Genomic DNA, 44,947 nt, shown 5'->3' with positions numbered 1-44,947 from the left:
CAAGGCAAGCCCAAGAACAAGCCAAACCACGTGCTCAGCAGGTAATTTTCTCCTTCTGATCGATGCCTTACCTGTTTGATGCAGAGATGTTTCAATCCAATTTAAGTCAATAAGTTCACAAAAATGGTTGAGTGATGGGAGAGCATGTTCAAGAGTGGATTCTAAATGTTCAGATAAAGACATAAAAAAATGAGCGTATTTACATACACTCATTTTTACTACATTTTTCTAATATTTGCTTAACTGACTGGCATTACCTCAACCGAGGTGCTTTTTTATGGCATTAAGTTTCTCGCTTGACTCAAGGGAGGTGAGGAGGGATAGAAGATTAGCGAAACCAGCCCTCTCTCTAACTCTCTCCCTCAGGGAGAGAGGACATGTCGCATTAAATCCATTTCTTCCATCTGAAGTAAATCAGCGGCCCGATAAAGAAGCCAATCAGGATAATACTGACAATAATAAAACTGGTGGTGCCTTTGGCAAAAGGCAGTACATCGGTGTTCATGCCATAGACACTGGCCACCAGCATCGGTGGTGCCAGCATACTTGGTAAAATCGAGAAGCGACGGATGGTGTCATTCTGTTCGGTATTAATGAAGCCCGAAGTAGTATCGAGTAGGAAGCGCACTTTCTGGAACAGGAAGGCGTCGTGTTCGACCAGCGAGCGTACATCTTCACTCAGTTCACGGATATCGGCATCATAAATATGACTGCCCAAGGCACGTGGACGCGCTAAAAAGGTCAGCACACGGCGTAAATCAATCAGACAGAGCTGAGCTTTTCCAAGCATATCTTCCAGTTGAGCCAGCCGGGTAATCATGTCATCAAGGTCTAAAATCATTTCCCGGTGGCGGTTATTCAGCACTTCGGTAGAGTATTTTTCCAGGTCCTTGTGGATATCTTCCAAGATATCCGCAAGTTCATCCAGCTTGGCTTCTAGCAGACCGAGCAGCACCCAGGTCGGGTCTTTATAATCAATTTCATAATCATTGCGTCGTGCACGGGCCCGAAAAGCACGAAAGGCCACCAGTTTTTCACCGCGCAGGGTTAGCAGACGGTCCCGGTTTAAAATAAAGGCAACAGTTTGTACCGTGGCGAGAATACTGGAATTTTCTTCCGATTCATCATCGACCTGATAGTTTTTATTTTTCGTTAAAAAATAGGTGCTGATGTGTAAAACCCCATCATCATCACGGTAAAATCGGGCAGATGAGGAAATATCTTCCAGAGACTTTAAGGTGGGTAAATCCTGCCGGTAGGCGTCCATGACCCACTGTTGTTCTTCTTGTGAAGGGGCGATCAGGTCAATCCAGACCAGTTCTGGATGCAGGTCGAAGCCGCCGTTAATGGTGGCGTCTTCCAGACTACCGCGCTCTGTGGCGTAAAAGGCTTCAAGCATTAGTCTTTTCTCCCTTGCGCAGTATGGGTTTTATTGATGGGTGTATTTTAGACAAGGATTTGATTAAAAACACTGTTTGAAGTGCTAATTTATTTAAAAAACCAGCTCAAGGGTATATTTGCGGCATCATAGCCGCTGAACATGGTGAAAAAATGACAAATTCAATTGCAGTCTTCTGTGGCTCGGCTTTAGGTTCCGATGCGGTTTTTGTGGACACGGCGCAGCTGGTCGGGCAAACGATTGCAAAACAGGGCAAAACCCTGGTCTATGGTGGTGGTCGCTCCGGGTTAATGGGTGTGGTCGCAGACAGTGCCTTGCAGGCCGGTGGTGCCGTAATTGGCGTGATTCCGGAGCCACTGGTTGATCGCGAGCTGGCCCATCCCGGTTTAACCGAGCTGCATGTGGTGAAGAATATGCATGAGCGTAAAACCAAAATGTCAGAACTGTCCGATGCCTTTATTGCCATGCCAGGTGGTGCCGGCACACTGGAAGAAATTTTTGAGCAGTGGACCTGGGCCCAGCTGGGAATTCATTTAAAACCGAATGCCTTTTTAAATGTTGAAGGTTTTTATGATGATCTGCTGCGCTTTATTCGCATGACTACTGACAAGGGCTTTACCCATGCACGTTTTACCGAGGCGTTAATTGTGTCTGATTCTATGGATGAGATTTTAAGCCAGTTTGAACGCTTTCAGGCACCTGAACCGAAATGGGGTATGGCCGACCGTCAGGCCTTGGTGAAATAAATATGAACACCATTACCGTAGCTGCGGCCATTATTCTGAACGAGCAGCAGCAATTGCTGCTGGTACGCAAACAGCACACCCAATGTTTTATGCAGGTTGGCGGCAAGCTGGAAAGCGCTGAGCCATCGGAGCAGACCATCTGCCGGGAAATTGCGGAGGAAATTGGCTGTCAGGCCCAGATTAAACAGTTTGTTGGCCGTTTTGAAACCGCTACAGCCAATGAGCCGGATCATCGTCTGGTCAGTTATGTTTATTATGTGCAGCTCGATCAGGACCCGCAGGTTCAGGCAGAAATTGCGGAAATGAAATGGATTGAACTGGAGGATAAGACGACACGTCTGGCACCGTTAACCACAGAAGTGGTGATTCCCTGGGTGAAACAGCATCTGTTACAGTCGGCTTAAGGCTGGCTGTCTTTTTGAAATGATTTATCCGTCGGCACTGGCAATACACACCGCATAGACCTTGTGACAGCCAAGTTGCTCCAGCTGCTGTTTTAGCGCACGAATTGAGCTGCCGGTGGTGACCACATCATCGACAATTAACACCCGGCGATAGGGCCGGCCGGTATCGGGCCGTAGCTGGAATTGCTGGTCCAGATTCTCCAGTCGTTCCAGTCGACTTAAGCCTTTTTGACTGTGTTGATGGCGCCGTACAACCGGTTGCCAGATTGGTAGCTGTAAATGGTGTGCCAGCACCTGAGCCAGCAGCAGGGTATGATGATAACCACGCTCTGCCAGTCGCTCGGTTGCCACCGGCATCGGGACAATGGCCTGTACCCGTGGATAGGCCAATTCACACAGGCTGCCCGCCAGTAAAGACTGATAATGCAATTGCTGCTCATATTTGAATTGCTGAATCATCCGGTCGACTGGATAACGATAATGACAGGCTACCTGAATCTCGGTTTCCTGCCGGCAGACACTGGCCTTTAGCCACGGCAGCTGTTGCAAACAGTCTGCACAGACCCGGTACTGCTGCTGGGCCGCACTGCCACAGAGCTGGCAGGGCAGTAACTTTTTAAAGAGCGTATGGCTATGCGCCAGCAGCTTAAACATAGGCATAACGTGGTGCTTCCGGCAGCCAGCGTTTGAGCAAGGCTTCGGCCTGCTCGGGATAATCTTTGAGCATCTGCTGGGCCACATAATGCGCCTGATTCAGCAGATGATCATCGCGTTCCAGCTTGGCCACCCGAAAGCCCATATCGCCGGTTTGTTTGGTGCCCAGTAACTCCCCGGGGCCGCGCAGTTCCAGATCTTTTTCGGCAATCACAAAGCCATCATTGCTTTCTCTTAAAATTCGCAGCCGTTCCAGCCCGTTTTGCGACAATGGATGCTTATACAGCAGGGCACAGAAACTGGCTTTGGCGCCCCGACCGACCCGGCCACGCAGCTGATGCAATTGCGACAGCCCTAAACGCTCGGCATTTTCAATCACCATGATTGAAGCATTCGGGACATCGACGCCGACTTCAATCACGGTGGTGGCAATCAGCAATTGCAGCTGGTTGTCTTTAAACTGCTGCATCACCGCCTGTTTGTCATCAGCCTTCATTTTGCCATGCACCAGACCAATATTCAGTTCCGGAAAGCGTTCCTTGATTTCAGCAAAAGTCGCTTCGGCAGCTTGCGCATCCAACGTTTCTGACTGTTCGACCAGGGTGCACACCCAATAGGCCTGTTTGCCTTCTGCACAGTTGCTGGCAATACGCTGTAGTACCTGTTCGCGCCGGTCCAGTGGAATGGTCACGGTCTGAATCGGGGTACGGCCCGGCGGCAGCTCATCAATAATGGAAGTGTCCAGATCGCCATAGGCGGACATCGCCAGCGTACGTGGAATCGGGGTGGCGGTCATCACCAGCTGATGCGGAGTCATGTGATTCAGGCCCTTGTTTCTTAAGGCCAGCCGCTGATCGACCCCAAAGCGGTGCTGCTCATCAATAATCACCAGTCCCAGCTTGGCAAATTCGACATTGTCCTGAAACAGCGCATGAGTGCCGACCACCAGCTGGGCGCTGCCATCCTGAATAATCTGTTCGGCGCTGGCGCGGGCCTTGCCTTTCTGTTTGCCAGAGAGCCAGGATACGGTTAGTCCCAAAGGTTCAAACCAGCGTTTAAAGTTTAAATAATGTTGTTCGGCTAGAATTTCAGTTGGTGCCATCAGCGCCACCTGCCAGCCTTCTTCCAGTGCATGACAGGCCGCCACCGCCGCCACCAGCGTTTTGCCGGCGCCGACATCGCCTTGTACCAGTCGCAGCATCGGCTTGTTTTGTTTCAGGTCCTGGATAATTTCCTTGGACACCCGTTTTTGCGCACCGGTCATGCTAAACGGTAAGCCGGCCAGTAACTGCTTGGCCAGACGTTGGCTGGGTGCAAAAGCTGGCGCTTCAATCTGCTGAATATAAGCACGGCGGGTCAATAAACTGACCTGATGTGCCACCAGTTCCTCAAAAATCAGCCGCTGCTGGGCCGGATGCGAACCCTGACCGAGCTGCAGCATATTGGCACTGGTTGGCGGCTCATGGATATATTCCAGCGCCTGTTTCAGTGCATAGCCGTTGGTAAATTTTTCCGGCAACAGTTCCGGCAGATCATCACTGTGCTGTTTCAGCGCCTGTTTGACATAGTCGCGCAGTTTGGGCTGGGTCAGCCCTTCGGTGCTTGGATAAATCGCCGTGAGCTGGGTTTTCGGTAGCGGAGTATGCTCGCTGATCAGCTGGATTTCCGGATGATACATTTCCAGACCACGTGCGCCGACCCGGACTTCACCAAACACGCGCAGGCGGTTGCCGACTTTAGCACGGTCGGTTAGGCCTTTATAAATATGATAAAAACGTAAGGTGACTTTGGCGCTGTCATCATCCAGCAGAATTGCCATCGACTTGCGTTTGCCGGGTGGAAAATCGACCCCTTTGACAATGCCTTCCAGTAAATAGCTGCGGCCGACGTTCAATTGGTTCATCGGAATGATCGTGCTACGATCTTCATAATCACGTGGCAGATGAAACAGTAGGTCATCTGTGGTGAAAATATTCAGTTTTTCCAGTAACGCGGCAGCAGCAGCGCCAACGCCTTGTAATTGATGGACTGCGGCCATGTCCCCTCAACAATGGTAATGAGCAAGTGGGTTATGCATATTTTATTTATCGGTTATGGTAAAACATCTGCACGTGTGGCTAAACAACTATTTCAAGCTGGCCACCAAATTACCACAATTAGCCGCAGCCAGAAAAGTGATGCGCATGCAACGCATCTGATTCAGGATGTGCAGCAGCTGGATTTAAGCCGGCTGACGCCCATTGACTGGGTCTATGTGCTGCTCAGTCCGGGCCAGAGCACGCCGGAGGCCTATCAGCAGACCTATCTGGATTCGGTGCAACCAATTGTAACGGCGCTGGCAGCGCATCCGGTGCGTCGTATGGTGGTGGTGTCATCGACCCGGGTGTATGGACAAAATGCCGGGGAATGGATTGAGGATACCACACTGCTTCAGCCGCCAGATGCACAGGCAGACATTCTGCTCAAGATGGAGCAGGCCTATTTAAGCGCTTATCCGGAGCGTTGCACCATTATCCGGCCCAGCGGTATTTATGGCAGCTCAATCGCAAGGATGGTCAAGCTGGCGCACACGCTCACTGAATATCCAAACCGGCACTGGTCTAACCGGATTCATATTGATGATCTGGCGCGTTTTCTGGCACAGATGATTCACGTGGAACATCTGCAGGAGAGTTATATTGTCAGTAATGGTCAGCCGCAACTGCTGCATGAAGTGGTGCAATGGTTTCAGCAGCAGCTACATCGGCCGTTATTAACCCTGACCAGTCCGCACGAAACCGGCAAGCGGATTCGACCGAAACGGATGCAGGACAGTGGTTTTAAGTTACAGCATGATGACTGTTTTCAGGATTATCTGGCCCTGTTACAGCAAGCGGATGTGAACTAAGAATTTTTAATTTTATTGAGGATGGCTGATATTTCCCGCACCTTTGCACGAATGCAAAGATACGGGTTATGGACGGTTTTTTATTTCTTTTTACGTTTTAAGCGACGTTTGGCTTGCTGTGCGGCTAGTGCATCTAGTGCATCTTTCAGTTCTTCATCGCTAAAGGTGGTGATGTGTTGCAGCATTTGCAGGGTTACATCATCCAGCACCAGATTGGCATACTGCGCCACATTGCTAAAGTTCTCATCAAAGACAATAGCATTGTCGCTGTTGGTGCTGATATAGCCTTGCTGGGTCAGCACTTTAATAAAGCTCTGGAACAGGGCCTTATCGAAGAACTCTGGTGAGTTGAACTCATACAGCACCGATAAACGCTGACCAACCAGATGACTCAGTTCTTCAACCTGACGGGCGGAAATATTGCCAGAACCACGCTGGGTAATCAGCGCCAGGGTCATGTAGTAGCGTTCCAGGCTTTGCATCACCGGCGCAGCCAGCACCACCAGCTGGTTATGATCTTCACTGTTCGGTGCCGGAGAAAGCAGATTCCCTTCAGCATCTTCACTAATCAGCTTGGCCTGAATTAGCCCATCAGCATAGGCACAGATCTGCTGTTTCAGTTCTGCTTCATTCCATTTCAGGAACAGCTCGGCTTTCAGGAACGGATACAGCGTACGAATTACATTAATCAGATCGCCACGCTTGATTGAACCATTGTGCTCCACCAGTGCCGCCACCAGAGATGGCAGGACAAAGGCATGCAGAATATTGTTGCGGAAGTAGGTCAGCAACACCGCCTGATTGTCTTCAATGGCAATAATATCGCCCAGAACGTGCTGCACACGTTTAATCAGTTTCAGCTTCAGACCGTAGGCAATAATTTCCTTGCCTGAAAGTGGGGTGATGTGGGTGCGCTCATCGTAAGGCAGGGCAGTAAGCAGGTCACGATAGGTATCCAGCTGCTTGATACAGATCGCTTCATCTAAGGTATGTTTTGGCGTGCCCAGCAAAATCAGCGATAACAGCGATACCGGGTTAATTACCACGGCGCGGTTAATGTTTTCCAGAATCGCATAGGCCGAGCTGTTTACCGCATCGGATACTTCCTGCGGAATCGGATCGTCATTTTTTTCGATACTGATCTGCTCGGCGCCATGCTGTTTTAGCATGTCATCTAAAAACACTGGCTCGCCAAAATTCACATGCACCTTGCCAAAAATACGCTCGATTTTTCTCAAGGTTTTCAGAATACCGACAATGGATTCGGCCTCTTTCGGTTTACCCTGCATTTCACCGACATAGGTCGAACCTTCCATCAGGCGTTCATAGCCAATATAGGTTGGCACAAAGGCAATCGGTTTGGCGCGGCCACGTAAATGTCCATGTACGGTCATGGCCAGCATACCGGTTTTTGGTGGCAACAAGCGGCCGGTACGCGAACGGCCGCCTTCAATAAAGTATTCCAGCGGCGTGTTGCGCGACAGAATGCTGTACAGATATTCCTTAAATACGGTGGTGTACAGGCCATTGCCACGGAAAGTCCGGCGAATAAAGAAAGCCCCGCCACCACGTAATAACTGACCGACAAAGGGCATGTTCAGGTTATCGCCAGCGGCAATGTACGGCACCATCATGCCGCGCTTATAAATCACATAAGACAGCAATAAATAGTCGATATGACTGCGATGGCACGGGGTATAAATAATTTCGTAGTCTTTGGCCAGCTCACGCACGGTACTGAAATTATGCACCTCGACGCCATCATAGAGTTGGGTCCATAAACGGGTTAGCGCCGTTTCAGCAAAGCGGATGGCGGCATAGGAATAGTCCGACACGATTTCATTTAAATAGCCAATGGCACGGCGCTCGGCTTCAATCATGCTGATTTTACTGCGGATGCTTTCGCGGCGAATGGCTTCCTGTACATCCGGCGCTTTAATCAGGCTATGCATCACATTACGGCGATCCGATAAATCGGGGCCTAACACCACTTCGCGCTGGCTGTCTAAATAATTATTTAAGGTATTGATGATACAGGTCGCCGGCGACAGGTTCGGGGCCTGCATCTTGGCGGTCTGCACCATGGCTCTTAAAGACTGTGCCTCATGAAATTCCAGATAGGATTGGCGACCATGCAGGCCAATATTGACCAGCTGCTTGACGGTGCCTGGTGTAGCCCAGGTATCGGTCAGTAGCAGTTTGAGCCAGGAATCTTCTTTATCTGGTGCGCGGCCCCAGAGGACGGTAACTGGAATCAGCTCAATATCCAGTTCCGGGTACTGCTCCAGCAGTTCAATCAGACGCAACAAACGCGGCGGAAAGGCGTGTGGCGGCGGATTCAGCAGATTGTTTTCATCATAGTGCTGTAAAAACAGGATTGAGGCTTTTTCCTTGTGCTGGCCAATCTGCATAGGGTCTAATGCGGGCGGCAGCTTTAAGCGGCGTGTTTCACCATCAAGGACCAAGGCATTGCTGCGGGAATGGTTCTGCAGCACATAGCAGACAATTTTCTGGGTCGGCTGTTCTGAATGGTCTGTCGCTGCTGCTTCGGCAGGAACCTCGCCCAGTACATGCGGGGTTACCACCAGATCAAGCAGTTTGCTTGAAAGCTGACGATAAATTTGACCAAAACCACTCTTGGACATACCAACTCCTAAATCAATGACCAGTACCGCAGATTATCTGAGGGAAAAAATAATAAATCTAATTGTAGCGAAAAATAGCCTGACATTTTCTGACAAATTCTATCTTTAGTGCTCAATTTTATCGTTAAAAATCGTATTTTTAGTGCGGCGCATTATACGGGAGTCGTGACAGGGCGGTCAGTTAAACTTTAGTGTTTTGGTCAACAAATATGGCAAAATAGGCAAGATTGAGCTGTTTCTATTTTGCTTGTTTTGATTTTTAAATATCCCGACATAGGTTTCCCCGCATGAATGCACTGACTCAGGAACTGGTTGAACTGCTTAGCCTGGAAAAACTTGAAGAAAATATCTACCGAGGCATCAGCCGCAATCTGGTCGGTAAGCGCGTGTTCGGTGGACAGGTGCTGGGCCAGGCACTGCGCGCGGCTTCGTATACCACCGACCGTCCGGCGCATTCCTTACATGCCTACTTCCTGTTTGGTGGCGATGTCAACGCACCGATTATTTATGAAGTGGACCGGATTCGTGAAGGCAAGAGCTTTGTTAGCCGTCAGGTGCGAGCCATCCAGCATGGCCGGACCATCTTTATGTGTATGGTATCTTTTGCTGCGCCAGAAGAAGGGCTGAATTACCAGATTTCCGAGCCTGAATATCCGGCACCGGAACAGTTAAAAAATGAAGCAGAACTGGTACAGAGCATTGTCGAGTTTATTCCGAAAAACGTTCGTGCCAGCTTTACCCGTGACCGGCATGTGGAAATCCGTCCGGTGAATCCAAGTAATCCGTTTCAGCCGCAGCCGGAAGCGCCGTCTTATGCGCACTATATCCGTACGCATAGTCCGATTGCAGCGGAGCAGGATGAAATTGCCCTGCATCAGGCCATTGCTGCCTTTTATTCAGACTTTACCCTGATGACCACCGCGCTGCGTCCGCATGGCCTGAGTTATCTGTCGCCAAGTCTGCAATGTGCCAGTATCGACCATGCCATGTATTTCCATAAGCCATTCCGGGTCGATGACTGGATGCTGTATGACATGGAAGCCACCATCAGTAACAGTTCGCGTGGCCTGAACTTTGGCCGTATGTGGCAAAACGGCGAGCTGGTCTGTAGCACCACGCAGGAAGGTTTAATTCGCTTACGCGAAATTGAAACTCAGTAAACCAATATCAATAAAAAAAGCCGAATCAGTCGATTCGGCTTTTTTTATCCTACCTTCAATGGCAATGCGGCAAATCGCTTGGTGCATGTTTATGGCAGCCTTGTGCCTTGCTGTTGCCCGAAGAATGGGCAAAAACCTGAGAGGTGCTACAAATGAGTGCAAGAATAAGGGCGAGTTTTTTCATGAGGTTACTCTTTTAGTCTTAAAAACAAGGTAATGCACTGATAAAGCACATCTTATGCCAGTTTTTCTGGCACCGGGCTTTTTTCCTGAGCTGGATTTGCTTTTGACAAAATAATGCTCGATTCAGCGCAGCTCGCATGGCATAGTGCCAAGCAAGATGACATCACAATATATGCACCCATGAGCTTAAATACACAAATTCTGGTGGCCGCAATTTTAGGGGTTCTATTCGGGTTTTTGTTGAACCTGTTGCCGGGCAGCGCATTTTATGACGGCAGCTTATATGGCCTGAGTATTGCCAGCAGTATTTTTATCGGCCTGCTGAAAATGCTGCTGATTCCCCTGATTTTCAGTTCGATTGTGGTCGGGGTATCCAACCTGCAGGCTTCTGGCCAGCTGAGCCGGGTCTGGAAAATTACCTTGCTGTGCTGTGTGACCACCACCACATTGGCGCTCATTTTAGGTCTGGCCTGTGCGCATCTGTTTGAAGTCGGTAAAGGCGTAGATGTGCGTTTATTCCAGGACGTGATGAGCCAGCATCAGACGCCGGATACCTTAACACCGTCGTCCTTCTTCACCAATTTTATTCAAAACACCCTGATTAATCCGTTTAAGGCCTTTGCCGAGGGCAATGTACTGGCGGTGGTGGTGTTTGCCTTATTTGTCGGGGTGGCGCTGGTCAAAGGCGGTGAGCAGTTCCGGACCGTGCGCCGGCTCAGCCATCAGTTTTTTGACATCATGATGCTGATGATCGGTTGGGTGATGAAACTGGCACCGCTGGGGATTTTTGCCCTGCTGGCCAAGCTGATTGCCACCGAAGATGTGACCGTGCTCAGCCGTCTGGCTGAGTTTACCGTAGTGGTAACCGGCACCACCATTTTTCATGGTCTGGTGGTACTGCCGCTACTGCTATGGCTGTTTGGAAAAATGAATCCGGTGACCTTCTTTAAAGGAACGCGCGCTGCTTTAATTACTGCATTTGCCACCAGTTCTAGTTCGGCCACCATGCCACTTTCGATGAAATGTGCCCAGGAAAACCTGAAGGTGCGCCCGCAAACAGCTGGCTTTGTAATTCCGCTGGGGACACAGCTGAATATGGATGGCACAGCCTTATATGAAGCCGCTGCGGCGCTGTTTATTGCCAATTTAATGGGGCTGGATTTGACCTTGGGCCAGCAGCTGGTGGTTTGCGCCACCGCCATGATTGCCTCCTTGGGCGCGCCGGGTATTCCAAGTGCCGGCATGGTCACCATGATTATGGTGTTGCAATCGGTTGGTCTGCCGGCAGAAGCAATTGCCATTTTACTGCCGATTGACCGTTTGCTGGATACCGTACGTACCGTGGTCAATGTCCAGGGCGATATGATGATTAGTGTGGTGGTCGATCGCTATACCCGCGACGATGAGATCACCACTCAATCCTGAGCATCTTCCCAGCACGGATTCCAGACCACTTCCCAGAGATGGCCATCGGGGTCCTGAAAATAACCGGCAAAACCGCCATAAAAGGTGGCTTGTGCCGGTTTGATAATGGTGGCACCGGCACGCTCGGCCTGCTGCATCACCTGATCTACGTCCAGCGGACTATGCACATTATGCCCTAGACTGATTTGGGTCGGGCAAAAACGGCTCAGGGGCAGGCCTGAATCTTGCGCCAAGGCAGCCTGCGGCCACAGTGCCAGTGTCAGGCCTGAATCCAGCGTGATAAACGCCACTGCGCCCTGTTCAAATTCCTGCCCGACGATACCTTCACTCTGCCAGCCCAAACCTTGCTGATAAAAGCGCAAAGCTGCGTCTAAATCCTGCACAGCCAGCGTGATCACACTCAAAGATGCGCGCATTGTTCCTGCCTTTTCATTCAAGTCTGATTTTTATCTTAGCGGAAATCTGGCTCGACACAGTGCTGCCTGTGTCGGGCAATTGTATCTCTGCAATTCTGCACCAGGTGGATGCTTTACGCGACTTTAAGCTGGGCGCGCTGTGCCGCCGGGGAGGCTTGCAGATAGGCCAGCGCATCTTCGGTTTTGGCTTCATGCAGCGGGTCATACCACGGCATTAAATAACCCAGTTGCTGTGATACCAGCCAGAATGGTGAGGGCAATAAGCCGTTATTGGCCTGTGCAGTGCGGTACCATTCCCGCCAGATCCACGGTTTATACAGGGCCGGCCGGATTGATGCATAACGCGGGTCCTGACGCATAATATGCGCCGCACCATCGACCCAGAGACCAATTACTCCAGCAATCACCAGCAGGCTCAGATAATAACGGGCCAGATAACTGCCACCCAAATGCCGATACAGGTCAAAGGCCACGGTGCGATGCTCGATTTCTTCTGCGCCGTGCCATTTGACCAGATCCAGCATGGCCGGGTCGGCACCCTGACGCTGCCATTCGCGGTTATACAGCGCATATTTACCCAGCACGCAGGTCATGTGTTCTACCGTGGCAACAATGCCTAAACGGAACAGATCCCAGTGCCGTTCGCTCCATTGCGGCAATTGCAGACCTAAAGGCCGATCGGCCAGTAACTGGTTAAACAGTCCGTTCATCAGGCTGATGTTGCGCTGAATATCAATCTGGCGTTCGCTTAAATAATCCTTGTTGGCCGAGTTATGCGCCTGGGCGTGCATGGCTTCCTGGCGGATAAAGGCCTGCACATCCTGTTTCAGTTTTTCATCCTGAATCTGCGGCAAAACCTTGTTGTACAGCCGGCAAAACCAGAACTCGCCGGCCGGCAGAATCATGTTAATTTCATTAATAAAATAACTGGCAAAAGGCTGCTGCGGAATCCAGTCGATGGGGGTGTCCTGCCATTCAAAGCGGACTTTACGCGGTTGAATAAAGTAGCCAATGGATGAGCCACGGGCAGCACGGCGAAAACGTGCGAGGAGTTTTTTCATGCTGTATTGCACCTCTAAAATGTGATGCGGTTTAAATTATGCTCAGCATGAGTATGAAAAAAATATCCCCCATTGAAACTAGCAATAGGGGACATTCCAATATCAATAGATGTAAATTATTGTCAGACAGTTTTGAGTTGTTGCAAAGCTTATGGCTCTTTGGCGGCCGTTTCAGTCAGCTGTTCAACAGCTTCTGTATCCGGCAGCTCTTCTGCTTCCAGTTCATCTGCCGTGGCTTCCGGAATGCTGGCCAGATCAAACTGCTGCGATTGTTCCAGGGTAAAGTTCAGACGACCGGCCATTACACTGGCCAGTTCTTCCAGACCCTGACGATTGAGCGAGGAGAACAGTTGAATCGAGAAATCCAGCTTCATCTTTTTCAGCTGCTGTTTCACTTCCAGCAGGACTTTATTGGCCGGGCCACGATTCAGCTTGTCGGATTTGGTCAGCAAAACATGCACAAACAGATGACGGGAATAAGCCCATTCCAGCATCATCACATCAAAATGCTGCAGTGGATGGCGAATATCCATTAGCAAGACCAGACCCTGTAAGCTCTTGCGATGAATCAGGTAGTTTTCCAGTTCTTTTTGCCAGACAATTTTCATTGATTCAGGTACTGCGGCATAACCATAACCCGGTAAATCGACCAGACGCTGCTCCGGATTGCCCAGACTAAAGAAGTTGATCATCTGGGTACGGCCCGGTTTTTTCGAGGCACGTGCCAGCTGTTTCTGGTTGGTTAGAGCATTAATCGCACTGGATTTGCCGGCATTGGAACGTCCGGCAAAGGCCACTTCATAGCCGCTATCTTCTACACAGAGATTCAGCTTTGGCGCACTCATCAGGAATTCGGCTTTACGTAGCCAGTTCAGGGCACGAACGGCATATTCGGTAATCGCAGGATCAGCCTTTTTCTCATAGCTAATCTTTTGCTTCGGCGCATTAGCGGCCTTAGTGTTTTTCGATTTTCCTCTGCTATGGTGCATAACTTAACTTCATCACTGCTTTTACAAAGCGGTATTATAGATCAACTCGCGCAGACACGCGAACTTTGCTGTAGCCGTGTGCAAAAGTTATCTAACTCAGAGATTGATCAGCTGAATTGGCGATTGTGTGCTCCACTGTGCCGGTGCAGGAGTATTTAACACGTCGGACAGGGTGTACTGGTCCAGACTCTGATAAAACTGTTCCAGCGCCTGATCTAAAATGCCTTTTAAGCCACAGCGGCTGCGCAGCACGCACGGCGGGGTATTACATTCCACAATCTGGGTTTCACGTTGCAAAATACGCACGATCTGGCCCAGCTTCAGTGCCCGTGCATCCGGATTTAAACGCAGGCCGCCCCCTTTACCGCGGGTGGTAATCAGCCATTCCTGTTTGCCCATGAAATGCACAATTTTAACCAGATGGTTTTGGGAAACATGCAAATCCTGCGCAATTTCCGCAATCGTATACGGCAGATCTCGCGGTGGGGAGATATACAGCAGAATACGTAATGCATAGTCGGTGAATTTATTTAATTGCATGATCGCACAAATATTTTTTTCAAAGTTGAAATACAAGAAGGCTAGTCTACCATAAGCAGACTAGCCCTCCTATGTTTTACACGTGTGGGGTTTTAGTGACGTACACCACCCGTACCAAACGCTTCACTGTGAATCTGTTCGGCTTTAATACCACGTGCCAGTAAGGCTTTTTGCTGCTCGGCCATGAATGGCATTGGGCCACACAGATAGTAATCAGCATTTTCCGGTAATAAGGCAGCATCTATGCTGCTCAGGTCCAGACGACCGGCCACATCATAATCCTGACCTAACACATCTTCGGTATTCGGGAATTCATAGGCTGTAAAGGTATGAATACGTGGATACTTCGCCTTGATGTCCTGAATATGCTGTTTCATGGCATGTACCTGTTTGCTGCGGCAGGCATGAATGAAGGTCACCGGTTGTGGCACATCTAAAGTGACCAGCTGGTTCAGCATCGCAATCATTGGGGTTAAGCCAACACCACCACTGATGAACACATTACGTTTGTTGCTGTCGATCAGGTAGAAGTTTCCGGTTGGCGCTGAAATTTCAAGTTCTGCACCTTCTGGCAGCTGATGCAGCGCATTAGATACCCAGCCTGCAATCTTGTCGGCGCCATTACCCGGTTCGCGTTTCACTGAAATACGTAAGTAGTCTTGCTGCGGGCTGGTTGACAGCGTGTATTGACGTGGTTGTTTCAGGTCCAGTTCAGGGACAAAAACACGTACTGAAATGTATTGGCCGGCTTCATATTTTGGTAAGGCACCACCATCGACCGGTTCAAAGTAGAACGAGGTAATTTCGTCGCTTTCTACCACTTTCTTGGCAATTTTGAAATTACGCCAGCCTAACCAGCTGCCTTGAGTTTGCTGATGCTGCTCGTAAATGGCACGTTCGGTATTAATGAACACTTCTGCAAGCTGGCCATACGCGGCGGCCCAGGCATCAATCAGTGGATCATCCATGGAAATGTTCAGCACTTCGCTGATGGAGTGCAGCAGGTTTTCACCGACAATATTATAGTCCGGGGCCTGAATATTCAGACTGACATGCTTGTGTGCGACCAGTTCAATCACCGGTGCCAGTACTGATGGATCTTCAATATTTTCTGCATAGGCCAGTACCGCACCTGCCAGTGCCTGCGCCTGCGCACCACTGCGTTGATGACCCAGGTTAAAGGTTTCTTTAAGGTCCGGATTATTCCCCAACATGCGGTTATAGAAATAGCTGGTCAGGGCCACACCATTTTCACGTAGAACAGGAACAGTTGCTTTTACAAGGTCAATTTGCTGTGGAGTCATGGCTGATCTCTCATGGCTGGTTATTTATAAGATGTATTTAAAATACATTTTATAAAACGCCAGTGCAAGCACTGTTTTTAAAAAACCATAAAAAAATTATGGGATATAAAAATATCCCATAATGAAAGCTGTTCCTATCGGTTTTTTGATTATTTTCGGCCAAACAGGGAGCCTAATAATCCGCGGACAATTTTCTGTCCGGTACTGCCGCCTAAGGTGCGGGCCGCGCTCTTGGCAAAGGTGCCGACAATGTCCTGAGTCAGCTTTTCACGCTGTCGTGCAGCGCGTTCAGCTTCTTTTTGCTGTTCGCGGGCCAGACGTTCCTGTTCCCGCGCCTGCTGTTTGGCCAAAGCGGCCTGTTCTTTGGCTTGCTGCTTGGCTAAAGCTTCCTGTTCTTTGGCGCGTTGCTGTTCTAGCGCGGCCTGTTCAGCCTGTTGCTGGCGTTCCGCTACTTTCTGTTGCAGCATTTCATAGGCACTGTCCCGGTCCAGACTCTGCTCATATACACCGGCGACAATACTCTGGCTCATCAGTGCCTTGCGCTGTTCAGGGCTAATCGGGCTAAACGAGGAGTAGGGTGGCATCACCCAGCCGCGCTCTACAATCTGCGGCGTGCCTTGTTCATCCAGACAGCTAATTAAAGCTTCACCGACGGCCAGTTCGGTAATGGCCTGTTCCACCTGAAATTCCGGATTGGCACGGAAAGTTGCTGCCGCGGTTTTGACCGCTTTCTGATCTTTGGGGGTAAAGGCGCGTAAGGCGTGTTGCACCCGGTTGCCGAGCTGTCCCAGTACACTTTCAGGCAAATCCAGCGGATTCTGGGTGACAAAATAAATTCCAACGCCTTTGGAGCGAATCAGGCGGACCACCTGCTCAATTTTCGCCTGTAGGGCCGGGCTGGCATTGTCAAACAGTAAATGCGCTTCATCAAAGAAGAACACCAGTTTGGGTTTGTCCATATCACCGACCTCCGGCAACTGTTCAAACAGCTCTGATAGCATCCACAATAAAAAGGTCGCATACAGTTTCGGGGTGTGCATCAACTTGTCTGCAGCCAGCAGGTTGATGTTGCCGTGTCCCTGGGCATCGGTCTGCATGAAATCCAGAATATTCAGGCTGGGCTCGCCAAAAAACAGATCACCGCCCTGATCTGCAAGTGCCAATAGGTTACGTTGAATCGCACCAAGGCTAGCTGGCGAGAGATTACCGTATTCAGCTTTAAAGTCTGCAGCATGTTCGCTGACATAACTCAGCATGGCTTTCAGGTCTTTAAAGTCGATCAGCAACAAGCCCTGATCATCAGCAATTCGGAAGACTGCTGAGAGAACACCTTCTTGCGTGTCATTCAGGTTTAGGATGCGGGCAAGCAAGAGTGGCCCAATTTCAGAAATCGTAGTACGGATCGGATGGCCTTGTTCGCCAAACAGATCCCAGAATACAACCGGCGAAGCTTCAAAAGGAATCGAGTCAATATTCAGGCTTTTAATGCGTTCATCAAACTTAGGATTGCTTTCGCCTGGCTGGGCCAGGCTGGAAACATCTCCCTTAGCATCGGCTAAAAATACAGGTACACCAATGCGGGAAAAGCTTTCTGCCAACACTTTCAAAGTCACCGTTTTGCCAGTTCCGGTCGCACCGGCAATCAGCCCGTGACGGTTGGCAAGCTGTGAATGCAGCACAATATCTTGCGTGGTATCACTGGTTTTTTTAGCAATAATGATTGGTGTATTCATTAACCTGAAATCCCTGTATAAATTTTTATATTTTTCAGTAGTTTACATGTTACTGTAAAAAATGTGAAATTAATCATTTTTTTAATATTTTGCATATTTTGGAAATATTTTAACTTGTTTGTTGAAATATTGCTCATTTTTTGTAATATTTAGAACTCATTTTGTTTTAAATAACATTATGGAAAATAAAATATTAATAAGTTTTTTTAAATAATTTGGAAACGGTTAGAGGGTATCAATGAAATTCAATAAACAATTATTAGCTATGTTAGTTGGAACATCTGTATTTTTAACTGCCTGTGGTGGCGATTCAGATGGCTCAACATCTACAAAACCTGCTGATCCAGTTCAACCAGAACAGCCAAGTGAAACGGTTACTACGATTCAAGATGTTGCAACTGTAGTAAGTGAAAAAGCGAATATTGCAGTTTTTGGTGAAGTAAATTCCGAATATTTTACAGATATCACATTAACATCCGGTCAGACGGTTTTATTGTTAGATGATAATGATAATGAGGCACAAGCAACAGGTTTTGCTTCGCAGGTTGCTTTAAATACTTCCTCTGCTCAGACGCAAGCTAGATCAAATTCTGTTGTATCAAACCAAGACTTAGATCAATTTAGTAAATTCTATTTAGGTTTGTTTACTGAAAGCCTTGTTAAACAAAATGCAAAAGTCAATATTTTAACAAACCGTGTATCCATGAATGCTCAAGGGGAGGTTGTTAATGTAATTTTGGATATTGATTTTTCTAATGCCAATGAACTGACTAAAGTTCGTGATCTGTTGTTATCTGTATTAAATTCAAATTCATCTGTTACTACTCCTGTAGTCGTACAAGCAAGTGATAAAAAATTACGTCTCAATCTATCTTTTTGGCTTGCAAACCAATCAGGTTATATTTGGGCAAATACTTATGTCGCGAGTAATAGTGAGAAAGTTAACCAAAAATATGGTGATTTGAATATTGCTAGTGCTTTAAGTAGCAATGCTGTTATTGAAGTGGCTACAGCAAAAGAAACTTTTACTCAAACAACACAATCTGCAAATGCGGTTGACATTTTATGGAATATTGATTCTTCAGGTTCAATGTCTGAAGAACAGCGTAACTTGGCAAATGGTGCTGCACAGTTCTTTAAATCATTGAATCAGGCAGGTGTGGATTATCGCTTAGCAGTGAATACGCAGGATGCGTACGCATGTAAGTCACTTAGAACTTTAAAAGATAAAACGACTAATTTTATTGATAGAAATACACCAGATGCAGAGCAAGAATGGGCTACCTTGGCTCAACCTGGAACTTATGGTTCAGCTACTGAAACAGGTTTTTACTGCGTTCGTGAAGCAGATTTGACTGGTTTTGACCGTCCAAACGTGAAGAATTTAGTGGTGTTTGTTTCAGATGAGGCTGAAAATGAAACATATTGGCAGTCCAGTCCAGTATATAGTAACTATACACGACGAGATTTTAATGATTATAAAAATTATTTCTTGTCTACAAACACTACCTACTTTTCGATTGTAGGTACATCTGATCATATTCGTCCAACTTTTGCAGATCCTACAATTTCTTGGAGTACACCAGGATTTGAATGTAATGGTCAAGGTGGATCTGCTGAAGGAGGAGGGCACTTTAAAGAGATTGCACGTTTGACTGGTGGGGCTTCTGCTTCAATTTGTGCTGATGCTACAAGCTGGAATGTGGTATTTGATGACATTATCCGTGTGGCAACCGGTCTTGCAAGTCAGTTTAGTTTAAAACAGGTACCAATACCTTCAACTGTTAAAGTGACAGTAAATGGTCAAAATGTTGCGCGTGATACAACACATCGACAAGGCTTTGATCTAGTTTATAGTAATTCTGGCGTAAGTTTAGTGTTCTATGGAACAGCTTTACCAAAAGCAGGTGAGACTGTTTCTGTAAGCTATGATTACTTTAAGTAAAGCGAAACGATAATGTAAAAAATTGGGCAAATTGCCCAATTTTTTATGTCGATATTTAAGCTAAGACTTTTAAAGCCTGTTTAATATCCTGAAGCAGATCTTCCGGATGTTCTAGTCCAATACAGAAACGAACCAGGAAACCCTCTTTTAAATGTGAATGTTCCAGCACACGCATTTCTTTTAAGTTATATAGCATGACCAGGCTGACCGGTCCCCCCCAGCTAAAGCCCAGCTTGAACAGGGTTAATGCATCACAGAATGCTCGAATATCGTTTAAATTGTATTGCGCATCAAAAATCACACTAACCAGTCCGGCGCTGTGACCCTCCTTGCAGATGTCTTTCCAGTATGCATGACCGGCACTGTCCGGATCAGCCGGATGCAGGACCTGAACCAGCTCTTTTTGCTGTTTTAGCCAGTTCAGCAAGGTCAGTGCTGATTGTGACTGTTGCTGGTAACGCAGCTGCATGGAGGCCAGACTGCGCTGGATTTGCGCCGTATCATCCCCGCTGACACAAATCCCCTGAATGGCATGCATCCCGAATAATTGATGATGGAGTGTCTGGTCGCGCGTCACCACCGAGCCCATTAAAATATCGCCACCCCCGCTTGGATATTTGGTCAGGGCATGCACGGTCAGATCTACGCTTAAGTGGTCCTCGCCAAAATCAAAGGCATTAAAGGCCAGTCCTGCGCCCCAGGTATTGTCCAGCGCAGTCAGAATGTTATGAGCCTGGGCTTTTTTTACCAGACCGCTTAAGTCCGGAAACTCCAGTGTCACCGAGCCAGCCGCTTCCAGCCATAACAGTTTGGCTTTATCGCTTGGGTTAAAGCTTTCTACCTCCACCGGGTTGTAAACTTTGACGGCAATGCCATAACGCTGCTGCAGATTACGCAGATGCTCCATATTCGGGCCATAAATATTATCCGGAACCCAGACTTCATCGCCCTGACTTAACAAGCAGGAATTGACCAGATTAATCGCAGAAAGGCCGCTCGGCGCCAGCAGGTGATAGAGGCCGCCTTCGATCTGCGCGATGTTGTCACCTAAAGTAAAGGTCGTCGGCGTGCCATGCGTGCCATAACTATAGTCATAGGCATCGGTCCAGTGGCGATTAAACAGTGCATCGGTGTTGTTAAAAATAATCGTCGATGCACGATAGAGGGGAGGTTGAACCGTAGAAATCAGTTGAGGGGCTTTTCGTGGTGCATGAATCAGTTCGGTTTGCGGATTTTTTTTCACGACTTCGCTCAAATCAGGACAATCAATTGAATTTAGCTTAAGAGAAAAGGATCAGTTGTGCCATATCTGGCTGTATTTATTTGACTTTGAACACTCGGCGCTAAAGTTGGCTTCATTTTTGCAAAACCTAAAAGCATAGCTACAACAACAGGTTTCAGCGCATGGCGTCGCATTTAAAAGTACATTATTTTCAGCATATTGCTGGTGAAGGATTTGGAAGTTGTTATACGCATTTAAAACGGTTAAATGCAGAGATCAGTGCCACAGAATTTTTTGCCTTGCCGGTTGATTCAGCACTGGATATTGAAGCGCTGCCGCAGATCGAGGAGGTCGATTTGTTAATTGTCATGGGCGGCACCATGAGCGTTAATGATGAAGCCAATTTCCCCTGGTTAAAAATGGAAAAACGCTGGCTCAGGCGTTATTTGGCCATGGGAAAACCGGCCATTGGTCTGTGTCTGGGTGGGCAACTGATCGCCAATGCGCTGGGCGCGGCCGTCAATCGCAATCCTGTACAGGAGCTGGGCTGGCACGAGGTACGCAAGGTTAGTCATGTGCCACCAGACTATTTTCAGTTGCCGGAGCAGTTTAATGTCATGCAGTGGCATAGCGAAAGCTTCGAGATTCCCAAAGGGGCTGTGCATCTGGCCGAAAATGATGCCTGTCGCAATCAGATGTATCAGATTGGCAAAAATGTACTGGGCTTTCAGTTTCACCCGGAAACCACGCCAGAAAGCCTGCAATTATTCCTGGAAGATGAAGAAGAGCTGGCCCTGTTTCAGGGACCTTATGTGCAATCGCTAGAGCAGCTGCAGCGCGCCAATAAAAATAAATTTATTCAAGGAAATCAGATATTAAATCAGGCGATAGATTATGTGTTACAGCAAACTGCAGCGCAGCGGCGGGCTGTATAATTATTAAACAATTGATTTGTTGAAATATTTGAAAAATGATGTAAAAAGCCACAAAAGGATTTGCTTATGCATTAAACAATCGTTATAATGGGCGACCCTTTGATATTAAGGGGGTTAACCGCGAAGAAAGTGGTTAACTATCGTTACAGTCGTGGCATCGATCACGACCTTAGTGATATTTCACTGCTCTTGACACTTGCCTTTATTAGTGGGGTGAGATGCGTCAAGAGTGATTCTTTATATATTTTGGCTTGGAGTTAACTGGTATGTCTAACCAGAGAATTCGTATCCGTCTTAAGTCTTTTGATCACCGTTTAATTGATCAATCTGCTCAAGAGATCGTAGAAACCGCTAAGCGTACTGGCGCACAAGTGTGTGGTCCAATCCCGATGCCTACTCGCATCGAACGCTTCAACGTTCTTACATCACCGCACGTTTACAAAGATGCGCGTGACCAATATGAGATCCGCACTTACAAACGTTTGATCGATATCGTTCAACCTACAGACAAAACTGTAGATGCATTGATGAAATTAGATCTTGCAGCTGGTGTTGATGTTCAGATCGCATTGGGTTAAGGCTTTCGGTTAATTAACGCTCTAAGTTAATTAAGCCGCTTTTTTAGAGGTTTATGCACATGGCTATTGGTTTAGTCGGTCGCAAGTGCGGTATGACCCGTATCTTTACAGATGCTGGTGTTTCTGTACCTGTTACAGTGATTGAGGTTGATCCTAACCGCATCACACAAATCAAAACGCTTGAAACTGATGGTTATCAAGCGATTCAAATCACTACTGGTGAACGTCGCGAATCTCGTGTAACTAACGCTCAGAAAGGTCACTTTGCGAAAGCGGGTGTTGCTGCTGGTCGTCTGGTTCAAGAATTCCGCGTTACAGAAGCTGAGCTTGAAGGTCGTGAAGTTGGTGGTACGCTTACTGTAGATTTGTTCACAGTTGGTCAAATCGTTGACGTAACTGGCACATCTAAAGGTAAAGGTTTCCAAGGTGGTGTTAAGCGTTGGAACTTCCGTACTCAAGACGCTACTCACGGTAACTCTGTTTCTCACCGTGTTCTAGGTTCTACAGGTCAAAACCAGACTCCTGGTCGCGTATTCAAAGGCAAAAAAATGGCTGGCCATTTAGGTGCTGAGCGCGTAACTACACAGGGTCTTGAAATCGTTGCAATCGACACAGAGCGTTCAGTTCTAGTTGTTAAAGGCGCGGTTCCTGGTGCTACTGGTGGCGACGTAACTGTTCGTCCTACTATCAAGGCCTGAGGGGAAATAACGTGAATTTAAAAACTGTTTCCGGCTCTGCTGTTGAATTGTCTGAAGTAGCTTTCGGCCGTGAATTTAACGAAGCGCTTGTACACCAAGTTGTTACAGCTTACTTAGCTGGTGGTCGTCAAGGTTCTAAAGCTCAGAAGTCACGTGCAGACGTTTCTGGCGGTGGTAAAAAACCATTCCGTCAAAAAGGTACTGGCCGCGCTCGTGCTGGTTCTATTCGTAGCCCAATCTGGGTTGGCGGTGGTAAAACTTTTGCTGCTCGTCCACAAGACTGGTCTCAAAAAGTGAACCGTAAGATGTACCGCGGTGCAATGCAATGTATCTTAGCTGAACTTGTTCGCCAAGATCGTCTTGTATTAGTTGAAGAGTTTGCTGTTGAAGCGCCTAAAACTAAAGCATTGCTTGCAAAACTGAACGACTTGAATGCAACTCGCGCATTGATCGTTACTGAAGCTGTAGATGAGAATCTATACCTTGCAGCTCGCAACCTTCCACACGTTGATGTGGTTGACGCTACTGCAATCGATCCTGTTAGCTTGATCGCGTTCGATAAAGTTGTAATGTCTGTTGCTGCTGCTAAGAAAATTGAGGTAGAACTCGGATGAACAACGAACGTTTATATCAAGTCCTACAAGGACCTGTATTCTCAGAAAAAGCACAAGTTTTAGGTGAAACTGCTGGTGTTCAAGTGTTCAAGGTTGCATTAAATGCAAACAAGCTTGAAATCAAAAAAGCAGTGGAACAATTATTTGGTGTAGAAGTTGTTAAAGTTAACACGACTATCACTAAAGGTAAGACTAAACGCTTTGGTAAAACTATCGGACGTCGTTCTGATGTTAAAAAAGCATACGTCACCCTGAAAGCTGGCCAAGATGTTGAAATGGCTGACTTGGGCGATACCGCTGAAACCGCAGCGGAATAAGGACGAAAATTATGCCTATTCAAAAATGTAAGCCAACGTCTCCAGGACGTCGCTTTGTAGAGAGAGTGGTTCATGATCACCTTCACAAAGGCGCGCCATATGCTCCGTTGGTAGAAGCTAAAAAACGTACTGGTGGTCGTAACAATAACGGTCACATTACGACTCGTCACGTTGGTGGTGGCCACAAACAGCACTACCGTATCGTTGACTTCAAACGTAACAAAGACGGCATTCCTGCTGTAGTTGAGCGTATTGAATACGATCCTAACCGTACTGCACACATCGCACTGCTGAAGTATGCTGACGGTGAGCGTCGTTATATTATTGCGCCTAAAGGCTTACGTGCTGGTGATAAAGTACAGTCTGGTAACGATGCTCCAATTCGTCCAGGTAACTGCTTGCCACTTCGCAACATGCCTATCGGTTCTACACTTCATAACATCGAACTTAAAATCGGTAAAGGCGCGCAGTTAGCTCGTTCAGCTGGTACATCAGTTCAGTTGTTGGGTCGTGACGGTTCTTACGCTATCGTTCGTTTACGTTCTGGTGAAATGCGTAAAGTACACGTTGAATGTCGTGCTGTATTGGGTGAAGTTTCTAACTCAGAAAGCAACTTGCGTTCACTTGGTAAAGCAGGTGCTTCACGCTGGCGTGGCGTTCGTCCTACCGTACGTGGTATGGCGATGAACCCGGTTGACCACCCACACGGTGGTGGTGAAGGGCGTAACAAAGGTATTCAACCTGTAAGCCCATGGGGTCAAAAAGCTAAAGGGTACAAGACACGTACCAACAAGCGTACGACTAAGATGATTATTCGCGACCGTCGCGTTAAGTAACAAGTAAAGGAATCTGACTAATGCCTCGTTCATTGAAAAAAGGCCCATTCGTCGATGCGCACTTGTTCGCTAAGGTTGAAGCGGCTGTTGCGAGCAACTCTCGTAAGCCGATCAAAACTTGGTCGCGTCGTTCGATGATTCTTCCGGATTTTGTTGGTCTAACAATTTCTGTACACAATGGTCGTAACCACGTTCCAGTAATCGTTACTGAACACATGGTTGGCCATAAACTAGGTGAATTCGCGCCAACTCGTACCTATCGTGGTCACGGTGTTGACAAGAAGTCTAAACGTTAATAGGTGCTATGATGGAAGTAACTGCTAAATTACGCGGTGCCGCTATCTCGGCACAAAAGGCACGTTTGGTTGCAGACCTTATTCGCGGCAAATCTGTTGCGCATGCGCTTAACATCCTGAACTACAGCAACAAAAAAGCTGCTGTACTGGTTAAAAAAGCGTTGGAATCTGCAATTGCAAATGCTGAACACAATAACAGTTTAGATGTAGACGATCTTAAAGTTTCTACGATCTACGTTGATGAAGGCATGAGCCTGAAACGTATTATGCCACGTGCTAAAGGCCGTGCAGATCGTATTACTAAGCGTACTTGTCACATCACCGTTAAGGTAGGGGTTTGATATGGGTCAGAAGGTTCATCCAATCGGTATCCGCCTAGGTGTTGTGAAACGTCATAACGCTAACTGGTATGCGAATCCGAAACAATACGCTGAATACTTGCTTAAAGACCTTCAAGTTCGTGAGTTTTTAACTAAAAAACTTAAGAACGCAATGGTAAGCAATATTCTTATCGAACGTCCGACAGGCGCTGCTAAAGTAACTATTAGCACTGCTCGTCCTGGTATCGTTATCGGTAAAAAAGGCGAAGACATTGAGAAATTACAGCGCGAACTTACCAACATTATGGGCGTTCCAGCGCAAGTAAGCATCAACGAAATCGATCGTCCAGACTTAGACGCACGTCTGGTTGCTGAAGCAATCGCTTCTCAATTAGAAAAGCGTGTAATGTTCCGTCGTGCTATGAAGCGTGCGGTTCAAAACACTATGCGTGCTGGTGCCAAAGGTATCAAAGTTGAAGTTTCTGGCCGTTTAGGCGGTGCTGAGATCGCTCGTACAGAATGGTATCGTGAAGGTCGTGTACCTCTACATACACTTCGTGCGGACATCGACTACGCGACTATGCGTGCTGAAACGACTTACGGTACGATTGGTGTTAAAGTTTGGATCTTCCGTGGTGAGATCTTGGGCGGCATGAAACAAGTCATGAACCCAGCTCCAGCTGAAGAACGTCCAGCTAAACGCGGTCGCGGTCGTGGTGAAGGTCAAGAGCGTCGTGGTCGTCGCAATGATCGTTCTGCTGAAAAAGGAGAATAATCCATGTTGCAACCTAAACGTACTAAGTTCCGTAAGGTTCAAAAAGGCCGTAACACTGGTCTAGCGCACCGTGGTAGCACTGTATCTTTCGGTTCTATCGCACTTAAAGCGACTGAACGTGGTCGTATGACTGCGCGTCAGATCGAAGCTGCGCGTCGTACAATCAGCCGTCGTGTTAAACGTGGTGGTAAGATCTTTATCCGTGTATTCCCGGACAAACCAATTACTGAAAAACCATTAGAAGTTCGTATGGGTAACGGTAAAGGTAACGTGGAATACTGGGTTTGCGAAATCAAACCAGGTAAGATCCTGTACGAAATGGAAGGTGTGAACGATGAATTAGCAACTGAAGCATTCAAGCTTGCTGCTGCTAAACTTCCGTTTAAAACCACTATCGTGACTCGGACGGTAATGTAATGAAAACTAAAGATCTACGTGAAAAGTCGGTAGAAGAGTTGAAAGCTTTGCTTGATGAGCAACAGCTTAACCAATTCCGTCTTCGTATGGCGAAAGCAACTGGTCAATTGGGTAAATCGCATGAAGTTGCGCTTACTCGTAAAACTATTGCACGCATCAAGACCCTCCTTACCGAAAAACAGGGGAACGGGCAATGAGTCAAAATACAGTCCGCACGTTAACTGGCAAAGTTGTAAGCGACAAAATGGAAAAATCTATTGTTGTCCTTATTGAACGCCAAGTTCAACACCCGTTGTATGGCAAATTGATTCGCCGTTCAACCAAATTACACGCTCATGATGAGAACAATACCGCTAAAATCGGTGATGTTGTAACCATCAAAGAAAGCCGCCCAATTTCTAAAACTAAGTCTTGGACTCTAGTTGAAGTTGTTGAAGCAGCTGCTGAGTAATTAACGTTCTTGTTGCATCATCGGTCAATTTCGAGTACTCTTTGAGCCTTTCGAAATTGTGACCGGTGATGCTCGGTTTTGGAGTAGGGCAATGATTCAAACCGAAACGATGCTCGACGTAGCAGACAACAGTGGTGCTCGCCGCGTACAATGTATTAAAGTACTTGGTGGTTCACATCGTCGTTATGCTTCTGTTGGCGACATTATTAAAGTTACTGTAAAAGAAGCAATTCCACGCGCACGTGTTAAAAAAGGTGACGTGATGAATGCTGTAGTTGTACGTACAAAATTCGGTATCCGTCGTCCAGATGGTTCTGTGATTCGTTTCGACGATAACGCAGCCGTTATTTTGAACAACAACAAAGCGCCGATTGCTACTCGTATTTTCGGACCAGTGACTCGTGAACTTCGTACTGAACAGTTCATGAAAATTATTTCATTGGCTCCTGAAGTTCTATAAGAGGCAATCATGGCTAAGATTAAAAAAGGCGATCAAGTAATCGTGATCGCAGGTAAAGAAAAAGGCAAACAGGGTACTGTTTTGTCAGTTTCTAATGACCGCGTTAAGGTTGAAGGCCTTAACCTGGTTAAGAAGCATCAAAAGCCGAACCGTGTTACTGGCGCTGAAGGCGGCATCGTAACTCAGGAAGCTTCGCTTCATATTTCAAACGTGGCAATTTTTAATGCTACAACCCAAAAGGCTGACCGTGTTGGTTACCAAACGATTGACGGCGTGAAAACTCGCGTTTACAAATCAAATGGTGAATCAGTGGCGGTAGCGAAGTAATAGGTTGAAATAGGCAATGGCCAGACTTAAAACACGTTACAACGACGAACTTAAAGCTCAATTACAAGAACAATTGGGCATTAAGAATGTGATGGAGATCCCTCGCATCACTAAAATCACTATCAACATGGGTGTTGGTGCAGCTGCCGCTGACAAGAAACTCCTTGATGGTGCTCTTTCTGATATGCAAGCTATCGCTGGTCAAAAGCCAGTTCTTACGTTAGCTCGTAAATCTATCGCAGGTTTTAAAATCCGTGATGGTTGGCCGATTGGTTGTAAAGTTACTTTACGCGGCGAACGCATGTACGAATTCTTAGACCGTTTGATCTCTATCGCGATCCCTCGTATCCGTGACTTCCGTGGTTTCTCTGCGAAATCATTTGATGGTCGTGGTAACTACTCTATGGGTCTTAAAGAACAAATCGTTTTCCCTGAAATCGATTTCGATAAGATTGATCGTATTCGTGGTATGGATATTACCATCACTACGACTGCTCGCACCGATGACGAAGGCCGTGCGCTTATGCGTGCATTCGGCTTCCCGTTCAAATAAGAGGTCGATATGGCTAAGAAAAGTATGATTAATCGCGAATTGAAACGCGAAGCTACTGTTGCGAAATACGCTGAAAAACGTGCTGAATTAAAAGCTGTTATTGCAAACGTAAATGCAAGCGACGAAGAGCGTTTCGAAGCGATGATGAAGTTACAAGCATTACCACGTAATGCGTCTCCAGTGCGTCTTCGTAACCGTTGTGGTTTAACTGGTCGTCCTCATGGTTACTTCCGTAAGTTCGGTTTAGGCCGTAACAAATTACGTGACACAGTAATGCAAGGTGATGTACCGGGCGTTGTTAAGGCAAGCTGGTAAGGAGCGACTAGAATGAGTATGCAAGATACCGTTGCCGACATGTTAACGCGTGTTCGTAACGCTCAAATGGCAAAGAAACAAACTGTTTCTATGCCTAACTCTAAGTTGAAAGTTGCGATTGCAAACGTACTTCAACAAGAAGGTTATATTGCCAATGTAGAAGTTGCTGACGTTGAAGGCAAAGCAACTCTTACTTTGACATTAAAGTATTTCGAAGGCAAACCAGTTATCGAAACTGTGAAACGCGTAAGCCGTCCTGGTCTACGTCAGTATCGCGGTAAAGATGCACTTCCAAGCGTTAAGCAAGGTTTAGGTATTGCAATTGTTTCTACAAGCAAAGGCATCATGACTGATCGCGCTGCACGTGCTGCGGGTATTGGTGGTGAAGTTATTGCTTTTGTTTCTTAATAGGTGATTCCTCATGTCTCGTGTGGCTAAAGCCCCAGTAACTGTACCTAACGGTGTAACAGTTACTCAGAACGGCCGGCAGGTCGAAGTGAAAGGCAGCAAAGGTACATTGTCTTTCAACCTGCATGCGCTGGTCGAGCTAAAACAGGAAGATGGTACTCTTCAAGTTGCTCCAGTAAAAGAGTCGAAAGACGCTTGGATGCAAGCTGGTACTGCTCGCGCTGTATTAAACAACCTTGTAAAAGGTGTAAGCGAAGGTTTCGAACGTAAGTTACAACTGATCGGTGTTGGTTATAAAGCTGCGGTTAAAGGTACTGTTGTTAACCTTAACCTTGGTTTCTCTCATCCAATCGATTACAGCCTTCCTGAAGGTGTAACTGCAGAAACTCCTACTGCAACTGAAATCATCCTGAAATCTGCTAACAAGCAATTATTAGGTCAGGTAGCAGCTGAGATCCGTGGTTACCGTCCACCAGAGCCATATAAAGGTAAAGGTGTTCGTTATTCTGACGAAGTTGTACTTCGTAAAGAAGCTAAGAAGAAATAAGGCGCGAGGTTCTTATGAACGAAAAGAAACAATCCCGTTTGCGTCGTGCGAAAAGCACACGCTTGCACATCCGTGCATTGGGTGCGACTCGTTTGTGTGTAAACCGCACTCCGCGTCACATCTATGCTCAAGTTATCTCAGCAGATGGTGGCAAAGTTTTAGCGCAAGCTTCTACTTTAGATGCTACTTTACGTGCTGGTACAACTGGTAACGTTGAAGCTGCCAAGAAAGTTGGTGCTTTAATCGCAGAACGTGCGAAAGCAGCTGGTGTAACTAAAGTTGCATTTGACCGTTCTGGTTTTAAATATCATGGTCGTATCAAAGCCTTGGCTGATGCTGCTCGTGAAAACGGCTTGGAGTTCTAATCATGGCTAAAGTTGAACAAAACGAAGGTCTTGTTGAAAAGCTGGTAGCCGTTGATCGTGTTGCCAAAGTTGTTAAGGGTGGTCGTATCTTCTCTTTCACAGCATTAACTGTTGTGGGTGACGGTAATGGTCGCGTAGGTTTTGGTCGTGGTAAAGCGCGTGAAGTTCCGGCTGCTATTTCTAAAGCACTTGAAGCTGCTCGTCGCAACATGATTACTGTTGACCTTGTTGACGGTACTGTTCAGCATCCTATTCATGCTCGTCACGGTGCAAGCCGCGTTTACATGCAACCTGCTTCTGAAGGTACTGGTGTAATTGCTGGTGGCGCTATGCGTGCAGTTCTAGAGGCTGTTGGCGTGCGTAACGTATTAACAAAATGTTATGGCTCTACAAATGCTGCGAACGTAGTAAACGCGACTTTCAACGGTCTGCGTGATATGACTTCTCCTGAGAAAGTCGCTGCGAAACGTGGTCTGACTGTAGAACAAATTCAAGGGTAATCAATCATGAAAACGATTAAAGTTACCCAGACTAAATCTGCATCGCACCGCTTGAAAAATCACAAGCTTTGCCTGAAAGGTTTAGGTCTGCGTCGTATTGGTCATACTGTAGAAGTGCAAGATACGCCTTCTAACCGTGGTATGATCAACCAAGTCTACTATATGGTTAGTGTAGAGGAATAAGCCATGACTCTGCGTTTAAATGAACTTGCACCTGCAGAAGGTGCTAAACGTGAAAACCGTCGTCTGGGCCGTGGTATCGGTTCTGGCGTAGGTAAGACTGGTGGCCGTGGTGTCAAAGGTCAAAAATCACGTAAGAGCGGTGGCGTACGTCCAGGTTTCGAAGGTGGTCAAACTGCGTTATATCGTCGTTTACCTAAATTCGGTTTCACTAGCCAAATCGCTTTAAGAACTGCTGAAGTACGTTTATCTGAGCTTGCTAAAGTTGAAGGCGACATCGTTAGCCTAGAAACTTTAAAAGCGGCGAACGTTGTGCGTAAAGACATGATCCGTGCGCGTATCGTACTTTCTGGTGAAATTACTCGTGCTTTCACTGTTCAAGGTGTTGCATTGACTAAAGGCGCTAAAGCTGCTGTTGAAGCTGCTGGCGGTAAAGTCGAGGAGTAATCTCCAGTGTCTATGTCTCCTAGTTCTTCAGGTCATGTACATATGATGAAAGGCCAACCATTTCACGTGAAATATCGTGAAATTATTCGCCGAATGATGTTTCTCATTGGTGCGTTATTGGTATTTCGACTAGGAGCGCATATTCCAGTACCAGGCATTAATAATGCCGCACTTGAAAATCTTTTTAATGCAAACTCAGGTACTATCCTGGGTTTGTTTAACATGTTTTCGGGTGGTGCATTAGAGCGAATGTCGATTCTTGCTCTCGGGATCATGCCCTACATCTCTGCGTCGATTATCGTGCAGCTGATGTCAACCGTGGTTCCTTCGCTGGAAGCTTTAAAGAAAGAAGGCGAGCAGGGCAAGCGTAAGATTAATCAATATACGCGCCAAGGTACCTTGTTCCTTGCCTTAGTACAGGCAATCGGGATGTGTGCAGGTCTGATCAGTCAAGGGATTACCTTAACGTCAGGTCTTGCGTTTTACGTTCCGGCAGTCACCTCGCTGGTGGCGGGTACAATGTTCCTGATGTGGTTGGGTGAACAGATTACCGAACGTGGGGTGGGCAATGGTATTTCCATGATCATCTTCGCCGGTATCGTTGCCGGATTGCCAAATCTGATTTTGCAATCGCTATCTTCAGTCGATAATGGTCAAACCAGCCTGATTGGTCTGGTGATTTTTGGTCTGTTGTCACTGGCGGTACTGGCAGCCATTGTGTTTATCGAGAAAGCGCAACGTCGTATTCCGGTAAACTATGCTCAAAAACAGCAAGGTCGTCGTGTATTTACTGCACAGCAAACCCATTTGCCATTAAAAATTAATATGGCAGGTGTGATTCCGGCAATTTTTGCCAGCTCTCTGCTGTTGTTCCCGGCCAGTCTGGGTCAATGGGTAGGAAGTGCGGATCCTGATGCAGGGATTATCAAGCGTAGCTTGCAAGATCTGGCACTCGTATTGTCGCCTGGACAGCCATTGTATTTGGTGCTCTTTGGTGCGTTAATTATCTTTTTCTGTTATTTCTATACCGCGCTAGTTTTTAGTCCGAAAGAAGTGTCAGAGAACTTGAAACGCAGCGGAGCTTATGTGCCTGGTATTCGCCCAGGTGAGCAAACTGCTCGTTACTTAGATCATATTCTCAATCGTTTGACCTTTATTGGTTCGATTTATATCACAGTGGTCTGCTTGATGCCGATGGTATTGCAGAGCTCGTTTGGTATTCCATTCTATTTGGGTGGTACCTCATTATTGATCGTTGTGGTAGTCGTGATGGACTTTATGGCTCAGCTTCAAGCACATCTCACCTCGCACCAGTACGATAATCAAACGTTAATGAGAAAAACGACTGCTCATCCTAAGGGATAAGCGCACTTAGAGGTTTCATCATGAAAGTACAAGCTTCTGTAAAGAAAATTTGTGGTAGCTGTAAAGTTATCCGTCGTAATGGGGTTATCCGCGTAATTTGCAGCGCAGAACCTCGTCATAAGCAGCGTCAAGGTTAATCTGATCAAGACCTGTTGATTTCAGTAGGCTAATTAGGTTATTATCCGCCCCTCAAGATTTTTGTGGGGCGGTTGATTATCTTAACTGCCTTTTTGGAGAAAATTGAATGGCTCGTATTGCCGGTGTAAACATTCCGGATAACAAGCATGCTGTTATCTCTCTAACGTACATCTTTGGTATTGGTCGCCACACTGCTAAGAACATCTTAGCTGCTGCTGGTATCGCTACTACCACTAAGATCCGTGAATTAGATGACGCTCAGCTTGATGCGATTCGTGCAGAAGTTGCTAAGGTTCCGACCGAAGGTGACTTACGTCGCGAAATTTCCATGAACATTAAACGTTTAATGGATTTAGGCTGCTACCGCGGTCTTCGTCATCGTCGCAGCTTGCCTGTCCGTGGTCAACGCACCAAAACTAACGCACGTACCCGTAAAGGTCCGCGCAAACCAATTAAGAAATAAGATTTCTGGAAGCTAAAAGATGGCTAAAGATACTCGCACACGCAAGAAGGTCACCCGTACCGTCTCTGAAGGTGTTGCACACATTCACGCTTCTTTTAATAACACCATTGTGACTATTACCGATCGTCAAGGTAATGCACTGGCTTGGGCCACTTCAGGTGGACAAGGCTTCCGTGGATCACGTAAATCAACTCCGTTTGCTGCTCAGGTAGCTGCTGAAGTTGCTGGTAAAGCTGCTTTAGATTACGGTTTGAAAAACTTGGACGTCCTTGTAAAAGGTCCTGGTCCAGGTCGTGAGTCTGCGGTTCGTGCATTAGGTGCAGTGGGTTATAAAATTAACAGCATTACCGATGTGACTCCAATTCCTCACAACGGTTGCCGTCCACCTAAAAAACGTCGCGTGTAAGGAGAAACATTCATGGCTCGTTATATTGGTCCAAAATGCAAACTCTCTCGCCGCGAAGGGACAGACCTGCAACTAAAATCTGGCGTTAAACCATTTGACGTCAAAACTAAAAAACACGCTAAAGCTCCTGGTCAACATGGCCAAGCGCGCGGCAAACAATCTGAGTATTCACTACAATTACGTGAAAAACAAAAAGTACGTCGTATGTACGGTGTTTTAGAGCGTCAATTTAGTAATTACTATAAAGAAGCAGCTCGTGTTAAAGGCGCAACAGGTGAAAACTTGTTGAAATTGCTTGAAAGCCGTCTTGATAACGTCGTTTATCGCATGGGTTTTGGTTCTACACGTGCAGAAGCTCGTCAGCTTGTATCTCACCGTAGCATTACTTTGAATGGCCGTCGTGTTAACATCGCGTCTATCCAAGTTAAAGCTGGTGACGTGATCGCAGTTCACGAAGGTGCTAAACAACAATTACGTATCAAAAACGCAATTGAATTAGCTGCTCAACGTGGTATCCCTTCTTGGATGGAAGTTGATCACGCTAAATTAGAAGGTACGTTCAAAGCTGCACCAGATCGTTCTGATTTACCTGCTGAAATCAACGAAAGCTTGATTGTAGAATTGTATTCTAAATAATCCTTGAGGTAGCAATAATGACGCGTACTGCAAATGAGTTTCTAACTCCGCAAGCGATCAAGGTCGAAGCGGTTAGCGGGACCTCGGCAAAAGTTATTCTGGAACCATTAGAGCGTGGCTTTGGTCATACTCTTGGTAATGCTTTACGTCGCATCCTTCTTTCTTCTTTACCTGGCGCAGCTGTGGTTGAAGTTGAAATTGAGGGTGTTGAGCACGAGTACAGTACCTTAGAAGGCTTGCAGCAGGACATCGTCGAGCTCTTGCTGAACCTGAAAGGATTGTCTATTAAGCTATTCGATCAAAATGAAGCTTATTTGACATTGGAAAAACAAGGTCCAGGTGACGTTACTGCAGCTGACCTTCGTTTACCGCATAATGTTGAAGTGGTTAACCCTGAACACTTGATCGGCACTTTAAGTGCATCAGGCGCGTTAAAAATGCGTTTGAAAGTGGCTCAAGGCCGTGGTTATGAAACATCTGACTCACGTTTCCCTGAAGGCGAAACTCGCCCAGTGGGTCGTTTACAGTTAGATGCTTCTTATAGCCCGATCAAACGTGTGTCTTACATCGTAGAAAATGCGCGTGTAGAACAACGTACTGACCTTGACAAGCTGATCATTGATCTTGAAACCAACGGTACTGTTGATCCTGAAGAAGCAATCCGCAAAGCGGCAACAATCTTGCAACAACAAATTGCAATCTTTGTTGACCTTCAGAAAGATCAGGCACCTGTGGCTCAAGAACCTCGTGAAGAAGTTGACCCAATTTTGCTTCGTCCAGTAGATGATCTAGAGCTTACTGTTCGTTCTGCTAACTGTTTGAAAGCAGAAAATATTTACTACATTGGTGATCTTGTACAGCGCACCGAGGTTGAGTTACTTAAAACACCTAACCTGGGTAAAAAATCGCTTACTGAGATCAAAGATGTTCTGGCATCGAAAGGCTTGCAGCTCGGCATGCGTTTAGAGAACTGGCCACCAGCTAGTCTCCGCATGGACGACCGCTTCGCTTATCGTAGCCGTTAATTAAGTAGGACTATTCACCATGCGTCATCGTAATAGTGGTGTGAAATTAGGCCGTACCAGCAGCCACCGTAAGGCGTTGTTCCAAAACTTAACCAATGCTTTAGTTGAGCACGAGTTAATTAAAACAACTTTGCCTAAAGCGAAAGAACTTCGCCGCGTTGCTGAGCCTTTAATCACTTTAGCTAAAAACGATACAGTTGCAAACCGTCGTTTGGCGTTTGCTCGTACTCGTAATGCAGCAACTGTTGGTAAATTATTTACCGTTCTTGGCCCTCGTTACAAAGAACGTAACGGCGGTTATCTACGTGTTCTTAAAGCGGGCTTCCGTGCAGGTGATGCTGCACCGATGGCTTACGTTGAACTTGTAGATCGCGAAGTTAAATAATTTCGCAAGAGCAGTTCAGTTGTTCTAAAAAAGGTCGGTTTTTTAAACCGGCCTTTTTTTTATGGCCAGTTGTCAGACAATTTTTCTGTTGTGTCCCGAATTGATATAAATTTTATCGCTTTTTATCAAACTTGACATTGAGTATTGTCAAATCTGTGCTTTAATAAAAACAGAACGTTGAACAGGTATAAAAACAAAATGGACAAGCATGTTGATATTCTGATTGTGGGTGCGGGCATCTCTGGTATTGGTCTGGCCGCGCATCTTTCCAAACACTGCCCGCAGCGCACCTTTGAAATTATCGAGCGTCGTGAGAGCTTTGGGGGCACTTGGGATTTATTTAAATATCCGGGTATTCGTTCCGATTCGGATATGTCGACCTTTGGCTTTAATTTTAAGCCCTGGACGCAAGACAGCATTCTGGCTGATGGCGCTTCAATTAAGAACTATCTGTCAGAAGTGATTGCAGAGTATCAACTGAAATCCAAAATTCATTTCCAGCATCGGGTGCTGTCTGCCAATTATGATAGCCAGACCCAGAAATGGTCTGTCGTGATTGAAAATGCACAGGGCAAAAAACAGACCTGGATCGCCAATTTTGTTCTGGGGTGTACCGGTTATTACAATTATGATCAGGGCTTCCAGCCGGATTTCCCGAATCAGTCGGCATTTAAAGGTACTTTTATTCATCCACAGCATTGGCCGGAAAACTTCGATTATTCTGGTAAAAAAGTGGTGATTATTGGCAGTGGTGCTACCGCTATTACCTTGGTGCCTGCAATGGTCAAAGGCGGTGCAGCGCATGTCACCATGCTGCAGCGCTCACCGACCTATATTGCTTCCATTCCATCGGTAGATTTTATCTATAACAACATGCGCAAGGTGTTGCCGGAGGAGCTGGCTTATAAGCTGACGCGGGCACGAAATATTGGTATGCAACGCGGTGTGTATGCGCTGGCACAGAAACAGCCGAAGCTGCTGCGTAAATTTTTATTAAAGTCAATTGAGATGCAGCTGAAAGGCAAAGTGGATATGAAACACTTTAGCCCGAGCTATAATCCATGGGATCAGCGTCTGTGTGTGGTGCCAGATGGAGATTTGTTTAAAGTGCTGCGTGAAGGGCAGGCCAGTGTTGAAACCGACCAGATTGAAGCCTTTACCGAACAGGGCATCCAGTTAAAATCTGGCAAACATCTTGACGCAGATGTGATTGTGTCGGCTACCGGTCTGCAAATTCAGATTTTAGGCGGGGTTAAAGCCACCATTGATCATCAGCCTTTGGATACCTCGAAACATATGCTGTATCAGGGTGTGATGGTCAGCGATGTGCCGAATATGGCCATGATTATTGGCTATATCAATGCCTCCTGGACTTTAAAAGTTGATATTGCTGCGGATTATATCTGCCGTCTGATTAATCATATGGATCAGCAAGGCTATACCGAAGTGATTGCGGAAGGTGATCCTTCAGAGTTGATGGAAGACACTGTGATGGGTAGTTTAACTTCGGGTTATATTGCCCGTGCCGCGAATGTGATGCCAAAGCAGGGTAAACATGCGCCTTGGCGAGTGAGCAATAATTACCTGAAAGACCGTAAGGATTTAAAACAGGCTTCATTTGCTGATCCGGTGCTGAAGTTCCGTAAAGCAGTCAGTGAGTCTGCACGTAAACCTAAACTGGTGTCTTAAGCACACATCATCATGATCGTGCAATGAACAAAGGAAGCTCAATTGAGCTTCCTTGTTGTTTATATCGGGTTCTACGCTTGTAATGCGTTATAGGGAGCGGGAAATCAGCTCTTTCATAATTTCATTGGTACCGGCATAAATCCGGTTGGCGCGATTGTCTAAATACGCACGGGCAATCGGATATTCCAGCATATAGCCATAGCCGCCATGCAATTGCAGACATTCATCCACCACTTTGGAAAACAGCTCCGAGATTTTGTATTTGGCCGCCGCTGCTGCATCAACACTTAGCTGATCTTCGAGCTGCAGTTCCATACACCGGTCCAGATAGGCGCGGCAGAAATCAATTTCAGTGCGCATTTCCGCCAGTTTAAAGCGGGTATTCTGAAAGGCGCCAATCGGTTTACCAAAGGCTTTACGTTCTTTGGTGTATTGCAGGGTATGCGCAAAGGCTGCTTCGGCACCGGCCTGACAGATAATCGCCACAATCATGCGTTCCCAGGCCAGCTCTTTCATCAGCATGATAAAGCCCATACCTTCCATCCCGAGCAGGTTTTCTTTGGGTACCCGGACATTGTCAAAAAACAGCTCGCAGGTGTCCTGACCTTTCATGCCAATTTTATTCAGCGGTTTACCTTTGCTAAAACCGGCACGATCTGCCTCGACCATAATCAGCGACAGGTTGGCAGAACCTTTGTCACTATTGCCAGTTTTACACACCACAATCGCCATATCGCATAAATAGCCATTGGTAATAAAAATTTTAGAGCCGTTAATGACGTATTCATCGCCCTCTAAAACTGCCGTGGTGCGTACTGCCTGTAAATCTGAGCCTGTGCCCGGTTCGGTCATGGCAATGGCGGTGACCACTTCACCTGTCGCCATTTTCGGCAACCAGTGCTGTTTTTGCTGTTCGTTGCCAAAATTATGAATATAGTTGGCGACAATATCGGAATGCAGCGAGAAGCCGGTGGCCGAGTCGCCGGCATAGGCCTGTTCTTCAATCAGGATCATGCTGTAGAGGCGATCTACTCCAGAGCCACCATACTGCTCTGGCATGGTGGTACACAGCAGTCCCAGTTCACCGGCCTTGTTCCATAAATCGCGGTCTACATGCTGTTGCTGTTCATATTTTTCCGTATTCGGCAAAACTTCCTTTTCATAAAATTTGCGCACCGTATCGCGGAATGCCTCATGCTCACTCTGAAATAATTTTCGTGGCAACATGTTGTTGAGTGGGCGAATTGCAGCAGATTGCATGGTTAGAGTTCCTTCACTTATTTTTATTCCTTGAAACTAAAGCAAACTGAGCCGGCAGTACAATGTGCAGAAACATCATTTCTGGCTTTTTGCTGGCGGTTTTGGTCAGTCCGATAAATTCATCGAAACTTTTTCTGGGCTGGGTTAAACTAATTGCGATATCAATATGATGTGGACAAAACCATGAGTGAAGACATTAGCTTAGAAGAGCGTAAAGTGATTTATCGTGCCCGTCGCGGTTTAAAGGAAATTGATGTCTACTTTGATCCTTATGTGAAAAACTATTATTTAACCGCTGATCCGGAAGAAAAAGCCACGTTTGCGGCGCTGGTTGAACAGGAAGATCCGGATTTGCTGGACTGGTTTATGGAAGTGTCTGAACCGCCACGCCCGGAAATGCGCGAGCTGATCCGTAAATTAAAACACTATGTCCACGGCTAAGCGCGACTTTCAGCTGAAACCGAGCCGTCTGGCGCTGCTGTTTCAGCTGAGCCTGCTGATTCTATTTTCTGTTTTAAGTTTTCAATTATTACATCCGCTGCTTTGGCTGCTAGGTCTGCTTCTGGCGGCTGTCAGTTATTACGGGTTTCAGCGACGCTCCCAATTAACCGCCTTGGCGCATTTAGATGGGGCAGAGTGGAGTCTGCAGTTTAATTCTGGCTCCAAGATTCAACGCGGTCTGCTCGAGCATATTCTGGATCATCAGCTGTATCTGGTGCTGTATTTTCATCATGCACCGGTCAAATCTGCAGTCATCTGGCGTGACCAAGTTTCGTTTGCAGAGTGGAAAGCCTTAAAAACATTGGCAGAAACCATCTAATTGTCAGACAGTTGTATATTTTAATATAAAAATAAGATATTGATTTTAAATAAATTTATAAAGTCTATCATTTTATTTGTCCTACACAGTCACGGTAAATTGGCAAAAAATACCGATTGTTGGACAAAAGCCTCTTGTGTTTGAAAATTATCCAGATATATTAAAGACACCAACAGCAAACAGGGAAATCGCCAGGGTGATCGCCACGTGAATGTTTCTGGTCATCGCAATTGTGTTCAATTGTGGCTGGATGATGAGGAAGCTTGCTGAAGGAACGAATTGCACCAATAAAATGCCCGTAATTGGGTTCCAGTTAATAAGTAGCATGTGCTGAACCGTCGCAATGCTACTTTTTTTTGCCTAAAATTTGGCTTTCCTGCAAATTCAGTCAATTTTCTTGCCCGCTTTTCATGTCAAAGTACAGCTCTCAGATTAGAGTAAATGCTCTTTTATTCAGATAATGCATCTGATATGTTTGTTGCCATGGACATAAACACAATTATAGAGGACAGGAAAATGTCGCAAGTCCAAAAAATCTGCCAGGGTGTGGCGGTTATTGCATTCACAACAACACTTCTTTCCGGCTGTTCACAAGTGGTGAAAACCGGTGCCAATGTGGCTTTAGGTTTTACTGAAAAACATATTGTTCCTCCCATTCTGGCCATGGATGATGCCGAAATGGTCTGTAGCAGCGGTAATTCCCTGACCCCTGCAATTATGGCCACCAAAGATATGGGTGCAGACCCGACCCGGGTTGCGGTGCTGATGTATTCAGCCGCCGGTATCTGTGCGGAAAACCGTGCCCTGGATGCCGAGCTGCGTTATTTACGTGCGTCAAAAGCCGGACAGGTCAGTGAAGCGCAAGATGCCCGGATTGAACAGAAACGCTGGGCGGCTATTGCGGCACAGCGCCAATATACCGGTTATCAGTTATTCCAGAATCGCTGGGAAAAGAAATACAGAAAACCACTGGGTGAAGGCTGCCCGAAAATGAACAGCGATATTGATCAGACCGTGTATTTGCTTGGCATGATCAGTGGTTTACAGGCCATGACCAATGATATTAACTCTGGCGGTGCGGTGCATGTGCCTAAAGATATTGCTGCCGTGGTCGAGCGTGGCATGACCTGTCTGAACAATGAAAAATTCTGGGGTGCACCACAAGCCACCCGTGCCGTGATCTGGACCTTGTTGCCAGGTGCGGGAGAGGGCAAACCGGAGCCGTATCAGACCCTGAAACAGTCGATGCAAATTGGTGAGCAGAAAGGTGTGCGCCTGTCGCATGCCCTGTATGCAGTGGCCGCGCAGGCCAGCGGCGATGATGCCAAAATTCGTGATGCGCTAAAATCATTTGCGGCTGCACGCACCGAAGAAAAACCGATTAACCCACAATTCAAGTTAATTGACAGTATGGCCGCCACCATGGTGCAGGGGATTTCTGACCGTTACTGGACTGAAAATACCGGGGTACGTACTGCCGATGATGGTATGAGCCGTTTCTGGGATGAGCAGGACAATGCGTCTGAACTGGATGATTTATTTGGTGAAGATACAACGGCCGTTCCAGATACGGAACTCAACAATCTGTAAATAGTCGCTACGAGGAGGACGCTTTATACTTAAAAGATTCAACAGGGACAACGACATGACACTTCATTTTTTCAGTAAGAAAATTATTTTTATTGCCGTGTTTATGTCGCTGGCGGCCTGTTTGCAGGTGTTTGCGGATCATTTTATTTATTGGCGTCCTGCTCTGTTACAAGAATTCTGGCGCTTGTGGACAGCGCATTGGGTGCATGTGGGCTGGGTGCATTATCTGCTGAATATTCTGGCCTTTGCCTGTTTGCCTTTTATTTTTCCGCGGGTCAAAACCTGGCATTTTGTCAGCCTGTTATTGCTGTTACCTCCGGCTATCAGTTTCAGTTTCTATGTCCTGTTTCCACATATTGAAGCCTATGCCGGCCTGTCTGGGGTGCTGCATGGAGCGTATATGGCAGTGGCGGTGGTGCATCTGCTTGATGCTCAAGAACGCCGGTTTGCCGCGCTGGTATTGCTGCTGATTCTGGCCAAACTGCTGTGGGAAAATACCTTTGGCAGTAAGGAAACGGCCGAGCTGATTGGCAGCCCGGTACTGGTCGAGGCGCATTTGCTGGGCGTGATCTGGGGTGCGGGATTGGCGATTGTCTATCTGATCTATACCTACAGCTTGAAAAAGTGATCCGGTTGACCATTTCCACCAAAAAGAAAATGAATATTGTCATTTTAAATGAATGTACTTTGATGCACATTCGAAAAGAATGACAACAAGATTTGAATAGCAGCAGGATGGCTGCTTGCTACAGGATGCGCGAAATACGGCCCTGTTGCCGTTTCCGAAAATAAAAAAACAGGAAAAAATATGTCAAATCAAGGACAACGCAGATCCGGACTGGATCTGCTCAGATATATATGGACAGAATGGATTTCTGCCTTTGTGATTCTGGTGTTGCTGCTGCTGACGCTGATCATTGGAACTGGTGAGATGATTCACGGCCAGCTGTTGCGTATGGGCGAACGTCTATACGGTGATCCTGCCACCGGTATGCAGTATTCATTCTTGCGCGCTGAACCAAGTGCCCCTGACTGTGACCGCAACCCGGATATTGACGGCCAGGTGCAGGCACAAATGAAAGCCAATGCGGCCGATGAATTTGCTGATATTTTTGGAACCCCGTCTGAATCGGATGTGCGTGCCTCAATTATGGCTGCGCAGCAGGTCTGTGAAGAAAAATATGTGTTTTATGATCAGGCTGTGCAGCATATGCAGGCGCATCCAAGTTTACGCACCTATCGCAGTGTAGAAACCACCTTCTTTGGCATCTTTAAATTTGGTACTGAAAACCGTGCCTTGCTGCTGGTGTTGATGGTGGTGTTTGCCGCGATTAGTGCCACTTTAAAAACCCATCATATTGGTTTGCGTGGGCCTGCCACACGAATTGATTATCGGATATATACCACCTGCATGACCGTGGCCAATGCCTTTCTGGCGTTCTCGGCCTATAGCCAGTATCGTTCGGTGCTGAATTCCGGGGTGCCGATGACCGGTGAAATGCAGATCATTTACTGGTTGTGGATGATCCTGTTTAGTGCGCTGACCCTCATCAGTTTATGGCAGTTTGTTCGTCCGCCTGCACCAACGCGAGAAGGCGGCAGTCTAGGTCTGGCTTTCCTGAGTGTACCGCTGTATGCCTATATGGCCATTATTACCGGTATTGCCTTTACCTTCTTCATGGATTATCCAATGGGGCAGGGGATTTACCTGGGCCAGCTGGTGGAATTCTCCAGCATCTTCCTGAATCTGGCGCTGTTTATCTGGGCCGGTATGCTGCTGAAACAGACCCGTGTGGTGGATAAATTCCTGAACATCATGCGGCCATGGAATCTGGCACCCGAAACCCTGACCTGGTTAATCCTGATTGGTGCGGCATTACCGACAGCCTATACCGGTGCCTCGGGGATTTTTGTGATCGCGGCCGGTGCCATCATTTATAAAGAAGTCTGGAATGCTGGCGGGCGCCGTCAGTTTGCCCTGGCAGCAACGGCTTTATCTGGTTCGATGGGGGTAGTCTTACGTCCATGTCTGCTGATTGTGGTTGTTGCCTCTTTAAACAAGGAAGTCACCACCGATGTGCTGTACCACTATGGCGTGTATGTATTCCTGCTGACTACAACAATTTTCCTGGTGGTATCGCTGTTCTTTGCTGAAAGTAAGTTCCGGATTGCTTCACCAGCTGTGGCTGCACCACGATCTTTACGTGCCATGGGTGCGGTGGTGCCGTATGTGATTATTTTCGTGCTGATCTGGATGTTCTACAAATATGCGCTGGACACCAACCTGAACGAATTTACCGCGCCGGTGATGATGCCTGTGATTCTGCTGTTAATTGTCCTGTTTGATAAATTGCGGCATGAACCGGCGCCAATTCCACCAGTAGGTCATTGGGATGAAAGCCTGACAGCAAAATATACCGATTCATCGCAACCGGCGCTGGCGACCGCCAGTGCAGTCAGTGGTGTGGAATACCGCGATGGCGTACATACTGCAACTGAGGATACTGGCATGTCGGCGGATCATAGCGTGGCGGTGTCCGAGCCGGAGCGTGAGGTTGGCTTCTGGAAGTCGATGCACATTTCCATTAGTGAAACCGTGGGGCATATTGGTGCACTGGTGATTTTGATGGCCTTATCGGTCAGTGTCGGCGGCTTCCTGGAACGGATTGAAATCATGGAAGCTTTCCCGACCGATATCAGTAGTACCTTTATTGTGATTAGCCTGATTGTGCTGGTGATGGTACTGGTCGGCATGATTATGGACCCGTTTGGTGCGGTCATCCTGATTTCTGCCACGGTGGCACCGGTAGCCTACCAGTATGGGATTGAACCGGTACATTTCTGGATGATTACCCTGATTGGCTTTGAAATGGGCTATATCACCCCGCCGGTCGCGCTGAACCACTTGCTGGCCAGGCAGTCGATTGGCGATGAAGAAGTGGCGGCGGCAGATGCCGAAGTGCGCCACAAATCCTTCTACTATCGTTTTGAGCGCTGGATTCTGCCGATTCTGGTGATGCTGCCAGCGATGCTGATCATTGCCTATGTACCATACTTCTTTAAACTGTTTGGCTGGTATCAGTAAGCCAGCCGTTCAACCGTGATGATGACCATACCCTGATCTTTTGCGAAAGGTCAGGGTATTTTTATGGCGCCTGTGTAGGACTGGCTTTTTTAAACAGCGGGCTGCACAGTAAAATCGCAATTAAAATCAGGCCAAAGCCGAGCAGGCTAGACAGATCTGGCAATTCCTGCCAGAACAAAAAGCCCCAGATGCCGGCAAAAATAATCGCAATATAATTTACCGGCCCAATCTGACCGGCAGGTGCCAGACTATAGGCCCGCGACATAAAAATCTGGCTGATATTGGCCAGCACCCCGGCACTGATCAGCAGGCCCAGTTCACTCCATTGATAGCTTCGCCATAGCCAGAACATTGGAATGACTGAAATCAGGGTGCCAATCAGGCAGAAATAAAACACAATCCGTTCTGGTGGTTCGGTTTGCGTCAGGGCGCGCACAGTGACAAAGGCCATTGCGGCCAGAAAACTGGCGCCCAGACCAATGATCGACAGATGATTGAACAGGCCGGCATCTGGTTTGGCCACACAGAGTACGCCCATTAGACCAAACAGGGCGGCGATCAGCATGGCTGCACTGACTTTTTCTTTCAGGAATAACCAGGCAATGAGCGGAATAAAGATCGGGGAAGAATAGGTAAACACCATCGCATTGGACAGTTTAAGCTGGGCAATGGCATAGAAAAAGCCATACATCGCCAGCAGACCGACCACACTACGCCAGGTATGCATCCACAGACGCCGGGTTTTAAAAAAGCCGAGGCCTTTATTGAACAGCAGCGGCAGAAAAATAAACAGGCCAATAAAATTACGGAAGAACACAATAGTGGCATTGTCGACCGTATGCGAGGCGTAGCGGATACACACGCCCATCAGCGAAAACAGAAAAGCAGAGAGGGTTAATAACTGCCAATTGAAATCTACTTATTTCTATATTATTATATACAGATGAGTAGATATGTTAGTATTGGCGTTGCAGCTAAAACACTGGGTGTTTCCATCCAAACCCTAAGAAGATGGGATGAGGAAGGCACTTTA

57 protein-coding genes and 1 pseudogene are annotated in these 44,947 nt (G+C 47.0%); 42 read left to right on the top strand and 16 right to left on the bottom strand.

Going from position 1 to position 44,947, the window contains the following annotated elements; translation table 11 throughout:
• A partial coding sequence (locus tag FTU55_RS10420; protein ID WP_180047028.1) for a transposase domain-containing protein occupies nucleotides 1-183 on the bottom strand: 183 nt, incomplete at its 3' end.
• A 202-nt stretch (nucleotides 184-385) separates the two neighbouring features.
• A complete protein-coding gene (locus tag FTU55_RS10415) occupies nucleotides 386-1,399 on the bottom strand; it encodes a CorA family divalent cation transporter (protein ID WP_005180320.1) in 1,014 nt (337 codons plus the stop codon).
• Nucleotides 1,400-1,551: 152 nt separating this feature from the next.
• Between FTU55_RS10415 and FTU55_RS10410 the strand changes: the two genes are divergently transcribed.
• Together FTU55_RS10410 and FTU55_RS10405 are read left to right on the top strand one after the other, a co-directional pair.
• Nucleotides 1,552-2,145, top strand: coding sequence for a TIGR00730 family Rossman fold protein (locus tag FTU55_RS10410; RefSeq protein ID WP_005180318.1), 594 nt, complete (start codon nucleotides 1,552-1,554; stop codon nucleotides 2,143-2,145).
• A gap of 2 nt (nucleotides 2,146-2,147) precedes the next feature.
• The gene (locus tag FTU55_RS10405) at nucleotides 2,148-2,549 is read left to right on the top strand and encodes an NUDIX domain-containing protein (protein ID WP_180047026.1); all 402 of its coding nucleotides are present in this window, start codon (nucleotides 2,148-2,150) and stop codon (nucleotides 2,547-2,549) included.
• Between the two features lie 24 nt (nucleotides 2,550-2,573).
• Here FTU55_RS10405 and FTU55_RS10400 read toward each other — a convergent pair whose 3' ends face one another.
• Nucleotides 2,574-3,209: a ComF family protein gene (locus tag FTU55_RS10400; RefSeq protein ID WP_180047024.1), complete on the bottom strand. Its 636-nt coding sequence runs from the start codon at nucleotides 3,207-3,209 to the stop codon at nucleotides 2,574-2,576.
• Complete coding sequence (gene recG / locus FTU55_RS10395) at nucleotides 3,196-5,241, bottom strand: ATP-dependent DNA helicase RecG (protein ID WP_180047022.1); 2,046 nt, start codon at nucleotides 5,239-5,241, stop codon at nucleotides 3,196-3,198. Before recG ends, FTU55_RS10400 begins: the two co-directional genes overlap by 14 nt.
• Nucleotides 5,242-5,274: 33 nt before the next feature.
• Here recG and FTU55_RS10390 point away from each other — a divergent pair, with 33 nt between their 5' ends.
• Nucleotides 5,275-6,090, top strand: a complete 816-nt coding sequence (locus FTU55_RS10390) for an NAD(P)H-binding protein (protein WP_180047020.1) — start codon at nucleotides 5,275-5,277, stop codon at nucleotides 6,088-6,090.
• Nucleotides 6,091-6,170: 80 nt separating this feature from the next.
• On the opposite strand, the gene plsB is transcribed toward FTU55_RS10390, so the two are convergent.
• The gene (gene plsB, locus FTU55_RS10385; protein WP_016658523.1) at nucleotides 6,171-8,735 is read right to left on the bottom strand and encodes a glycerol-3-phosphate 1-O-acyltransferase PlsB; all 2,565 of its coding nucleotides are present in this window, start codon (nucleotides 8,733-8,735) and stop codon (nucleotides 6,171-6,173) included.
• 287 nt (nucleotides 8,736-9,022) lie between these two features.
• Here plsB and FTU55_RS10380 point away from each other — a divergent pair, with 287 nt between their 5' ends.
• Nucleotides 9,023-9,895: an acyl-CoA thioesterase II gene (locus FTU55_RS10380; RefSeq protein ID WP_005180310.1), complete on the top strand. Its 873-nt coding sequence runs from the start codon at nucleotides 9,023-9,025 to the stop codon at nucleotides 9,893-9,895.
• A gap of 55 nt (nucleotides 9,896-9,950) precedes the next feature.
• On the opposite strand, the gene FTU55_RS15180 is transcribed toward FTU55_RS10380, so the two are convergent.
• Complete coding sequence (locus FTU55_RS15180) at nucleotides 9,951-10,079, bottom strand: YHYH domain-containing protein (RefSeq protein ID WP_194088134.1); 129 nt, start codon at nucleotides 10,077-10,079, stop codon at nucleotides 9,951-9,953.
• A 179-nt stretch (nucleotides 10,080-10,258) separates the two neighbouring features.
• Between FTU55_RS15180 and FTU55_RS10375 the strand changes: the two genes are divergently transcribed.
• A complete protein-coding gene (locus tag FTU55_RS10375; RefSeq protein ID WP_218949100.1) occupies nucleotides 10,259-11,503 on the top strand; it encodes a dicarboxylate/amino acid:cation symporter in 1,245 nt (414 codons plus the stop codon).
• Here FTU55_RS10375 and FTU55_RS10370 read toward each other — a convergent pair.
• The 6 genes from FTU55_RS10370 to FTU55_RS10345 form a co-directional block, all read right to left on the bottom strand.
• Entirely contained in the window at nucleotides 11,494-11,919 is a 426-nt protein-coding gene (locus FTU55_RS10370) for a VOC family protein (RefSeq protein WP_180047016.1), read from the bottom strand. The two genes, FTU55_RS10375 and FTU55_RS10370, sit on opposite strands and share 10 nt — an antisense overlap.
• A gap of 113 nt (nucleotides 11,920-12,032) precedes the next feature.
• Nucleotides 12,033-12,980, bottom strand: a complete 948-nt coding sequence (locus FTU55_RS10365; RefSeq protein ID WP_127801050.1) for a metal-dependent hydrolase — start codon at nucleotides 12,978-12,980, stop codon at nucleotides 12,033-12,035.
• A 149-nt stretch (nucleotides 12,981-13,129) separates the two neighbouring features.
• Nucleotides 13,130-13,969, bottom strand: a complete 840-nt coding sequence (yihA, locus tag FTU55_RS10360) for a ribosome biogenesis GTP-binding protein YihA/YsxC (protein ID WP_005180304.1) — start codon at nucleotides 13,967-13,969, stop codon at nucleotides 13,130-13,132.
• 96 nt (nucleotides 13,970-14,065) lie between these two features.
• On the bottom strand, nucleotides 14,066-14,509 hold the full coding sequence (locus FTU55_RS10355; RefSeq protein ID WP_180047014.1) for an Rrf2 family transcriptional regulator: 444 nt from the start codon (nucleotides 14,507-14,509) through the stop codon (nucleotides 14,066-14,068).
• 92 nt (nucleotides 14,510-14,601) lie between these two features.
• Nucleotides 14,602-15,813 (bottom strand): NO-inducible flavohemoprotein, encoded by a 1,212-nt coding sequence (gene hmpA, locus FTU55_RS10350; RefSeq protein ID WP_104471568.1) that lies wholly within the window; start codon nucleotides 15,811-15,813, stop codon nucleotides 14,602-14,604.
• Nucleotides 15,814-15,962: 149 nt separating this feature from the next.
• On the bottom strand, nucleotides 15,963-17,546 hold the full coding sequence (locus tag FTU55_RS10345; protein ID WP_180047012.1) for a helicase HerA-like domain-containing protein: 1,584 nt from the start codon (nucleotides 17,544-17,546) through the stop codon (nucleotides 15,963-15,965).
• A gap of 238 nt (nucleotides 17,547-17,784) precedes the next feature.
• Between FTU55_RS10345 and FTU55_RS15175 the strand changes: the two genes are divergently transcribed.
• Nucleotides 17,785-19,491: a vWA domain-containing protein gene (locus tag FTU55_RS15175; RefSeq protein WP_257222765.1), complete on the top strand. Its 1,707-nt coding sequence runs from the start codon at nucleotides 17,785-17,787 to the stop codon at nucleotides 19,489-19,491.
• Between the two features lie 55 nt (nucleotides 19,492-19,546).
• On the opposite strand, the gene FTU55_RS10335 is transcribed toward FTU55_RS15175, so the two are convergent.
• Nucleotides 19,547-20,734: a PLP-dependent transferase gene (locus FTU55_RS10335; RefSeq protein ID WP_180047010.1), complete on the bottom strand. Its 1,188-nt coding sequence runs from the start codon at nucleotides 20,732-20,734 to the stop codon at nucleotides 19,547-19,549.
• 161 nt (nucleotides 20,735-20,895) lie between these two features.
• On the opposite strand from FTU55_RS10335, the gene FTU55_RS10330 reads away from it, so the two are divergent.
• The 30 genes from FTU55_RS10330 (at nucleotide 20,896) to FTU55_RS10185 (ending at nucleotide 37,159) form a co-directional block, all read left to right on the top strand.
• Nucleotides 20,896-21,648: a type 1 glutamine amidotransferase gene (locus FTU55_RS10330; protein WP_180047008.1), complete on the top strand. Its 753-nt coding sequence runs from the start codon at nucleotides 20,896-20,898 to the stop codon at nucleotides 21,646-21,648.
• Nucleotides 21,649-21,914: 266 nt separating this feature from the next.
• Entirely contained in the window at nucleotides 21,915-22,226 is a 312-nt protein-coding gene (rpsJ, locus tag FTU55_RS10325; RefSeq protein WP_005180291.1) for a 30S ribosomal protein S10, read from the top strand.
• Between the two features lie 59 nt (nucleotides 22,227-22,285).
• Complete coding sequence (rplC, locus tag FTU55_RS10320) at nucleotides 22,286-22,924, top strand: 50S ribosomal protein L3 (RefSeq protein ID WP_005180289.1); 639 nt, start codon at nucleotides 22,286-22,288, stop codon at nucleotides 22,922-22,924.
• 11 nt (nucleotides 22,925-22,935) lie between these two features.
• Nucleotides 22,936-23,538, top strand: a complete 603-nt coding sequence (rplD, locus tag FTU55_RS10315) for a 50S ribosomal protein L4 (RefSeq protein WP_005180287.1) — start codon at nucleotides 22,936-22,938, stop codon at nucleotides 23,536-23,538.
• The gene (gene rplW, locus FTU55_RS10310) at nucleotides 23,535-23,855 is read left to right on the top strand and encodes a 50S ribosomal protein L23 (RefSeq protein ID WP_005180285.1); all 321 of its coding nucleotides are present in this window, start codon (nucleotides 23,535-23,537) and stop codon (nucleotides 23,853-23,855) included. The genes rplD and rplW overlap by 4 nt, the downstream gene beginning before the upstream one ends.
• A gap of 11 nt (nucleotides 23,856-23,866) precedes the next feature.
• A complete protein-coding gene (rplB, locus tag FTU55_RS10305) occupies nucleotides 23,867-24,691 on the top strand; it encodes a 50S ribosomal protein L2 (RefSeq protein ID WP_180047007.1) in 825 nt (274 codons plus the stop codon).
• A gap of 20 nt (nucleotides 24,692-24,711) precedes the next feature.
• Nucleotides 24,712-24,987, top strand: coding sequence for a 30S ribosomal protein S19 (gene rpsS / locus FTU55_RS10300; RefSeq protein ID WP_001138119.1), 276 nt, complete (start codon nucleotides 24,712-24,714; stop codon nucleotides 24,985-24,987).
• 11 nt (nucleotides 24,988-24,998) lie between these two features.
• Entirely contained in the window at nucleotides 24,999-25,328 is a 330-nt protein-coding gene (gene rplV / locus FTU55_RS10295; RefSeq protein WP_180047005.1) for a 50S ribosomal protein L22, read from the top strand.
• 1 nt (nucleotide 25,329) lies between these two features.
• On the top strand, nucleotides 25,330-26,082 hold the full coding sequence (rpsC, locus tag FTU55_RS10290; protein ID WP_005180281.1) for a 30S ribosomal protein S3: 753 nt from the start codon (nucleotides 25,330-25,332) through the stop codon (nucleotides 26,080-26,082).
• A 3-nt stretch (nucleotides 26,083-26,085) separates the two neighbouring features.
• Nucleotides 26,086-26,499: a 50S ribosomal protein L16 gene (rplP, locus tag FTU55_RS10285; protein ID WP_005180280.1), complete on the top strand. Its 414-nt coding sequence runs from the start codon at nucleotides 26,086-26,088 to the stop codon at nucleotides 26,497-26,499.
• On the top strand, nucleotides 26,499-26,696 hold the full coding sequence (gene rpmC / locus FTU55_RS10280; protein WP_180047003.1) for a 50S ribosomal protein L29: 198 nt from the start codon (nucleotides 26,499-26,501) through the stop codon (nucleotides 26,694-26,696). Before rplP ends, rpmC begins: the two co-directional genes overlap by 1 nt.
• Complete coding sequence (gene rpsQ, locus FTU55_RS10275) at nucleotides 26,693-26,950, top strand: 30S ribosomal protein S17 (RefSeq protein WP_019836860.1); 258 nt, start codon at nucleotides 26,693-26,695, stop codon at nucleotides 26,948-26,950. Before rpmC ends, rpsQ begins: the two co-directional genes overlap by 4 nt.
• 91 nt (nucleotides 26,951-27,041) lie before the next feature.
• A complete protein-coding gene (rplN, locus tag FTU55_RS10270) occupies nucleotides 27,042-27,410 on the top strand; it encodes a 50S ribosomal protein L14 (RefSeq protein ID WP_001982634.1) in 369 nt (122 codons plus the stop codon).
• 9 nt (nucleotides 27,411-27,419) lie between these two features.
• Nucleotides 27,420-27,737, top strand: a complete 318-nt coding sequence (rplX, locus tag FTU55_RS10265; RefSeq protein ID WP_005180274.1) for a 50S ribosomal protein L24 — start codon at nucleotides 27,420-27,422, stop codon at nucleotides 27,735-27,737.
• A 16-nt stretch (nucleotides 27,738-27,753) separates the two neighbouring features.
• A complete protein-coding gene (gene rplE / locus FTU55_RS10260; RefSeq protein ID WP_005180272.1) occupies nucleotides 27,754-28,290 on the top strand; it encodes a 50S ribosomal protein L5 in 537 nt (178 codons plus the stop codon).
• 9 nt (nucleotides 28,291-28,299) lie between these two features.
• The gene (gene rpsN, locus FTU55_RS10255; protein ID WP_180047001.1) at nucleotides 28,300-28,605 is read left to right on the top strand and encodes a 30S ribosomal protein S14; all 306 of its coding nucleotides are present in this window, start codon (nucleotides 28,300-28,302) and stop codon (nucleotides 28,603-28,605) included.
• A gap of 12 nt (nucleotides 28,606-28,617) precedes the next feature.
• Nucleotides 28,618-29,013, top strand: coding sequence for a 30S ribosomal protein S8 (gene rpsH, locus FTU55_RS10250; RefSeq protein ID WP_180046999.1), 396 nt, complete (start codon nucleotides 28,618-28,620; stop codon nucleotides 29,011-29,013).
• Nucleotides 29,014-29,026: 13 nt separating this feature from the next.
• Nucleotides 29,027-29,560, top strand: a complete 534-nt coding sequence (gene rplF, locus FTU55_RS10245; protein WP_180046997.1) for a 50S ribosomal protein L6 — start codon at nucleotides 29,027-29,029, stop codon at nucleotides 29,558-29,560.
• A 14-nt stretch (nucleotides 29,561-29,574) separates the two neighbouring features.
• Nucleotides 29,575-29,925, top strand: coding sequence for a 50S ribosomal protein L18 (gene rplR, locus FTU55_RS10240; protein WP_005180260.1), 351 nt, complete (start codon nucleotides 29,575-29,577; stop codon nucleotides 29,923-29,925).
• A gap of 2 nt (nucleotides 29,926-29,927) precedes the next feature.
• Entirely contained in the window at nucleotides 29,928-30,425 is a 498-nt protein-coding gene (rpsE, locus tag FTU55_RS10235; RefSeq protein ID WP_005180258.1) for a 30S ribosomal protein S5, read from the top strand.
• A gap of 6 nt (nucleotides 30,426-30,431) precedes the next feature.
• Complete coding sequence (gene rpmD, locus FTU55_RS10230) at nucleotides 30,432-30,608, top strand: 50S ribosomal protein L30 (RefSeq protein ID WP_005180256.1); 177 nt, start codon at nucleotides 30,432-30,434, stop codon at nucleotides 30,606-30,608.
• Between the two features lie 3 nt (nucleotides 30,609-30,611).
• A complete protein-coding gene (gene rplO / locus FTU55_RS10225; protein ID WP_168381465.1) occupies nucleotides 30,612-31,052 on the top strand; it encodes a 50S ribosomal protein L15 in 441 nt (146 codons plus the stop codon).
• Nucleotides 31,053-31,097: 45 nt separating this feature from the next.
• Nucleotides 31,098-32,417: a preprotein translocase subunit SecY gene (gene secY, locus FTU55_RS10220; protein ID WP_171065119.1), complete on the top strand. Its 1,320-nt coding sequence runs from the start codon at nucleotides 31,098-31,100 to the stop codon at nucleotides 32,415-32,417.
• Nucleotides 32,418-32,437: 20 nt separating this feature from the next.
• Complete coding sequence (gene rpmJ / locus FTU55_RS10215) at nucleotides 32,438-32,554, top strand: 50S ribosomal protein L36 (RefSeq protein WP_000867907.1); 117 nt, start codon at nucleotides 32,438-32,440, stop codon at nucleotides 32,552-32,554.
• A 107-nt stretch (nucleotides 32,555-32,661) separates the two neighbouring features.
• Nucleotides 32,662-33,018, top strand: a complete 357-nt coding sequence (rpsM, locus tag FTU55_RS10210) for a 30S ribosomal protein S13 (RefSeq protein ID WP_005012957.1) — start codon at nucleotides 32,662-32,664, stop codon at nucleotides 33,016-33,018.
• A gap of 19 nt (nucleotides 33,019-33,037) precedes the next feature.
• Nucleotides 33,038-33,424 carry a 30S ribosomal protein S11 gene (rpsK, locus tag FTU55_RS10205; protein WP_001040166.1) on the top strand — a complete coding sequence of 129 codons (387 nt, stop codon included), beginning with the start codon at nucleotides 33,038-33,040 and terminating at the stop codon, nucleotides 33,422-33,424.
• 12 nt (nucleotides 33,425-33,436) lie between these two features.
• Nucleotides 33,437-34,060, top strand: a complete 624-nt coding sequence (rpsD, locus tag FTU55_RS10200; protein WP_016658534.1) for a 30S ribosomal protein S4 — start codon at nucleotides 33,437-33,439, stop codon at nucleotides 34,058-34,060.
• A 17-nt stretch (nucleotides 34,061-34,077) separates the two neighbouring features.
• Nucleotides 34,078-35,085 (top strand): DNA-directed RNA polymerase subunit alpha, encoded by a 1,008-nt coding sequence (locus FTU55_RS10195; RefSeq protein ID WP_005180245.1) that lies wholly within the window; start codon nucleotides 34,078-34,080, stop codon nucleotides 35,083-35,085.
• Nucleotides 35,086-35,104: 19 nt separating this feature from the next.
• The gene (rplQ, locus tag FTU55_RS10190) at nucleotides 35,105-35,470 is read left to right on the top strand and encodes a 50S ribosomal protein L17 (RefSeq protein WP_004754212.1); all 366 of its coding nucleotides are present in this window, start codon (nucleotides 35,105-35,107) and stop codon (nucleotides 35,468-35,470) included.
• A gap of 198 nt (nucleotides 35,471-35,668) precedes the next feature.
• On the top strand, nucleotides 35,669-37,159 hold the full coding sequence (locus FTU55_RS10185) for an NAD(P)/FAD-dependent oxidoreductase (protein ID WP_005180241.1): 1,491 nt from the start codon (nucleotides 35,669-35,671) through the stop codon (nucleotides 37,157-37,159).
• Nucleotides 37,160-37,246: 87 nt separating this feature from the next.
• Here FTU55_RS10185 and FTU55_RS10180 read toward each other — a convergent pair whose 3' ends face one another.
• Complete coding sequence (locus FTU55_RS10180) at nucleotides 37,247-38,419, bottom strand: acyl-CoA dehydrogenase family protein (RefSeq protein WP_005180239.1); 1,173 nt, start codon at nucleotides 38,417-38,419, stop codon at nucleotides 37,247-37,249.
• 183 nt (nucleotides 38,420-38,602) lie between these two features.
• Here FTU55_RS10180 and FTU55_RS10175 point away from each other — a divergent pair, with 183 nt between their 5' ends.
• Together FTU55_RS10175 and FTU55_RS10170 are read left to right on the top strand one after the other, a co-directional pair.
• Nucleotides 38,603-38,860 (top strand): succinate dehydrogenase assembly factor 2, encoded by a 258-nt coding sequence (locus FTU55_RS10175; RefSeq protein WP_005180238.1) that lies wholly within the window; start codon nucleotides 38,603-38,605, stop codon nucleotides 38,858-38,860.
• Entirely contained in the window at nucleotides 38,847-39,239 is a 393-nt protein-coding gene (locus FTU55_RS10170) for a hypothetical protein (protein WP_168390958.1), read from the top strand. The genes FTU55_RS10175 and FTU55_RS10170 overlap by 14 nt, the downstream gene beginning before the upstream one ends.
• 147 nt (nucleotides 39,240-39,386) lie before the next feature.
• Here the strand turns inward: FTU55_RS10170 and FTU55_RS10165 are convergent, their stop codons facing one another.
• Nucleotides 39,387-39,566, bottom strand: coding sequence for a hypothetical protein (locus FTU55_RS10165; RefSeq protein WP_127801044.1), 180 nt, complete (start codon nucleotides 39,564-39,566; stop codon nucleotides 39,387-39,389).
• Between the two features lie 189 nt (nucleotides 39,567-39,755).
• Here FTU55_RS10165 and FTU55_RS10160 point away from each other — a divergent pair, with 189 nt between their 5' ends.
• The 3 genes from FTU55_RS10160 to FTU55_RS10150 all read left to right on the top strand — a co-directional run bounded on the left by FTU55_RS10160 (nucleotide 39,756) and on the right by FTU55_RS10150 (nucleotide 43,914).
• Complete coding sequence (locus FTU55_RS10160; RefSeq protein ID WP_045795327.1) at nucleotides 39,756-40,829, top strand: hypothetical protein; 1,074 nt, start codon at nucleotides 39,756-39,758, stop codon at nucleotides 40,827-40,829.
• Nucleotides 40,830-40,884: 55 nt separating this feature from the next.
• Nucleotides 40,885-41,457: a rhombosortase gene (gene rrtA / locus FTU55_RS10155; RefSeq protein WP_160240943.1), complete on the top strand. Its 573-nt coding sequence runs from the start codon at nucleotides 40,885-40,887 to the stop codon at nucleotides 41,455-41,457.
• Between the two features lie 180 nt (nucleotides 41,458-41,637).
• Entirely contained in the window at nucleotides 41,638-43,914 is a 2,277-nt protein-coding gene (locus FTU55_RS10150; RefSeq protein ID WP_127799343.1) for a TRAP transporter large permease subunit, read from the top strand.
• Nucleotides 43,915-43,975: 61 nt separating this feature from the next.
• Here FTU55_RS10150 and FTU55_RS10145 read toward each other — a convergent pair.
• Nucleotides 43,976-44,812: pseudogene (locus tag FTU55_RS10145) on the bottom strand (DMT family transporter); the annotation flags it as partial.
• Nucleotides 44,813-44,857: 45 nt separating this feature from the next.
• Here FTU55_RS10145 and FTU55_RS10140 point away from each other — a divergent pair.
• Nucleotides 44,858-44,947: MerR family DNA-binding transcriptional regulator (locus FTU55_RS10140; protein WP_180046995.1), on the top strand; the 90-nt coding region annotated here is incomplete at its 3' end.

The organism is Acinetobacter sp. YH12117, from assembly GCF_013418865.1.
Lineage (GTDB): Bacteria > Pseudomonadota > Gammaproteobacteria > Pseudomonadales > Moraxellaceae > Acinetobacter > Acinetobacter indicus.
Note: the sequence above shows the minus strand (reverse complement) of the source record. Positions and strands in the feature narration are given on the sequence as shown.

What these genes read in the sequence shown, in the direction of transcription:
- rplQ (WP_004754212.1), top strand. Translation starts at nt 35,105, where the DNA reads ATGCGTCATCGTAATAGTGGTGTGAAATTAGGCCGTACCAGCAGCCAC.
- FTU55_RS10150 (WP_127799343.1), top strand. Translation starts at nt 41,638, where the DNA reads ATGTCAAATCAAGGACAACGCAGATCCGGACTGGATCTGCTCAGATAT.
- FTU55_RS10415 (WP_005180320.1), bottom strand. Translation starts at nt 1,399, where the DNA reads ATGCTTGAAGCCTTTTACGCCACAGAGCGCGGTAGTCTGGAAGACGCC.
- FTU55_RS10175 (WP_005180238.1), top strand. Translation starts at nt 38,603, where the DNA reads ATGAGTGAAGACATTAGCTTAGAAGAGCGTAAAGTGATTTATCGTGCC.
- rpsD (WP_016658534.1), top strand. Translation starts at nt 33,437, where the DNA reads ATGGCTCGTTATATTGGTCCAAAATGCAAACTCTCTCGCCGCGAAGGG.
- rplX (WP_005180274.1), top strand. Translation starts at nt 27,420, where the DNA reads ATGGCTAAGATTAAAAAAGGCGATCAAGTAATCGTGATCGCAGGTAAA.
- rplE (WP_005180272.1), top strand. Translation starts at nt 27,754, where the DNA reads ATGGCCAGACTTAAAACACGTTACAACGACGAACTTAAAGCTCAATTA.
- rplN (WP_001982634.1), top strand. Translation starts at nt 27,042, where the DNA reads ATGATTCAAACCGAAACGATGCTCGACGTAGCAGACAACAGTGGTGCT.
- FTU55_RS10195 (WP_005180245.1), top strand. Translation starts at nt 34,078, where the DNA reads ATGACGCGTACTGCAAATGAGTTTCTAACTCCGCAAGCGATCAAGGTC.
- FTU55_RS10345 (WP_180047012.1), bottom strand. Translation starts at nt 17,546, where the DNA reads ATGAATACACCAATCATTATTGCTAAAAAAACCAGTGATACCACGCAA.
- FTU55_RS10165 (WP_127801044.1), bottom strand. Translation starts at nt 39,566, where the DNA reads ATGCTACTTATTAACTGGAACCCAATTACGGGCATTTTATTGGTGCAA.
- FTU55_RS10400 (WP_180047024.1), bottom strand. Translation starts at nt 3,209, where the DNA reads ATGCCTATGTTTAAGCTGCTGGCGCATAGCCATACGCTCTTTAAAAAG.
- FTU55_RS10180 (WP_005180239.1), bottom strand. Translation starts at nt 38,419, where the DNA reads ATGCAATCTGCTGCAATTCGCCCACTCAACAACATGTTGCCACGAAAA.
- rplB (WP_180047007.1), top strand. Translation starts at nt 23,867, where the DNA reads ATGCCTATTCAAAAATGTAAGCCAACGTCTCCAGGACGTCGCTTTGTA.
- recG (WP_180047022.1), bottom strand. Translation starts at nt 5,241, where the DNA reads ATGGCCGCAGTCCATCAATTACAAGGCGTTGGCGCTGCTGCTGCCGCG.
- rpsH (WP_180046999.1), top strand. Translation starts at nt 28,618, where the DNA reads ATGAGTATGCAAGATACCGTTGCCGACATGTTAACGCGTGTTCGTAAC.
- secY (WP_171065119.1), top strand. Translation starts at nt 31,098, where the DNA reads ATGAAAGGCCAACCATTTCACGTGAAATATCGTGAAATTATTCGCCGA.
- plsB (WP_016658523.1), bottom strand. Translation starts at nt 8,735, where the DNA reads ATGTCCAAGAGTGGTTTTGGTCAAATTTATCGTCAGCTTTCAAGCAAA.
- FTU55_RS10410 (WP_005180318.1), top strand. Translation starts at nt 1,552, where the DNA reads ATGACAAATTCAATTGCAGTCTTCTGTGGCTCGGCTTTAGGTTCCGAT.
- rpsM (WP_005012957.1), top strand. Translation starts at nt 32,662, where the DNA reads ATGGCTCGTATTGCCGGTGTAAACATTCCGGATAACAAGCATGCTGTT.
- rpsS (WP_001138119.1), top strand. Translation starts at nt 24,712, where the DNA reads ATGCCTCGTTCATTGAAAAAAGGCCCATTCGTCGATGCGCACTTGTTC.
- FTU55_RS10405 (WP_180047026.1), top strand. Translation starts at nt 2,148, where the DNA reads ATGAACACCATTACCGTAGCTGCGGCCATTATTCTGAACGAGCAGCAG.
- yihA (WP_005180304.1), bottom strand. Translation starts at nt 13,969, where the DNA reads ATGCACCATAGCAGAGGAAAATCGAAAAACACTAAGGCCGCTAATGCG.
- rrtA (WP_160240943.1), top strand. Translation starts at nt 40,885, where the DNA reads ATGACACTTCATTTTTTCAGTAAGAAAATTATTTTTATTGCCGTGTTT.
- rpsC (WP_005180281.1), top strand. Translation starts at nt 25,330, where the DNA reads ATGGGTCAGAAGGTTCATCCAATCGGTATCCGCCTAGGTGTTGTGAAA.
- rpsK (WP_001040166.1), top strand. Translation starts at nt 33,038, where the DNA reads ATGGCTAAAGATACTCGCACACGCAAGAAGGTCACCCGTACCGTCTCT.
- rpsE (WP_005180258.1), top strand. Translation starts at nt 29,928, where the DNA reads ATGGCTAAAGTTGAACAAAACGAAGGTCTTGTTGAAAAGCTGGTAGCC.
- FTU55_RS10380 (WP_005180310.1), top strand. Translation starts at nt 9,023, where the DNA reads ATGAATGCACTGACTCAGGAACTGGTTGAACTGCTTAGCCTGGAAAAA.
- FTU55_RS15180 (WP_194088134.1), bottom strand. Translation starts at nt 10,079, where the DNA reads ATGAAAAAACTCGCCCTTATTCTTGCACTCATTTGTAGCACCTCTCAG.
- rpmD (WP_005180256.1), top strand. Translation starts at nt 30,432, where the DNA reads ATGAAAACGATTAAAGTTACCCAGACTAAATCTGCATCGCACCGCTTG.
- rplR (WP_005180260.1), top strand. Translation starts at nt 29,575, where the DNA reads ATGAACGAAAAGAAACAATCCCGTTTGCGTCGTGCGAAAAGCACACGC.
- rplF (WP_180046997.1), top strand. Translation starts at nt 29,027, where the DNA reads ATGTCTCGTGTGGCTAAAGCCCCAGTAACTGTACCTAACGGTGTAACA.
- rpmC (WP_180047003.1), top strand. Translation starts at nt 26,499, where the DNA reads ATGAAAACTAAAGATCTACGTGAAAAGTCGGTAGAAGAGTTGAAAGCT.
- FTU55_RS10170 (WP_168390958.1), top strand. Translation starts at nt 38,847, where the DNA reads ATGTCCACGGCTAAGCGCGACTTTCAGCTGAAACCGAGCCGTCTGGCG.
- FTU55_RS10160 (WP_045795327.1), top strand. Translation starts at nt 39,756, where the DNA reads ATGTCGCAAGTCCAAAAAATCTGCCAGGGTGTGGCGGTTATTGCATTC.
- FTU55_RS10390 (WP_180047020.1), top strand. Translation starts at nt 5,275, where the DNA reads ATGCATATTTTATTTATCGGTTATGGTAAAACATCTGCACGTGTGGCT.
- FTU55_RS10330 (WP_180047008.1), top strand. Translation starts at nt 20,896, where the DNA reads ATGGCGTCGCATTTAAAAGTACATTATTTTCAGCATATTGCTGGTGAA.
- FTU55_RS10355 (WP_180047014.1), bottom strand. Translation starts at nt 14,509, where the DNA reads ATGCAATTAAATAAATTCACCGACTATGCATTACGTATTCTGCTGTAT.
- hmpA (WP_104471568.1), bottom strand. Translation starts at nt 15,813, where the DNA reads ATGACTCCACAGCAAATTGACCTTGTAAAAGCAACTGTTCCTGTTCTA.
- rplW (WP_005180285.1), top strand. Translation starts at nt 23,535, where the DNA reads ATGAACAACGAACGTTTATATCAAGTCCTACAAGGACCTGTATTCTCA.
- rpmJ (WP_000867907.1), top strand. Translation starts at nt 32,438, where the DNA reads ATGAAAGTACAAGCTTCTGTAAAGAAAATTTGTGGTAGCTGTAAAGTT.
- rplP (WP_005180280.1), top strand. Translation starts at nt 26,086, where the DNA reads ATGTTGCAACCTAAACGTACTAAGTTCCGTAAGGTTCAAAAAGGCCGT.
- FTU55_RS10185 (WP_005180241.1), top strand. Translation starts at nt 35,669, where the DNA reads ATGGACAAGCATGTTGATATTCTGATTGTGGGTGCGGGCATCTCTGGT.
- FTU55_RS10375 (WP_218949100.1), top strand. Translation starts at nt 10,259, where the DNA reads ATGAGCTTAAATACACAAATTCTGGTGGCCGCAATTTTAGGGGTTCTA.
- FTU55_RS10370 (WP_180047016.1), bottom strand. Translation starts at nt 11,919, where the DNA reads ATGCGCGCATCTTTGAGTGTGATCACGCTGGCTGTGCAGGATTTAGAC.
- FTU55_RS10365 (WP_127801050.1), bottom strand. Translation starts at nt 12,980, where the DNA reads ATGAAAAAACTCCTCGCACGTTTTCGCCGTGCTGCCCGTGGCTCATCC.
- rpsQ (WP_019836860.1), top strand. Translation starts at nt 26,693, where the DNA reads ATGAGTCAAAATACAGTCCGCACGTTAACTGGCAAAGTTGTAAGCGAC.
- rplC (WP_005180289.1), top strand. Translation starts at nt 22,286, where the DNA reads ATGGCTATTGGTTTAGTCGGTCGCAAGTGCGGTATGACCCGTATCTTT.
- rpsJ (WP_005180291.1), top strand. Translation starts at nt 21,915, where the DNA reads ATGTCTAACCAGAGAATTCGTATCCGTCTTAAGTCTTTTGATCACCGT.
- rplV (WP_180047005.1), top strand. Translation starts at nt 24,999, where the DNA reads ATGGAAGTAACTGCTAAATTACGCGGTGCCGCTATCTCGGCACAAAAG.
- rplO (WP_168381465.1), top strand. Translation starts at nt 30,612, where the DNA reads ATGACTCTGCGTTTAAATGAACTTGCACCTGCAGAAGGTGCTAAACGT.
- FTU55_RS15175 (WP_257222765.1), top strand. Translation starts at nt 17,785, where the DNA reads ATGAAATTCAATAAACAATTATTAGCTATGTTAGTTGGAACATCTGTA.
- rpsN (WP_180047001.1), top strand. Translation starts at nt 28,300, where the DNA reads ATGGCTAAGAAAAGTATGATTAATCGCGAATTGAAACGCGAAGCTACT.